This is a genomic window from Pseudomaricurvus sp. ABR4_320 (assembly GCF_056159445.1).
This window is the reverse complement of record NZ_JBSWVF010000011.1, coordinates 115,344-172,701: the sequence shown is the minus strand read 5'-3', so window position 1 is coordinate 172,701 and position 57,358 is coordinate 115,344. Positions and strand designations below refer to the sequence as shown.

Sequence of the window (57,358 nt, the reverse complement as noted above, 5' to 3'; positions counted from 1 at the left end):
CCCGCTATCTGATTCAATACAAATCGAAGCAAACCTTACACAATTTGATATTCTCAAAGATTTTAAACGCACCTCTGCATCAAATCCAGAATCATCGAGCTATACACGGGAAGGTCAGGTTCAAGACTATCGAAACAGTGGCTGGAAAACATCGGAAATTAAGATAATCGCTGATAACGTTGCGGAAAATTGGGGGGCTCAAGGTGTTCAATGGATAAACGGAATACGCAAAGAATGGTACGAGCTTACATCCCAAACTCAGATTTCGATTGGAATTGATAATATTACCGACGAACGTGCCTATGTTGCACATCCCTGGCCAGGGCGAACAGCTTACTTATCGTTTAGCGTAGATTTATAACGTGCTGTTTGTTAGGAGAGGAAGATGACGACCTATCGACAAACAAGCATTTATCGACTGGTGTGGCGTTGGCATTTCTATGCTGGCCTAATGTGTTTACCTATTGTTGCTCTCTTGTCACTTACAGGAGCCATTTATCTTTTTAAACCACAACTTGATACTTGGCGAGATAAACCTTATTCGAACCTGGAAATTACGGGAGCTTCTTTATCCCCCAACATTTTAATCAGCGCTGCCCTTTCGGCCTCACCTAATGGTGCACGCTTTCTTAGTTGGGAACTACAAAAAACACCAGACTCCGCACAAACTATAACCGTAATGTCCGGAGAAGAAAAACTACGCGTTTACCTAAACCCCTACAACGCAAACGTTCTAACAATTAAAAATGCCGACGACGATATAGCCTCCTTTGCCAAAATACTGCATGGAGAGCTTCTAATCGGCGATCGAGGATCGCTCATTGTTGAGCTGTCAGCATGTTGGACAATCGTACTTATTATTAGCGGACTCTTTTTATGGTGGCCACGTCGACCGGGTTGGGCAGGCGTACTCTACCCTAGGATCAATCATAAACGATCTCTTTTCTGGAAGGATCTTCACAGCGTTATCGGCTTTTGGTTTTGTCTACTTATCTTGTTTTTGCTAATCACCGGCCTACCCTGGACTACCGTATGGGGTGGGGCTTTTAAAGAAATTCGTTTGTGGTCCCAACAACGCGTTGAACAAGATTGGACGACCAACAGAATTGATCAGGTACGAACGTGGGGAGCGCAAGCGAGCGATACCGCTAATTTATCCCAGGAAGTTCTCACTACCGCGCTAAGCCTCGATATCGCACTTCCAGCGGAACTGTCCGTCGCTAGCCCAACCAATCTTGAACATAGCAGTCATTCCATAGATCACCCATCAATGACTCAACAAGCAACTGGAGGCGAATGGAAATTAAGTTCACTAAGCCAGAACCGATCAGTGCGCGACGACTATTGGATTGACCAAAGGACTGGAGGCATCAACCGTCATTTATCTTTTTCGGACAAACCTATTGCAGATCGTATTATCGGGTTGGGTATTGCTGCTCACGAAGGCCATCTATTTGGCGTAACAAACCAGATTCTTGGACTGATAACTGCTGCGGGAACAATTTTGCTCTGCATAAGCGGCGGCATGATGTGGTGGCAAAGGAGACCTTCAGGGAGACGATTCAAAGCACCCTACACGCGCCCTGAAACACCACTAATTATGCCCGCAACCGTTATTGCATTACTGGCTCTCTTGCTACCAATGTTGGGATTATCATTAATAGTTTTACTCAGCACTGAGCTATGCCGAAAGATGATTTCTACAATGCTGGGTCCAGTTTTTCGTTAACGTGTAACGTAAAACTAGGACACCTTAAAACATCAGAATGCCATCTTCGCCATTTTACGTCGCATATAGGCAATCTGCTGAGCCAAAGGAAGGTTTTTCGGACAGACATCTTCACAACCCAGCAAGGTCATGCAACCGAAAACACCGTCTTCATCACCAATGACCTGGTAGAAATCACTCGCCTCTCGCGTATCTCTCTCATCGAGATTAAAGCGGGCTAATTGTACCAGCCCCACCGCACCGACGAAGTTTTCTCGCATCTGGGCTGTTCCACAGCCCGCGACACAGCAGCCGCACTCGATACAACGCTCCAATTCGTAAATCGACTCCGCCGCTTCGGGCTCCATCACCGGCTCTAGCTTCGCTAGATCAGGACGAGATTCTTGTCCGTGAATCCATGTTTCCAGCCGCTCCGACATAGATCGCATCCATTTACCGGTATTAACCGATAAGTCACCGATCAGCTCAAAACCCGGTAAAGGTGCCAGAAAAATCGTATCCGGCAGTTCGCTGGTCAAAGTACGACAGGCCAGGGATGGCTTGCCGTTGATCAACATGGCGCAACTGCCACAGATACCTGCACGGCAGACAAAATCAAATTGCAGGGTTGGATCCTGAGTTTCACGAATTTCAGTCAGCACCGTAAACAGTGTCATAAAATCCGTCTCTTCAATCGTGTAAGACTGGGTCGTGGGCGCCGCGCCAGTCTCCGCAGGATTGTAACGAAAAATATGAAATGTCAGCTCTCTCGGTGCTGACGTTGTCGGAATGGTTGCCTCATGATTCCGAGTCATACCTCTTCCTCCAATGTCTGTTGATAGTGATAGCGCTGATTACCGCTGCGCAGGTTTTCCGGCAGCATACTTGCGTAAGGCATCACTCGTTCCTGTGTTTCTTCCGCGCTCAGGCCCTCTGCGTCAGCACGTATTTTTCTCAGATCAGCCTCTCTCAGAGGGGTTTGCTCATGCTCAATATGATCTTTACGGCCGTATCCTCGCCATCCCGGTGGCAACTCCATACTTTCAACGGACAGAGGTTCGTAAGCTAAATTCGGCAATTCACTTTTAGCGTCTGGCCAGACAACCAAGGTGCGCGACAGCCAATCCCGATCATTTCGCTTTGGAAAATCCTCACGGAAATGCGCGCCACGGCTTTCTTCACGCTGCAATGCACCCTGGGTGACACAGAGTGCGAGTTTCATCATGCGCGGAGCACGATACGCCGCCACTAATTCAGGGTTTGCACCAGCACCGCTGCTCTTAACGCCAATATTCTCCATGCGCTTTTGAATACTCAGCAAGCCACTAATCGCCTCTTGCAAACGTTCCCCGTGTCGGAATATCGCCACTTTCTCGCTCATAATGGTCTGCATTTCGCGGATCAGATGAAACGGGTTTTCGTCACCCGAAAAAGACGCGAGATGAGATTCCTGAGAACGCATAAAGTGTTTAATTAAGCCGGTTGAAAAGCCCCGATCCTGCTGCTGATCTGCGATAAACTCGGCCATATATTCACCGACGATCATACCGGCAACGACCGTTTCTGCGACGGAATTCCCCCCGAGTCGATTAAATCCGTGCATATCCCAGCAGGCCGCCTCTCCCGCTGCAAAAAGCCCCTTTAAGGTGGGCGACTCCCCGCGATAATCGGTGCGCACACCACCCATGGAGTAGTGTTGGGCGGGCCGTACCGGGATGAGGTCTTTCGCAGGATCAACGCCGAGAAAATAATGACAAATCTCTTTGACTTCGCGTAATCGGCTGTTGATGTGCTCAGCCCCTAGCAGCCGGATATCCAACCACAAATGCTCACCAAAACGAGACTGAACACCTTTACCTGCTGCGATGTGTGTCTCCATCCAGCGCGAGACAACATCCCTAGAGGCCAGTTCCTTTTTCTCTGGCTCGTAATCAGGCATAAAGCGATGCCCATCAGCATCCAGTAATAAACCGCCATCACCTCGACAGCCTTCTGTCACGAGGATGCCCGCGGGAAAGGTCGCCGTAGGATGAAACTGAACCGCTTCCATATTCCCCAACTGAGCGATGCCGGTTTCAAGCGCAATTGCTGCGCCCATACCTTCATTAATCACCGCGTTGGTGGTATTGCGATACACACGCCCAAAACCGCCGGTGGCAATACATGTGGCTTTGGCAAGATAGGTAATCAGTTCTCCAGTCATCAGATTGCGGACGACAGCGCCAACACACTGCCCATCCTCATGAATGAGCGACAATGCCTCCATGCGCTCGTGCACGGCGATGTTTTCTGCAATCGCCTGATTGCTCATGGTGTACAGCATGGAATGCCCAGTGCCGTCCGCAACATAACAGGTCCGCCACTTGCGGGTGCCGCCAAAGTTGCGGGCGGTAATCAATCCGTGAGCGCCCTGCTCTTCTGTTAATGTCACCGACTTTCCATCGATCACACTTTGCATTTGCCCCGCTTTTACGCGATTCCAAGGGACCCCCCAATGTGCCAGTTCACGAACCGCTTTGGGCGCCGTGTTAACAAACATCCGCACAACCTGCTGGTCTGCCCCCCAATCACTGCCGCGCACCGTATCCAGAAAATGGACATCTTCGTTGTCGCCGTAGCCTTTAACGCTGTTGCCAAGGCTCGCCTGCATGCCGCCTTGAGCAGCAGCCGAATGCGAACGTTTGGGTGGCACCAGGCTCAATACGATGACATCAAAGCCTCGCCGCTTTATGCCAATAGCCGCGCGCAATCCTGCCAGCCCACCGCCGATAACCAGAGCATCGGTATAAATCACCGTCATGATATATCTCCTGCAAAATGTAACCGCAGACTGCCGAGATAAGGTATTGCCGTTGGCCGCGGATCTTCGGACATCACCTGTGGTGCATAGCGCTCACCGACACGATCAGCATGCTCTGCACCAATTTTCATATAGGCCGCCAGGGTTGCGAGACCCAGCAAAAGAAAAAATACGGTAATACCCCATTTAGCGAGAGTTAAACGCCGACGGTTACGACGCGGGTTATTACCCAGAAAGAGCCCCCACTTGACGGCTAAGCGATAGATCCCGATACCACCATGAATCTCAACCACAAACAACAGCAGCAGATAAAGGGGCCACATGCGCCCGCTCCAAATGCGATCCGAAGAGGCATAAGGGCCAATATTGTCCGGGTGCATTAAGAGTTGATACAAGTGAATGGTCGCCAGAAACATTAACGCAAATCCGGTTAGCACCTGCACGTACCAAAGCCACGTATCCATATGGTGAAAACGCCCCATATGCCGATGCAGGCTGTGATATTGGCGATAACTTGAAGGAAACTTGCGCAGCGCAATGATGGCGTGAATCAACAGCAGGGAAAGAATCGCGACAGCCACCAAGCTGACCAGAATGGGATAGGACTTACCGAATATGGGTTCGCCTTCAAACATCCGGGAGACAAAGTACATAGCGTCTTTGCCCAACAGGATACTGGACACAAAAAACATGTGTGCCCACATGAACAACACCAAGAACAGCCCTGTAATTCCCTGCAACAAATCGAGCCGCGCAGGCCATGGGTTTAGCCGGGATACCGTTGACACTTAACAACCTCCTGCTGTCTGGTCAAAACTAAGCGCGGGAGCCGCGCCGTTAGGCCGTCTCCACACGGTCAGTATGAGAAAAACCCAGGGAGAGATAAAGACTTTATATTTACCAGACAAATATGACGTCACTGTGGCTGATGCAAATCAAACTTTCGACGCCAAAGGGATGTCTTCAAGCGACACCCAGCGCACCGTTGGTTCACAACCTGTGTCTCCTTGACAAAAGCCCTATCATTATGACTTTTGTCAAGGAGACACGTTGAAAATAGCTCTACAGTGAAGACTCAACGAATGAGTCAACTGAATGAAAACGCCAAGGTTTATTACCCTTAGACTACCATTCAGTGACGAGGCGAAACTCTATGATTTCCTGCCATCACGCAGGAGAGGCGCGACTTTTATGCCTGACCAACATTCCCGCCGCAAGCTCATGAAACAGCTGGCAACCAAATTTGGCGCAGCGACACGAAGCGCTGTTCTCGCCGCCGCAACGCATCGCTTACCCAATACCGGCGACGTCGCTCCCCGCGCACTGACCATCATGCAAATACAATTGATAAGCCGTCTTTGCGAGTTAATGATTTCCAACACACAATCCCAGGCGCATCAAGCCAGCAAAGTTACCGACTATATTGATGCTCTCGTCACAAAAATGCTCAGTCGAAAATATCAGTCGGCCTTTGCAGAGGGCCTGGATACACTGATTGAACACCTAGATAACCTCGTGAATATGCCTTTTATGCAGACCACTCGCCAGGAGCAACAGATCGCCTTGCGCAAGTTGGACACAACAGCATATTCCGACGAGTTAAACGCATCAAACTGGGCATTTTACAAAGAACTAAAAACACTCGTCCTCTTCGCAATCTTTCACTCAGCATCAGATAGTCCAAGCCTTAGCACTCCGTCTATTTCCCTCGATAATACGGCGTTTTTGCCACTAGACTATCAATTTCTCAAAAGCCGAATGAAAACAGCCGAACTCTGACTTTGCCAAGCTAACGGTGTCCGCTACTGTAGTCTTCTGTCGACCACGAGTTTGACACAAGGCTACATGGAGGAACCCACAATGCCATCCAAAGCAAAAGGAAAATGTCTCTGCGGCGCGGTCGAAGTCACCGCCACACTTCCTCACAACATCAGCTTATGCCACTGTGATATGTGCCGACGCTGGACGAGCGGTCCGATGTTTGCGGTGCACTGCGGTAGCGATGTTGAATTCTTCGGCGTACCACCAAAAACCTTCCAATCCTCAGATTGGGCAGAGCGTGGTTTTTGCTTACACTGCGGCTCACACATTTACTATCTCTACAAACCCAATGGTGAATATGCGCTGTCTTCAGGCCTTTTTCAGGATGTTCCATTTACGTTGCAAAGGGAGATATTTATCGATGAAAAACCGGCTTACTATGAATTTCAACAAGATACCGAAAAATTGTCGGCTGAAGACGTTATCAAACTCTATAGCGCGGACACTTAACGCCGCAAACAAACATCCAGCTTTGTAAAAAACCATCAACGTCCTGGTCTTGCTCCCCAAACAGGACGTAACTCCCTTCAGAGACCGCCACGACACACTAACTGCTTGAAGTTACAAGCGATCGTCAATGTCGGCCCTTCATCACGATTTAGTTGAACTCAATAACCGCATTACGACCACCACTCTTCGGCCGCAAGCGAAACCAAAAACCGGGAGCTTTATGATGTCTAAAACCGTCTCCGAAATTATCACTGAAACCCTGATCGATGCGGGAGCCCAGCGCTGCTATGGCATTGTTGGCGATACCATCAATCATTTTACCGACGCTATTCGGCGGTCAGAACTCGAGTGGGTTCACGTGAGACATGAAGAAGCCGGAGCATTCGCCGCCGGAGGCGAGGCTTATATGACGGGCAAGCTAGCGGTCTGCGCAGGAACCTGTGGACCGGGAAGCCTGCATTTCATCAATGGCATCTTCGAAAGTCATCGCAATGGTGCTCCCGTTCTGCTCATCGCCTCAAATGTCGATCGTCAGCAGGAAGGCCTGCAATTTCCTCAAGAACTCGATCAGACACAGATTTACAAGGAATGCTCGGTATTCTGTGAGCGTATTTCTCACCCCAATCAGGCGAGACGCATCGTGGCCATGGCTGCCCAAGCGGCCATTAATCGACAGGGTGTTGCCGTCGTCGTCGTTAACGGTGACATGTTTCTCGAAAAATCCGACGATGCCTACGCGTGGAAACCCAGTTATCCCAAGCCGGTATCCCGCCCTGACGACAGCGAGATGGCAGAGCTGGCGAAACGACTTTCCGGAAAATCCAAGGTAACGATTTACGCGGGCTATGGGGCGCGCAACGCTCACAATCAAGTGGTGGCACTGGCAGATCGGCTACAAGCTCCCGTTGTACACACGTCTAAAGCCAAGGAATTTATTGAACCCAACAATCCATTCAATGTGGGCATGACAGGCATTCTGGGCAACGCAGCTGGATTGCATGCCGTCAACAATGCCGAGGTTCTTTTATGCTTGGGTTGCAACTTCGCCTACACCCAATTCTATCCGAAAGATGCCGACATCATTCAAATAGACTTGGATGCCACAAATATTGGCAAGCGCAGTCCCGTCGATTTGGGACTGTGCGGCGACATCGCTTTTACGCTCGACACCCTGTTGCCCATGCTGCCAGAACAGCAGGACAAAAAGCACCTGTTGCAATCCCTTAAGCAATGGCAGAAAGATCGCCTCTCTTATTTGGATGAAGCCGAATCCAACAAAGACCTGATTCATCCACAAACTCTCACACACCTGATCAATGAAATGGCAGCGCCCGATGCCATCTTTACCGCCGATGGCGGTTCCCCCATGGTGTGGTTATTACGTCATCTCGATGCCAATGGTCGCAGACGCTTTTTGACTAGCTTAAGTCATGGAACCATGGCCAATGCTTATCCGCAGGCAATGGGTATTGCGAAAGCCTATCCAGATCGACAGGTTGTTGCCCTCTGCGGCGACGGGGGCATGACAATGTTGATGGGCGACTTGCTGACCCTGGTGCAGGAAAAACTGCCCGTAAAACTGGTGATTTACAACAACGCGTCCCTTGGGTTTGTTGAGATGGAACAGCGGGTCGAAGGCATGCTTGATGCATATACGGATCTGAAAAATCCAGACTTTGCCGCACTGGCCGAAACCTGTGGGCTGAAAGCATGGCGGGCAAAAACCCCGGATGAACTACCCTCCGCGGTCGAAGAATGGTTACATGCTTCCGGGCCAGCTTTACTCGACGTCAGCGTCAGCCGTATGGAACTTGTTATGCCACCGGAAATTGAAGCCAGTCAGGTCGCGTCAACGGCGCTATTCGGTGTCAAAGCGGTATTGAATGGCCGTACTAGTGAAGTCGTTTCCCTGCTAAAAGACAATTTTATTCGCTAGCAGATGGCTAGAGCGCTAAGAGATTCATTACCTGCGCCAATCTGCACTTTCGGCGGTTGTAAATGAGAGATTTAATTATGATGACAAATACGCTGGGCATATGCACCTGGACACTCGGAATCAACGATCTTGATCAGATGATGTCGACCATCAAAGAGATGGGACTAAATGCCGTTCAATATTGTGAGCCAGCTGACAAGTGGGAACCTCACGAGGTTACAGCAGCAGCCCAAAAATACGATCTACAAATACTGATCTATGACCCCTTTGACTGCTCACCGCCAAATGCCTCCGCAGCGACTGAAGAGAATGCTATCAATTACTATAAACGAGCTATTGATTTCGCTAAAGAACTCGGCGTGGGTCAAACACTACAGGGATTAAGTCGCTGGACAATAAACGCTGAATCAAGAACTAGCGCCTGGCAAGTGCTGGTTAAAATGACAAAAGCATTGGCTGAATATGCAGGTAAAAAACAAGTTCCGCTCGTTTACGAACCCTGCAATCTTTATGAAGTCCCACTGATTCACACGGCGACAGAATATCAGCAATTGGTCGACGACAGCGGTTGCAGCGATATCCAAATTCTGATGGACAGCTTTCATATGAATATCGGAGAAACAGACCCGATAAGTACGTTGAAAAACTATGGTACCAAGAACGCCATATTTCATGTCTCAGATTCCAATCGTGAGGGCATCGACCAGGGCAACATTAATTTCGAACAATGGCAGCAGGTGCTCGTGGAAAGCGGCTTTAAAGGGCCAACCGTTTTTGAGTTTGTACTCAAGACCAATCCCGTAAACACGCCACCGCGCAATGAACAAGAAATGTCAGAACTGCAACGACAAGTTAGACATAGCGTTCAACAATGGAGAAGCTATTTACAACAATAAGTCGCAAGCAAGAACGCTGGAAACCTCTAAACACAATGACTTACATACCTTTTCTCCGAATAATGCCAGTCGGAAGACGAGGGGTCACAACCAGCCCGACTCGCTCAATGTGCGCATTGACTTGAGCGACTCTAGCCTCAGTTTCCACTTTGATAATCCCCGAAACTAATTCATCGGCGTTAGCGGGTATCTCATTCCCATAGGAATCAAAGACTTCTTTAAATTCAATACGAACTTTCCCTGGGTCTGCCTCACCATCACCGGATTGCCATGACATTGTTGCATCCACAACGACCCGACCATCCTCGAGCGGCAGCTCGACATGGTTGGCTCTCAGTCTTACATAAGGCAAGTCAATTTTTTTCTGCAACACATGAATTTTGTCGAGTAAAGCCTGTCGCTCAGCAACCAGGCTTTCGTTGAGGGTAATTTCAGTTCCCCCTTGGCAGTAGGCGCAACTGACCCATTGCCAACCGGAATTCATAATATCCTCAGGTATCACAAAAGCTTCAACATTCTTTCGCAACTCTTTATTCAGCGAACGCAAATAAGAGATAACCGCTCGCGCTTCTCGAGACGCGAGCGCAAGGTCTGCGGAAGACACAAATAAGGGCTTATCGGCAACATTGTCGACGAGCGAAACACCCACCACAAAAGATGAAACACCGCCGAGTTCGTAATCGACAACATTCACCACCTGCTTGTGGGCATCCTCATTCGGAGAGGAGGGCTTTAAATGTATCAGCGCCCATTGTCTGGCCAACAACTCTTTATCAGAAAACGTCCTATGAGTCCCATCAATATAGGTTTCTGCATAGGTTTCAGAATAAACATTAAATGTCACCAAACAGCAAATTAAAGTTATAAAGCACTTAACCCAATTTTCCATAACACCCTAAACATCCATTTAATTTTCTAGACATTCCTGATCCGCTTTTTAGCGCAACGTTGTACTAATCCAAGGTTTCAAACCGCCCCGCTGCGCGATTTTTCTTAACGTGTCCCGCATCAAATACTTGGCCATTCATCGCGATATAAACACCTGATGACAGCGCCTGTACCATAGCAGATGCAAATCCGATATTGAATATTGCATCCGATGATCGGAGGCGAGCTGGCTGCATGGCTCCCACCAAGACGATGGTTTTACCCGCAATAGATGACAGCACCTTGGCGGTATCAGCCATGGTATCCGTGCCGTGGGTAATCAGAATCCGACTCTCTTCACAGTCGGTAACTTTTTGGCAAATCAACTCCCGGTCTGCGTCGTTGATTTCGAGACTGTCTTTGCGCATCAGCGGCTCGACAACATGCTCAAATGCAACATTCGCTTCGTCGAAAATATCGTGCAGAGCGGTCTCCCCTACCTGGAATTCGCTCAAGGCATCAAAGTAAACTTTGTCAATGGTGCCACCTGTGGTAAATATTCGTACTTTCATTTGGTTTCAACTCTGGCGCTATGACGCCAGCTCTACGACTGTATTGATTTGGAAACTATGGACGGCCACTCTCACTTTCTTAATGAGCACCTGCCCCCAGGCAACCTTCGGAACTACGATCCGAAAGCGCTGATCTCTCGCCCCGACGATCGAGACAATCGAGTTTTTGCACTGGAACAGGGAGAAGCTCGAATCTGCCTGTTTGGTGCCGCTCGTGAACAAACACTGGGATATCTTCAAGTAGGCAGTATCTACGTGACGCACACCTCGGCCTGGGTCGAAGCCCTGACTCATTGTACCGTTCGCAGCTGGCCAATTCATGATATTCGTGCGCTCTTTGCCCAGCACCCGGAAATGGCGTTAGGCACCTTGAGAGAGGTGGGCAAAATGCTGCAAAACGCCATTAATCTGGTGGAGGATCTCGCTTTTCGGTCGGTCGAAAGTCGTCTGGCGCGCTATCTACTTACGGAGTCTGAACAGCAACAGAGTACAACTGTGCGCCTGATTGGCTCCATAGAAGTTATGGCCAGCTTACTGGGAACATCCCGGCAGACCTTATCCACGCTCATCAATCGGCTGGCCAAGCAAGGTGTTATCTCACGGCCTGATCGCCACCATGTGACGCTCATAGACCAAAATGCCCTCGAAGCCCTAACCGATAAAATGTCAGCCAGCTGACAGACATAAGATCGCTCTCGTCGTAACGTCCACCGGGATCATCACACAACTCACGGGGGAAGATATGGAAAACTCAGCGGATCGTTACGTCAGTTTTTGCGGCATCGAATGTGACTTGCAAGCAAAGCGTTTGATAAAACACGTCAAAAAAGAGATTTCAGCATTGGAGAAAGACAATCGCTGGCGCCTCTATTTTGAGCAAAAATTCGAACAACAAGAAAAAATGCGCCACGACGATCTGTTCTACGTGGGGGCGCAAATGAATACGCTCTACGCTTTCTTTGACGAAATTAACGATGAAGGCGCCAAATCCATGCTGTGGAAATTGGAAATGGAGTGCTGCTGACGCTCTTGGGTTTCTGAAGCGGAGGCGACTACCAAGGAGAGAATACGACAAACAAAAAAGGCCCACCCGCCGGGTGAGCCTTTTTTGTTAAATATGGTGGGTCGTACTGGATTCGAACCAGTGACCAATTGGTTAAAAGCCAACTGCTCTACCGACTGAGCTAACGACCCAAAATCGTTCTAGAATTCGAAGAAGGTTTCTAAACACCTTTTTGCAAGCGGGGCGCTTGCCCAACTGCTCTCCCGGCCGCCAATCAAAGATTGTCGTCGTTCATCGGCTCGCCGCTGCGCGACTCGAAATCCCGATTCACCCAACTGAGCTAACGACCCAAATCAGGTTGCGTCCTGAGGAGGCGCACATAATAATGATTTGCTCTCAAAAGGCAAGTAGTTTCTTTGATTTTTTTAGGCTGAATTCGTGAACCAAAACAACAGGTTAAGATGCGTAGAGGGTCGGGTCAGCAAGCCCTGCGTCCAGAAACCCCTGTCGACGCAAGCGACAGCTGTCGCATTTGCCGCACGCTCTCCCCTCGTCATTCGCTTGGTAGCAAGAGATCGTCTGGCTATAGTCCACACCAAGCTGGGTCCCTGCCAGGACGATATCAGACTTACTCATTTGCAGCAGCGGCGCCTCGACTGACAAGTGCTGCCCTTCGACCCCAGCCCGAGTCGCCAGGTTCGCCAAAGTCTCAAACGCCTTGATAAATTCAGGGCGACAATCCGGATAACCCGAGTAGTCTACCGCGTTGACACCGACGAAGATCTTGCTTGCGCCGAGAACTTCGGCCCAACCCAAGGCAATGGATAAAAACACGGTATTGCGGGCTGGGACATAGGTGATCGGAATGCCTGGCGTCTCCTCTTCGGGAACGTCAATGGCCAAATCGGTCAAGGCAGAACCACCGATGCTACCGAGATCAAGAGCAACCACTTTGTGGGCTTTGGCGCCCTGCGCCAATGCGGTTTCGCGAGCAGCACGCAACTCGGTTCGGTGGCGCTGACCGTAATCAAAACTGAGGGCGTAGCATTCCAGCCCCTGGGCCAGCGCCATCGCTAATACGGTTGTGGAATCCAGGCCACCAGAGACCAATACCACGGCTTTTTTTGCTGTCATAGTTCAATCTCCGACGCCAGACTTATATGAAAAGAGTGAATGGAAGCTCAACGGCCCGGCGCGTCTTCCCAGAGAATTTTATGCAACTGCAACTGGAATCTAACCGGCAGATTATCTGCGACAATCCAGTCGGCAAGATCGCGCGCCGACACCTGTCCAAAGCTCGGCGAGAACAAGAGCTCACAGCCAATATCCGTCAGCTGATACTCATCGATTTTCAATCGAGCCCATTCGTAATCTGAGCGGTCACACAATACGAACTTAATCTGATCCCGCTCGGTCAACAGCGGCAAGTTGTTATACAGATTACGACTGACTTCTCCAGACCCGGGGGTCTTTAAATCCATCACTCTGCTGACCCTATCATCGACCTTGTCGACGGGCATAGCGCCACTGGTCTCCAGTGACACGCTATAACCCGCGTCGCAGAGCTGCGTCAGCAGCTCAAGACAACCGGGCTGCGCCAGAGGTTCGCCCCCCGTAACACAGACGTACTTAGGCGAGAATCCCGCAACTTGATCGAGAATGTCGTCCAGGGTTCGTTTGCTGCCGCCATAAAATGCGTATTCCGTATCACAATACTGGCAGCGCAATGGGCAGCCTGTAAGACGCACAAATACCGTGGGCAATCCCAGCGTGCGGGCTTCGCCTTGAAGGGAATAGAAAATCTCGGTGATCCGCACTTGCGTGACCACTGACGGGTGACTAGCTGACATGGAAGGCCGGAATTCGGTAGAGAAAGGCGTATGATAAACGCCGCAGCGGGCGCTGCAAGCACCCCGCGATAGACGGAGTGCAAGCGGCGGCGCCGTTATATCAATTCATAGAGCTGGAAAGGTAGTTCGATGCCAGGCGAGCCGCGTTGGTATCGCCTTTTGCAACCTCTTCGAGAATTTCACGTGCTTTGGCATCATCGCCAAGGCGATGATAAACGGTACCAAGCTTAAACGCCGCGTCAGGCGCCTTGGAGTGATCGCCATGCTCATCGAGCAAGCGACTAAACCAGTCACGAGCACTCTCCAGGTTTTCTTCCAACAGATAGATTTCACCGAGCCAATATTCACTGTTAGCCACATACTGGCCTTCAGGATATTTCTCTAAGTAGGCTTTGAACTGCACGATGGCTTCTGAATAATCTTTCTGTCGCAGGACAAGATCGATAGCCGAACGATACTGCTCCACCTCACCCATAGCGGGTGCGGCAGCGCCCGAGGCATTGCCTGCGCCAGCCGGATCGGTAGATTCGGCATCCATCGGAAGATTGCCACCACTGGCCGCCTCTACAGCACTGCCACCAGAGGTGATGGCACTCAAGCGGCGATCGAGGTTCACATAGTCGTCGAGCCGCTGCTGCTTAAGTCGACGCAACTCATAGGCTTGCTCTTCTACCAGCCCCCTCAACTCCAGAACTTCCTGCTGCAACAGCTGGACCTGGTTGTAGAGTTCCGCAGAGCCACCGAGACCGCCGCGACTGCGGGAAGCCGAAGCCGCTGTGGAAGGCGAAGACGTTGAAGGGGTTGCATCGCTGGTGGGGGCCTGGGCCAGCTGAACATTGGCGTCGGCGGATTCCTGGGAGCGATTAGCCGCCTCTTCCAACAGTCGGTTTTGACTATCGACGACCTCGACCTGACCTTGCAGACAGGCACTCAGTGAGACACAAACCACCGCAGTGATGGCGGCGGATAACGCAGTTTTTTTACTCATGGAAATTGCTTACCGGATTCGGGGCAGATGAGGCAGCAACACGCGCCACCTCACCTGAGTTCAGTTACTTGAGTTCTACCCGACGGTTCATCGCATAGGCTTCTTCGGTAGAGCCATTAACCGCCGGATACTCTTCGCCGTAGCTTACCATTTCAATCAGGGTCGCATCCACGCCCTGCAATACCATAAAGTCACGAACGGACTTGGCACGACGCTCGCCCAGAGCCATGTTGTACTCACGAGTACCACGCTCATCTGCGTGTCCCTCAAGGCGCACAGTGCGAGGATTCGAAACCAGATTGGCCGATTGGGCAATCAATGCTTCGCGAGAAGAGGCGTTCAATGTGGATTGGTCAAAATCAAAATAGAAGACGGTATCCAGCTCACCAGCCACATCACCATCTTCGCCCAGCTCTTCACCATAGAGCCCACCGGTTTCTGCGCCGCCAGTGCTGACGCCGCCATCTGCGCCGGCTCCGCTGCCTGTCCCCACCGATGAATCAATCTCTGGTGGCGCTTCCAGCGATCCCGTGCTGGTACACCCCGCCAGTACCGCCAACATGGCGCTGATGAGGAAAAACCTGTTGAAAGACAAACTGAACATGTCCCGACTCCTAAGGGTTCAATTGGGTGGCGCTTCGACAGACACCGGCGAGCCATACGTGGCATCTCCCGGTTTTCTGACACTCTTTATAGGATATAACGCTATGGTTTCCCAGCATTTTACCGAAAAGTTCTAAAAATAGGGTGACCAACTGGGCTCGCGCACGTCGCCCTCTTTCGATGGCAGACGATATTTCACTCCAGCATCAAGGGAAACGGCAGCAAGAATGCCCTTCTGTTGGTATTTGGTGGCGTAGAGCAACATAGCGCCATTGGGTGCTAAAGACGGAGACTCATCCAAGCTGGTTTCCGTCAAAATACGAATGTCCCCATTCTTAAGATTTTGGGTCGCGATATGAAAGATCCCGTTGCGACGGTGAACCATAACCAGGGTTTCGCCGTCTGCGGAGAGGCGCGCCCGAGCATTATAATCACCTTCAAAGGTCAAACGCTCCAAGCGCTGACTGTCGACATTAACCTGATAGATCTGCGGCTTGCCGCCCCGGTCGGAGGTAAAAATGATGTTTTCACCATCATTGGTCCAGCTGGGTTCAGTATCAATAGCAAAGTGCCGCGTAATTCGGGTGAACTGCTTACTGGCAATATCGAGGGTATAGATCTCCGGATTGCCGTCTTTCGACAACACCATCGCCAGCTTCTTGCCGTCTGGCGACCAGGTCGGCGCGCCGTTTAATCCGCGAAAATCGGTTAGCTGTTCACGTTCACCAGTGGCGATCACCTGACGAAAAATTGCCGGACGCGATGTTTCAAAGGACACGTAAGCGACTTCTTTGCCATCGGGTGACCAAGCGGGAGACATGATGGGCTGCTTGGATTCCAGCAGTTGTTTTTCGCGCGCACCATCGGCATCGGCCATCATCAGGCGATAACGTTCATTGCCAAAAGCTTCAACGTAAATAATTTTGGTAGAAAAGGCACCGCGAATATTCGTCACAGCTTCATAGACAGCATCGCTGACATAGTGGGCCATATCTCGCAGCTGGGTTTCGCCGCCACTGACTCGACGCTTGAAGACTTTACGCTGGGAGGGAACGTCATAGAGTTCGAAGTCCAATGTTAACCGATTGTTTTCCCCTTTCGTCATCTTGCCGATGACCAAATAATCAGTCCCAAGAACGACCCAATCGCGGAAGGAAACTTCGTCTCCAGTTTGCGGCAATGACAGCATGTCGCTTTGGGGGATCGGGCGAAACTGACCACTGCGCCGCAAATCCTCTTGGATAATGTTGCTGACGTCTTCTGGTAGTGCCGGACCACTCCAGCCCATCGGCGACACAGCAACGACCGTCGGGTTATCCACCCCCTGGGTAATTTCAATGGTGAGTTCTGCTCGCGCCAGAGACGCGCAGCACAAGAAAACCAATAACAAAGATAGACGCTGAAAAATCATAATGTCTGGATTGTCCAATTATTCACGGGGATCACGCCTTAAAATACACACCGGCCGCATTTACTGACGCAAATCCCGAGGATTAAACACCAGTGTCACCTGGCGAAAATACTGTTCAAAAATTTCTGGCGGGACATCCCGCAGAGAATCGAATTTACCTACTTTGCGTACGGCCGATTCTGCAGAGCGATCAAAGGCCGCATTACCACTGCTGCGCACCACCGTTACATTGATCACTTCGCCGGTGGGAATCAACTGAATCTGCAATTCGCAGGTCATCCCCATGCGCGCCGATGGCGGCCGACTCCAATTTTGCTCGATACGCTGAGCCATTTGCGCGGTGTAGCTTTGAGCCGTGGCTTCTGACTCTATCGCCTGCAGCTCGGCTTGCTCAGCGGCCAGAGCATCGGCCATAGCAGCCTCCTGTCGGCGCTGCTCCTCCTGGCGCCGGCGCTCCTGTTCCTGGCGCTCCTGCTCGCGACGTTCAGCCTCTTGGCGCTCGGCTTCCTGACGCGCTTCCTCTTGTTTACGCTGCTCTTCCGCCTTGCGCTTCTTTTCAGCCTCGGCTTTTGCCTTAGCATCGGCCTCTGCCTTGCGCTTCGCCGCAGCTTGACGTTGACGCTCCGCCTCGGCAGCTTGACGCTCTTGCTCGCGGCGCTGCGCCTGCACATCGATCACCTTGGGCTGCGGTTTTGCCTTGGGTTCTGGTGGCGCTTCCGGCTGCAACGTCACTAGCTTGGCTTCAATAAAGTTCGGTGTTACCCGCTGCCTGGGCTCCGGTTGAGACTCCCACCCCCACAGCACAAACACCACCAACAGGCCGTGCAAGAGGATACTGACAACCCCTGGCAGAGTATAACTTTCTGGGGAAAACAAGGGGCCACCCGCCATTACTGAATCTCTGGTGGCTCGGTCACCATTCCGACCGATTGGGCGCCCGCACCCTGTAACGCCGTCATCAAACTCACCACAACACCGTACTCGACAGCTTCATCGCCCCAGACAAGTACGGTTGTGGAAGGCTTTTGACGCAAAATTTTTGTCACGGCTTCGGTAATGTCAGTAAGCGGTCGAGGTGCTTTTTCATCCTGGCCGATGTTCAAATAGTACTGCCCGGATTTATCGACAGAGACGATCAGCGGCTCATCTTCGGAATCTTCCATCGGCTCCGAAGGTGCGTCGGGCAGCTCCACCTTGACCCCCTGCATCAGCAGAGGCGCGGTCACCATAAAGACAATCAGCAACACCAACATCACGTCGATATAAGGCACGACGTTGATTTCGGCCATGGGTTTCTTTTTGATTTTACGACGGAAAGATGATTCAGCCATGACACACCTGCCCGCTCAAAACATGGATACTCACGTGAAGGTCACCCAACTTACTTGCCTTTGCTGTAGGCTTGACGATGCAGAATCGAAGAAAACTCTTCCGCAAAGGTCGCGTAACGATTGACCAGAGACTCCGCCCTTGCAGAAAAGCGGTTGTAAGCCAGTACTGCGGGAATTGCTGCAAACAGTCCCATAGCCGTGGCGACCAGGGCCTCAGAAATACCGGGTGCTACGGTCGCAAGCGTGGCCTGATGCACATTCGCCAAGCCGCGAAATGACGACATGATCCCCCAAACCGTTCCAAACAGACCGATGTAGGGACTGACCGAGGCGACGCTGGCGAGGAACGAAAGGTTGGCTTCGAGCTTATCCTCTTCCCGCGACATGGCGACACGCATTGAGCGCTCAGTACCTTCCATAATGGCTTCGGGATCGACACCCCCCTGCTGACGCAAGCGATTAAATTCTTTGAAGCCCGCACGGAAGATGTTCTCAACACCATCAACGGTTTCACTGCTCCCCTGTCGATACAATTGGTTGAGGTCAATGCCCGACCAGAAAGTCTCTTCGAACTGCTTAAATAAGGATGCTGCCCGGCGCTGATAGATGCCCCGCTGCAAAATCATCACCCAGGAAATCACTGATGCCAGAAACAGAATGGCCATGACCGCTTGCACCAGCAAACTGGCATTCATAATCAGGCTGATAATCGACAGGGATTCAGATTCTGCCATTGAGATACATTCCTTATTGTTTCGACCTGAAAATTTCAGGCAACTGAATTACCGAGGTTGGGTTTCACGGGTTGCGTCACATATGAAGCTTTCTAGCGACGACGACCTTAACTGAAACGCAAGGTCCCGAAAAATAACACATTTAATCGCTGGAGTTTATGCCCATGGGATGACAAGCGTATTTACCTGGGCAGTCACTGGCTCTGACTGACACGGAGCGATCCTCAGATGCCGATTAATTTTTCAGCGTCGATTTGATCGCCCGGTATACGGCGGGCGGCATGGCCATCGGTTTCATGGTTGTACGTTCAACACAAGCCACTTTGATTTCCCCCTCACAAATGGGTTCCCCTGCGCGTATCACACACTGGGAAAATACCAAATAAGACCGCGCCAGTCGCAGTACGTCGGCGCTCACAAGCAGCGCATCGTCCAGCCTTGCCGGTTGCAGATAACGGACATTCGCCGAGTGAACCACCAACATGGCACCGTCCAGCAGCGCCGGCTTATCAAAGCCAAGCTTACGCATAAACTCTGTGCGTGCGCGCTCCATAAACTTCAAATAATTTACATAATAGACGATTCCTCCGGCATCTGTATCCTCAATATAGACACGAACCGGCAATTGGAATTGTTCCATAGAAATACTTCCTGAAAGGCACGTCCACCCACTGCAGACTGGTCACAGGCTCCAGCAGTTCATTTTAAGAGGGGCAATTCTCTGTCAAGGATCAAGATGGATGCAAGCCAGCACAGAGGCAAACTCTACCTGCACTCCTTTGAACTCACCAATGAGGTCGCCTACTGACTGCCACTTCGAGGAAGGCCAAAATGGGTGTAGGCAAGGTCGGTCACGGTGCGTCCCCGGGGCGTTCGAGCGACATAGCCCTGCTGGATCAGAAACGGTTCTAGAACATCTTCGATGGTATCCCGCTCTTCGCTGATCGCCGCCGCCAGACTGTCCACCCCTACTGGCCCGCCACCAAATTTTTCGATAATGGCCAGCAACAGGCGTCTATCCATATGATCAAAACCACACTGATCTACGTTGAGCATATCCAACGCCTTCGAAGCTGTCTGACTGTCTACGACACCATTGGCTTTTACTTCGGCATAATCACGCACTCGGCGCAACAGCCTGTTGGCGATACGCGGCGTCCCCCGCGAGCGACGCGCCACCTCATGGGCGCCTTCAGACTCCATCGCAATATGCATCAGGCGTGCAGAACGCGACACAATGTGGGCAAGATCGGCAACGGAATAGAATTCGAGCCGCTGAACAATGCCGAATCTGTCACGCAAAGGTGATGTCAACAGCCCTGCCCGCGTGGTTGCACCAACCAGCGTGAACGGAGGCAGATCCAGCTTGATGGAGCGAGCCGCTGGCCCCTCCCCAATCATAATGTCGAGCTGAAAGTCTTCCATCGCGGGATAGAGAATCTCTTCAACGCTGGGGTTCAACCGGTGAATCTCATCAATGAACAAGACATCGCCCGCTTCCAGATTGGTCATCAACGCGGCGAGATCACCGGCCTTTTCCAGTACTGGTCCAGACGTCGATTTAAGATTGGCCCCCATTTCGTTCGCGATGATATTTGCCAGCGTGGTTTTACCAAGACCGGGAGGCCCAAAGACCAGAGTGTGATCCAAGGTTTCACCTCGACCACGGGCGGCACTGATAAAGATCTCCATCTGCTCTCTAACAGCAGGCTGACCGACATAATCTGTCAACTTCTGGGGACGAACCGCTCGATCCTGCTGATCTTCGCGCCCCTGCACTTCACCAGTAATCAGGCGCTCACTGACTACAAAGCTGTCTTTTTCGATCATTATTCACAGTCTCTATCAGTGAAGTTAAACAGGCATCAAGCTCTTGAGGGCAAGGCGCAGCAGTTCTTCGCTGCGCTCACAGTCATGCTCGTCGAGAACCGCTGCCACCGCACGCGAGGCTTCAACCGGTTTATATCCCAACCCCACCAACGCAGCCTCTGCCTCAGCAATAATATCGCGCCGATTCACTACCGCGGGATTTCCTGCAACCGGAGCGGCATCGGCATCTGCCGTTGCCAGCGCATCCATTTTTTCAAATTTGTCACGCAGTTCGATCAGCAATCGCTCTGCGGTCTTTTTCCCCACGCCAGGAACCTTGGTCAGCACCGCAATACGATTGTTTTGAACACAGTCGACCAGTTGCTGTGCATCGAGTCCAGAGAGAATCGCCAGACCAAGCTTCGGCCCAACCCCGTTAATGCGAATCAGCGTGCGAAATAACTCTCGAATTTCACGGGTGTGAAAGCCGTAGAGGGTCTGCGCGGTTTCTGAAACCGCCAAATGTGTATAGAGCGTGGTATCGTTGCCAGCGATGGGCAACTGATAAAGAGTGGTCATCGGCACCAGCACTTCATAGCCAACGCCATTCACATCGAGCAGAACTTCGGGGATATGCACTTCCAGCAGCTTGCCGTGCAAACGGCCAATCATCGGCAGATCTCCAATCGAAAATAGGCATGTTTCAAAATGTTATAGCTCCCCTCACAAACCCCATAAAATTTACACTAGGCGACCGCGCCGAAAGCGAGTCGCACTGGCAATACGTTCAAATTGTTGTTGAGAATTGGCGTGGCAAAGGGCAACACCCAGGGCGTCAGCTGCGTCAGCGGGAGGCTCTGCAGGCAGCTTCAACAAGTGCTTAACCATCGCCTGCATCTGCCCTTTGTCGGCACCACCGTGCCCCACGACCGACTGTTTTATTTTACGCGCTTCGTATTCAAAGACGTCGAGTGAGCGCGACACGCCAGCCACAATGGCCGCCCCACGTGCCTGCCCCAACTTTAAGGCCGACATGGGGCCGCGAGAGATAAACACCTGTTCGATCGCCATCTGCTGAGGCTGGTATTCATCGATCAACTCACCAACCGACTCAAAGATGACTTTCAACCGCGCCGGTAATTCCGTTGGCGGTATACGAATAATGCCACTGGCCACATAACCATGGCGGTGGCCATCACTATTGATAAGACCAAAGCCGGTTTTTCGGGAGCCGGGATCAATGCCCAAAATCAGCGCCAACCCCGCCTCCTACTTGCCACTGTTGTTTCATCCAGTATCAGTCTCCCAGTTCCCTCAGGCCAGGTCAAGAAAGTGCCTGCTCAGTAAATCCAAAATCTGCTTTAAAGACTAATTATAAGAGGCGTGAGCGTTTTCGTATCGTTAGATTACACAGCAGGCTTTAAAGGAGACGTATTTGATAACGCGAGTTAGGAATAGTAAAGTGATGCCTCACTTATGACTTGGGGCGGGCGTATGGCGCACCGAACAACGTCGTTGCTACTCATGGTCCAGCTGATCTTATTCAGCGCTGGCACCTGGGCGGCATTGCCACTGACGTTGACGGCAAGCAGTGACGTTGCAACGGAAGGTTATCTCTCATTTAATTGGGACAAAACCACAAAAGGCGACAGCAAACTGCTATTAGAAATTGCCAGTGACACCGATTTCAGCGAAGCGGTGCAGCGCTATCCCCTGGCCAATCAAAATAAGGTCAGCATCAGCGGACTCGGTGACGGCTCCTACTATGCTCGCCTGGTCAACGACGCAGGACATCCTCAAAGTGCCACAGTAGAATTTCGCGTGGCACATCGTAGTCTGCTTCTCGCCTGGACACTGTTCGGGATCGGCGCATTGTTGTTTACCGCTCTGATCGCAACCATCGCCCACCTGAACGCAAAAAATAACGATAACCGCTTCGGCTACGGACGCTAACTTGGTTCAAATATCTATTCCGACGGCACTGGTCATCCTGTTGCTCTTCGGCGTGCTATGGGTCGTTTTCGGCTGGTGGCTTGGCCGCAGCAACCGCACCGCTGACGACTTTATGCTGGCTGGCCGCAGTGTCGGCATGGCGCTGGCGTCAGCAACGGCGATGGCAACCTGGATAACAAGCAACACGACTTTGGTCGCCCCGCAATTGACCTATCAATTCGGCATCTGGGGTATGCTCGGCTATTCCATGGCTGCTCTCGGCCTCATTCTGTTTGCTCCCATGGCCCAACGCATCAAAGCGCTGATGCCGCAAGGGTTCACCTGCGGAGACTTTATCCGCATGCGTTTTGGCCGCGCCGCATGGGTTGTGTTTCTGATCGTTTCATTTTTCTATGCCCTCGGCTGGCTGGTCAGTCTCGGCATGGCAGGCGGCATTCTACTGAACTCCCTCAGCGGTCTGCCCTACGCCGTCGGCATGTCAGCTATCCTAGTGATTTGTATCGCCTATACTTTGTTTGGCGGTCTTAAAGCTGTCATCGCAACCGACTATATTCAAACATTAATCATTCTGCTGGGAGTACTGGGAATTGGCTATGTCTGCCTGCAAGAGGTCGGCCTCGAGCCGATTTACGATCAAGTTGCCCAGACACAACCCCAGTTGCTGAACCTGCTTTTCCCCGCAGCCATCATGTTTCTCTTCAACAATATATTCTTTGGCCTCGGGGAAATCTTCCACTCCAATGTCTGGTGGTCGCGCGCCTTCGCGTTTCGCGAGGGTATCGGCAAAAAAGCCTATCTGCTGGCAGGACTCCTGTGGTTTCCAATTCCAATCGTAACGGGATTTATCGCACTGGCTGCGCCCTCGTTGGGCATCTTCCCTCCGAGCCCCGACATGATCGGCCCGATGGTTGCCGCTCATTTGTTGGGGGGCATCGGCGCCATTGTCGTGTTTGTCGTTGTCTTCGCCGCGTTGGCGTCGAGCCTGGATTCTTTGCTGGCCGCCACCAGCGACCTGCTCACCGAAGACATCTACCGCGGCATGATCAACCCCAAGGTCGATCGGGAAAAGCTGATGCGCGTTGGACGCCGCACCATCATCCTGCTGGGTTTATTCACCTGGCTGTTGTGCCTGCCTCGCGTAGCCACGCTCGGCGCCCTGCTTAATCTGACCGGTGCTTTTGTCGCCAGCACCATCTGGCCGATCGCCCTCGGCCTATTTCACACGCGCCTCTGCGGGCGCTATGCCGCAGCTGCCATGGCAGCCGGAACTCTATGTGGCCTGATCGCCTATTTTGCGATTGGCTTCTATGTCGCAGCCCTAGCCTCTTGCCTGGTCTCCTTTGCGGTATGCGGTATTGGTCTGCTGAAGAAGGATGCGCGCTTTGACTGGCGCGCTCTATCAACACCGGAGAGCAAAGATGCAGCTTGATCTGGCCTGGTTTCAAGGACTGATATACATCGCAATGGCGATAACCTGCGTATCACCCTGCGTTCTGGTTGGACTGTTAATCCACGACTATACGAAAGGGAAACTGTGGTGACTAATCAAAAGAAACCCGCTGAAAAACTGGTTTTCGATCGCAAAAAGCCGGATGTCTATGGCGATGCCCATCCAAAGGCGCTACTCAAGGCGATCCACGAAGATGGCGATCTGCTGAAACCACTGACATCGCAACATGTGGTGTCCTGCAATCAGTTTGATCGCGATCAGGTGCTGCAACTGTTCCGACTGGCGGCAAAATATGAAAGTAATCCAGATCGTTACAGCTCTCCGCTGAAAGGCAAGATACTGATCAGTGCTTTCTACGAGCCCAGCACGCGCACGCGCCTTTCTTTCGAGAGCGCCTGGCACCGGCTGGGTGGCAACATCATGTCCATCACCGATCGATCGACGACAGGTATCGCCAAAGGCGAGCGCCTGCAAGACGTTGCCGAAATGTTCAACAACTACGGCGACTGCGTGGTATTGCGGGATACTCACGAGCAATCCATACATGAAATGGTCGAAGCGTTACGCATTCCAATTATTAATGCGGGCAACGGTATCGACGAGCATCCGACTCAGGCTCTGGCGGATCTTTATGCGGTGTTTAAGTGGCGGCCAGAGCTGATCACCGACCCCGATTGCTCGGTCAAAATCGGCATCATTGGTATTCCTAGCCGTATGCGTACCGTACGCAGCCTGCTGAAAATGATCGCCATTTTTCCGGATGCTTTTAGTGAAGTCGTGATCGTACACGATGGTGCTGAAGATGCCTGTTTTGATGAAGGGCAGCGCGAGGAACTGGAACAAGCCGGCCTCAAAATCAGTATGGGATCGTCCATGGAAAACGTGCTTCCAGAGCTGGACGTGGTGTACATCAACGCCATCGCCTGGGTGGGCAACACCTATGAATCCTATGGCGAGAAGTTCGTACTCAACAAAGCATCACCACTGAAAGAAAATGCCATTATCTTGCACCCCCTGGCGCGCGGCGACGAACTGAGCCGTGAGTTGGATGAAACCCACCACAACTGGTATTTCTCACAGGCACGAGGGGCGGTATTTCTTCGCATGGCACTGCTGACGTGCCTGTCGCAACGTGCCGAACGGGTCATGGACGTCGTTTAAACACACTCGGCATATCTCGTTTTTTCCGCTGACGCGATTCTGTTTTCGCGTCGGCGCCTACTTCAGGAGTTCTCTATGTGTGGTATCGGCGGAATTTTCCACCGCAACCGACTGCAACCTATCGACAGCCAACTGCTGGTGAACATGGCGGCGATTCAATATCACCGCGGCCCAGATAACTTTGGTTATTACAATCCCGAGGGACTGGGCATGGGCATGTGTCATGCCCGCTTGAGTATTATCGACCTCAATGAAGAGCGTGGCCGCCAACCCAAAGTGACGCCAGAAGGCGATTATGCCCTGGTGCACAATGGCGAATTCTACGATTTCCAGAGAATTCGAGCGCGTCTTACAGCCGAGGGTGAACGTTTCAGCAGCAAGAGCGATTCAGAAATTATTCTGCACCTCTACCCCCGCTATGGCCTGGAAAAGACGCTCGAATACTTGCGCGGCGAATTCGCGTTTGGCCTCTACGACCGCGGTGAGGATAGCCTGTATCTGGTACGAGACCGTTTTGGTATCAAACCACTCTACTGGACAGAAACGGAAGACGGGATTGTCTACGGCTCCGAGCTCAAGGTGCTGTTCGCCCATCCATCGGTTAAGCGCAAACTGTCTGCCACCAGCACCTACCACCAGTTAATTCAGGTCATGGTGCCCGGCACCACGGCATTTGAAGGAATTCATCAGGTATTACCTGGGCATGTGGTCAAAATTCGCCGGGTTAACGACGAACTGAAAGTCACCACCCACAAATATTGGGACATGGACTTTCCTGTTGCCGGTGAACACGTTAATCACCACGACGAGCAGTACTACATTGACGGCGTCAGAGAAAAGTTACTGGAAGCCGTTCACCTGCGCCTGCAAGCCGATGTTCCTGTTGGTTGCTACTTGTCTGGCGGCATTGACTCCTGTGCGATCCTCGGTTTGTCTGCCGCCGTTCGGCAGGACCCTGTCAAAGCCTTTACCATTGGTTTTGACAGCACCGATTACGATGAAACGCCGATCGCCCGAGAAATGGCGGAGATGACCGGTGCCGATCAGATCGTTCTCAATTTGAATGCCGACCACCTCTACGACAACTTTACCCGCACCATCTGGCACACCGAGCGCACCATCTACAACACATTAGCCGTCGCCAAACTGCTGATGAGTGAAACAGTGCACGCCAATGGCTACAAAGTGGTACTGACAGGCGAAGGATCCGATGAGCTCTTCGGCGGCTACCCTGCCTTCCGCAAAGACATGTTCCTCTACGGCATTAATGACCTGCCATCGGCTCTTCGCAAAGAGTGGCAGGCCAGCCTTGAAGCCAACAACAGTTTGTTCAAGGGCGCCATGCTGCCACGGGAAGAATTCGTTTCTGACGCCATGAACCAAACCGTCGGCTTCACCCCCAGCTGTTTGCAAAACTGGCTCCACTGCCACAATTCAGCGATGCCTTTGATGCAACCCGAATGGCGCGAACACCTGAAAGACTATGACGCCGGTGCCGCCATCGCCGCCACCTTTGACAAGAGTCAGCTCGAAGGTCGTCACCCACTGGATAAAGCCCAGTACGTGTGGATTAAAACCATGCTCGAAGGTCAGATCCTGACCTGGGGTGGTGATCGCGTCGACATGGCCAATTCCATGGAAGCCAGACCCGCCTTCCTGGATCATCACCTGGCCCGCTTCGCCACCCATGTGCCACCACAAATGCGCATTAAAGGTGCCACGGAAAAATACGTTTTGCGCGAAGCGATGAAGGGGTTGTTACCAGAAACTCTCTACAAACGGCAGAAGTTTGCGTTTATGGCGCCTCCCGCCTATACCGATGATAAGAAGTGGCGCTCCTTCCTGGCGCTGTTTGACACCTATGCGAACAAGGAAAAAGTTGAATCGGCTGGCCTGCTCGACTACAACGCCATCCAGGCCATGATCAATCGCCACGACGACCCAAGCGTCGACCAGTCCGAGAAAGTACAAATGGATGCTGTGCTAAATCACACCCTGGGTGTACAACTGTTGCATCATCACTTTGTTGCCCAGAATGTGCCCGCGCTCGCAGCCCAAAAAGCAGCGGAACTGGGCTGGCAAGCCTAGAGACATTCACAACAACTGAGCCAATGAACCTCGCGGAGTCACTATGAACACCCTGTCGATTGATGTGGACCGTATCGAAAAGGATATCTACCGCATAGCGGAATTCGGCGCACGCCCAGGCGAGCGCGGGGTCTACCGTCAGGGTTTCAGCAAAGCCGATTGGGATAGCCGCCAGTGGTTACTAAACTATTTTCGTGAACTGGGACTGGAAGCACGTATCGACGGCGCGGGCAATGTCTGCGGTCGTTACTGCCCAGATCCAGAAATGACGGACAAGCCCGCCGTTATCGTAGCGTCCCACCTCGACAGTGTTCCTGCCGGGGGGATTTTTGACGGCGTACTCGGTGTAGTCGCAGGCATTGAATGTATTCGCATCATCAAACAACAGGGCATCAAGCTCACCGCGCCCATTGAAATTATTGCCACCAGCGAAGAAGAAGGTCGTTTTGGCGGTATGCTGGGTGCGCAAGCCTTAACCGGAAGTCTAACCCTGGATTGGCTGGAAAACGCCCGCGACCCCAGCGGTGAAAAACTGACAAAAGCCATGGCCGATTGTGACCTCGATTACCGCCAGGCTCTGAATGCGTTTCGCGCCCCCGAATCCATGCGTGCGTTTATTGAATTGCACATTGAGCAGGGACCGGTGCTGGAATCCATCAACAAAACCATCGGCGTGGTGGAAGGTATTTCTGGCGTTTATAAGTGGCTGGTAAAACTAATCGGTAAAGCCGATCACGCGGGCACAGCGCCTATGGATTTGCGTAGTGATGCGTTTATGGGGGTGGCCGATTTCGCTCACGAAATCAAACGTATTATTGCCGAGAACGGCACCGACAAATCCCGCTTAACAATCGGCCGTGTCGAACTCAAACCTGGTTATGCCCACACGGTCCCCGGTGAAGTAGAATTCACGCTGGTAGGCCGGGACATGAGTGAAGATGTGATGAAGGATCTGGCGGACAGTTGCCGCAAAGCACTGTCGGCAATCGCCCGCTCCCACGGTTTGATGTTTGAATACGAGCAGATGAGCTGGCTGGCTCCGAAGGATATGTCCCAGGAAGTCATGAGTACCATCGAAAGACAGACGAAAAAGCTCGGTTACAGTTACGAGATTATGCCCAGTGGTGCCGGTCACGATGCCCAGTTTTTCGCCAACCTGACGCCTTCGGGAATGATATTTATCCCCAGCGTCAAAGGCGTCAGCCACGCACCGGATGAGTGGTCCCATTGGCCCGATGTCGAGAAAGGCTGTACCGTACTGTTGCATTCGCTATTGGAATTAGCGGGCGCAGACATCGGCTGATCGATACCAATCATCACTGACATTGCGACTTTCCAGCAAACACCTCAATAACAGCAAACTGTCTGTTACGATTGTGCACTAACGACCCCAGATCGTTTGCCATCGCCCCCTTTCTGAGTCTACGATGGACGCCCTTTTCAACTATACCTGCGAGGTATACTGCATGGAGTTGAGGCAGCTCAGGTACTTCGAGGCCGTCGCCCGTACGTTAAATTTCAGTCGCGCCGCAGAAGAACTCCATATTGCTCAGCCGCCATTATCGCGGCAGATACAAAACCTCGAAGAAGAGCTGGGTGTCTTGCTGATCGATCGCAGCTCGAGACCTATGAAACTCACCGCAGCAGGTTCATTTTTACAGGATCAGGCCAATCAAATTCTCGCCAAAGTCGATGAAGTCGCCCGCGCCACCCAGCGCATAGCAACGGGCCATAAACGCTGGTTGGGTATTGGTTTTGTTCCCAGTATTCTCTACAGCGAAATTCCCAGCGCGATTCAATTCTGGCGAGAACAGCATAAAAATACAGAAATTGCACTGTTGGAACAGATGTCCATGCAACAGGCGGAATCTTTAAAGAGCGGTAAAATTGATATCGGCATTGGTCGCCTAGCCATCAACGATGAAAACATCAAGAACATTCTTGCATATGAAGAAAAACTGGTATTGGCAAGCTCCGCTTCTCACCGGCTCACCCAATGCAAAGCTATACAATTAGAGCAGGTTTTAGAAGAGACATTGATTCTTTATCCCTCTGCACCAAGACCGAGTTTTGCGGATCATATCGTGCGGCAATTTCAGGTGCGAGGCCTTGCGGTCAAGCAAACCTTTGAAACCAACGGGCTACAATCTGCCATTGGGTTTGCGGCCGCAGGAATGGGGGTCGTCCTGGTTCCCGAATCCGTAATGGTGCTGCGCCGGGAAGATATCGCCTACCGACCTCTGGCGGATGTCAGTATTACAGCGCCTTTAATTATCTCTCATCGAGATAATGACGAATCGCCCCATGTCCACGATGCAATTACTTTCCTGATCGCTCGCCTGAATGGCTCTACAAGGCACCATTTTCAATAAGGGGCCATTGCTAAGAATTTCTCAACACCTCAGGAAACCTGCCCCACTCAGCAATGCCTGCATCACCCTCTCGCGACCTCAACACTATACCTTAGAGGTATCATCTCTTACCCAAATAATATTGGACGCTCGCCCCGACTTGCCGTGATTATGGCACCAAGAATTCAAAAACTTAGATGCCAATAACAATAGAGTGAGGATGCTTCTATGGCGATGACTGGCGTACTACGCCCCGGGCATGCCCAATTGCGCGTTCTGGATTTGGAAGAATCCGTAGACTTTTACACGAATATATTCGGCCTGGTAGAAACGGGTCGTGATGATCAGAATCGGGTTTACTTCAAAACTCATGATGAACGCGACCACCATAGCTTTATCATTCGTCAGGCGGATTCCGCAGGTATGGACTTCTACGGCTTCAAAGTCCTGGACGAACACACCCTTGACCAGCTGGAGAGCCGACTCAACGAGTACGGTGTTCCCACCCAGAGAATTCCGGCAGGCGATCTGATGGAAACCGGTGAACGCGTCAGATTCACCATTCCTACGGGACACGTGATCGAACTCTACGCCAACAAGACTCACGTGGGCGACGGCCTTGGCTATGTGAATCCGGCAGTTCACAACTTCAACAAAAAAGGAATTTCACCCGTACGCATGGATCACTGGCAAATACACGGTGAAGACCTCGACGGCAGCAGGGATCTTTTCATTAATGTCCTCGGTTTCAGACTGGTCGAAAAAATCGTGACGGATGACCACAAAACCGACCTCGCGGTTTGGTTAACCTGTTCCTGTAAGGCCCACGACATTGCGTTTGTTCGCGATGAGCGTAGCAACACCCTACACCACACCGCCTTTTTGCTCGAATCCTGGGAGCACGTTCTGAGAGCGGCGGATATTATGTCAGGAAGCAACACCTCTATTGATATTGGACCTCTACGCCATGGCATTACACGCGGCACAACTATTTATGCCTTTGACCCTTCCGGTAATCGCTTTGAAACCTTTTGTGGTGGCTATGACCACTACCCGGACATGAAACATTACACCTGGACCGAAGAAGAAATGGGCACAGCGATTTTTTATCACACCCGAGCCCTCAATGAACGTTTTCTCACCGTGGTGACCTGAAAACACTTTTCGCTCTGCCACATCACCAAAATTGTCCCACTGAGGTTACCAAACAAAACTATGCCTATTGCTCACATCTACATGATTGAAGGTCGCTCCGAAGACGTGAAAGAAGACATGATCGTCAAAGTTTCAGCCGCCCTGGCAGAAAGCACCGGCGCCCCCATCGAGGCCATCAAGATTATTGTGCAGGAAGTCCCCAGCACCCATTGGGGCACCAAAGGTACGACGGCGAAAGCGCTGGGCCGTTAACACTCAGCCTTTCAAACTCTCCTAAGCGGCGGTAGCACCCGATCCAGTTTTTATAAATTCCGACGACCGATTCAAACAAAACTTTTACAATAGCGCCAGTTATCCAAGATGCGCGCTTTTCAATGTCTCCAATCGGTATTTTTGACTCTGGCATCGGCGGTCTTTCCGTCGCCAAGGCAATCCGACAACAGCTTCCCAAGGAAGATTTAATTTATATCGCAGATTCACGGTATGCTCCTTACGGTGAAAAGAGCGCCCTAGTCATACAGCAAAGAGCGGCAGCACTGACCCAATTTCTACGGTCACAACAGGCAAAGGCCATTGTGGTTGCGTGCAATACAGCGACAACAACCGCCATCAATTGCTTGCGTCAAAACAATCCCTGTTTGCCGATTATCGGTGTTGAGCCGGGCATTAAACCGGCGGTTAATAGCAGTCGAAATGGGAAAGTCGCCATACTGGCAACACCTCACACACTAACAACCGCCAGCTTCAAACGGCTGGCAAAGCGCTTTCAAAACTCTACAGAATTACATATCCAAGCCTGCCCCGCGCTCGTCCCCAGCATTGAAGCTCTGCAATTGGACAATGACAAGATTCAGGAGCAGGTAGACGTTTATCTACGCCCACTAATTGCCAAAGATATCGATACTCTTGTGTTGGGATGTACTCACTACGCCTGGATTAGACCATTGATCGAAAAGACTGTCGGCAAAACCATCACGGTTATCAGTACAGAAAAAGCGATCGCCAATCAGTTGCAACACCGTTTGCGAGAAGAGAATGTGTTGGCGACTCAAGAACAGAGCCGCCTGACGTTTTACAGCAGCGGCCCCCTAAAGCATTTTCAACAGCAAATTAAAACTCTTTGGGGACCATCAGCCAATGAAGCGAGTATTAATAGCCTCCCGCCATTGGATTGAAGGGCTGACCGTTTACCAACATCTCACCTTCTTCAAGCTTAAGACTAGACTTCAAGACACTGCCGTCACGAGTAACAAAGCCCATCTCAACCATAGAGGCGATTTGTTGCTCCATCATGGCTTGAGTTTCTTCGGGACTTAATCCCATACGAGCACCATTGTAACTTGCTGCGAATGCAATCATAAGTGGTTCAGAAATCGCTACAGAACCCGCCGCTTGCAGCTGCGTAAACAAAAACATGGGGTTGGCAAGCAAATCGGGATCGACATCACCAAGGCCCAGAGTGAGATCCATATCAACATCCCCTTCCGGAGCGGTAAACGCCAGCTTACTGACTGAAAACTTAGGCTCGAAATTCAGCAGTTCTGCAGCCTTGGATTTCAACGAGTCCAAAGCGGGATTTGGCGCGAAAGGATCCGCTGCCATCATTTGCTCTGGATTATTGTACAAATCCATGTATTGGCCATAAACATCAATCAGTGTTTCTTTGTGCAAATGGTTAAAGCCAAAGTCCAGGGCAATCGGCCCATAGGTAGTTTCTTTTGTCTGAGCTTCACCGACAGCAATATTGACATCAATATCGACGTATTCGTCGGTCGCAGGCATGTGCACCGCAGAGGTTATCGCCTGCATCACCAGAGACATATTCGCCATCTGATTATCAATGGACACCTTCTCAATCGCGAAGCTTTGATCACCGCCGTAAAGCAACGGCTCACTGGCATCGAGGCGCGACTGATCGGCATCAAACGTCAGTTTTTCCATAACCAGAGATTGACCTTCTGCAGTCATTTCAAACAACGGCAGCCCACCTTCCCAGGTGATTCGATCAAGATTCTTATCAAAGGTCATTGAGGCGGTCAGTGCATCCCAATTAAACACAACTGGATCCGTTGCGGGATCAACCGGAAGCTCAAAAGAGGCCGCCTGTATTATCATCTCGCTAGATCCACCTCCGCCAAAACCAAAAACGGTATGGGCAGAAATCAACGGTTTGTCACTGCCAGATTCGGCCAGAGTAATGTTCACAGACTCGGGCAAAACCATCTGCGAATCCATAGATGCCGCCCCCAGCGATGAGAAGCCAGGAAGAGGTCCGTGCTGAATCGTAGAATCAAATGTCAAACGCACAGGCTCCATGGCGCCACTGCCGTCGGTTGCGGCTACCGCTTCGGCAAGCCCCCCCAGCAACTCGATGACGACATGCTCTTCGGAACTGAAAACGCCGCGCTTAAATTCACGTTCAACGATACGAAAGTCGGATTCAGCCTCATAGATTTGATACTGAGATGCCAAAGTGCTATCGACCACACCACCTAAAAACCAAGCTGTCGCAGGATAGGCAACAACAACGGCAGCGCCGGCGAGTAAAATTCCCTTTTTCATAGGACTCCTCTGAGAAATTTACGAGAGCTGTACAAAAGCTCTGGGGACAAAAGTGTTCATCATATCGAATTAGACGGACGCAAAATGTGATGAGTCACACCAAACCCCTTCGATACCGTTACATCTAATGTAGTTTAGACTGAAAAAGCTGGATCTGAATAACAGGGGGCAAGACCTCGCCCCCTTGATAGGAACACGCCCGGTGTTTTTTATGCCTCAGGCGTTTTTTTCTTTAAGCGAATGTTGAGATCACGCAACTGCACATCGGTTACCGCACCCGGCGCATCTGTCATAACACAGGCCGCAGTCTGGGTTTTCGGGAAAGCGATCACATCGCGAATCGCATTTGTGCCGGTCATCAACATGATCAAACGATCGAGACCGAAGGCCAGACCGCCGTGGGGAGGCGCGCCATATTGCAACGCATCCAGCAGGAAGCCAAATTTCTCACGCTGCTCTTCCGCCTCGATACCGAGCACACGAAACACCGCCTGCTGCATATCTCCCTCATGTATACGTACAGATCCACCACCGACTTCATAGCCATTGAGCACCATGTCATAGGCACGAGACAAGGCATTCAGCGGATTGGCCTCAAGCTCTTCAGGTGAACATGAAGGCGCCGTGAACGGGTGGTGAAGAGAGGTAACGCCCCCCTCTTTGTCTTTCTCAAACATGGGGAAATCAACAACCCACAGTGGCGCCCAATCACAGGTATAAAGATTGAGGTCGTCACCCAGTTTGGAGCGCAGAGCCCCCAGGGCTTCCGATACCACGGAACGCTGATCGGCACCGAAAAATACGATGTCACCATCGGCAGCATCGAGGCGCTGCATAATGTTCATGGTGACGTCATCACCGAGGAACTTGATGATCGGCGACTGCAAACCTTCGATCCCCTTGGCCAGTTCATTCACCTTGATCCAGGCCAGACCTTTAGCACCGTAGATACCTACGAACTTGGTGTAATCGTCAATTTGTTTACGCGAAATGCTCGCACCACCAGGCACTTTTAACGCGGTAACCCGGCAGGCCGGATCGTTGGCAGGCCCGGCGAAGACTTTGAAATCGATGTCTTTTAATAGATCTTTGATTTCTACCAGTTCCAGCGGAATCCGCAGATCCGGTTTGTCGGAACCGAATTTTTCCATGGCATCGGCGTAAGTCATATGCGGGAAGCTGCCGAGATCGATGCCTTTCAGATCCTTGAAGAGTTTAACCACCATACCTTCGGCGACAGACATGATGGCGTCTTCATCCATAAAGGATGTTTCGATATCGATCTGAGTAAATTCCGGCTGGCGATCAGCGCGCAAATCTTCGTCGCGGAAGCACTTGGCAATCTGGTAATAACGATCGAAACCCGCCACCATCAACAATTGCTTAAACAATTGGGGTGACTGAGGCAGCGCAAAAAACTTTCCTTCGTGGGTTCTCGACGGCACCAAATAATCACGGGCGCCCTCCGGAGTCGCGCGAGTCAGGATCGGCGTTTCAACGTCGATAAATCCTTCTTCGTCCAAAAAGTTGCGAACTGCGCTGGTGACCTTGGCACGAAAGCGCAGACGTTCCTGGTTTTCCAGACGTCGCAGATCCAAAAAGCGATACTTCAAACGAACATCTTCCCCAACCGACTGATCGTGCATCGGGAAAGGCGTTGTCTCAGCGCTGTTGAGGATCGTAATGTCGAGACCGTAAACCTCGACTTTACCCGTCGCCATGTTGGGGTTTACTGTCGCCTCTGAACGGGCGCGAACCCGGCCACGGACCTGCAGGACATATTCACTGCGAACCTTGTCAGCTATGGCAAAATTGTCTTTTACATCGGGATCGAAAACCACCTGCACGATGCCTTCACGGTCACGCAGGTCGATAAAAATCACACCACCGTGATCCCGGCGCCGATCCACCCAACCACACAGGGTGATTTCTTTGTCGATATACGAGCTATCGATAACGCCACAATAATCGGTTCGCATAAGATTCTATTTCCTGTTTCTATATCAATGGCGCAGAGACGGTCGTCCGCCCCATCGGTTTCCTATTATCAGGTAGCCGACGAGTTCGAGTTCGAGCTGGACTTGGTTCCAGAATCGCCACCGGTTGAGGAACTTGAGGACTTGGCATCACTCTTAGTATCACTCTTGGCAGACGATTTATCGTCTCCACCGGCAAGGTTCTTTTTCTTGCCACTGTTTTTAAAGTCTGTTTCATACCAACCACCACCGGTCAGGCGAAACCCGGCCGCTGAGATCTTTTTGCTCAATTCAGGCTTATTGCACTCAGGGCAGTCTGTCAGTAACGGATCGCTCATTTTCTGTAGGACTTCCATCTCATGCCCACAGGAACGGCATACGTATTCATAAATCGGCATATCTGCACCTCGTCTTCCAATGCACCGACCAACGAAAAAAAAGGGCGCTAGTATACCCTAGGCCCCAGCCTCCGGTAAGTCGTGTATGGCCGCGGACTCAACTTTTCAACCTCCCGAGGTAAAAAAAGTCCTCCCAGGAGACCAGTCGACACCCATTTCGAAGGACAGAGGAGCAATCAATGCCCGTAATTCCGCCGTGGTGACGGTAAAAAACGGCTCCATAACGCTCATTTTCATCCTGGCCCCATAGATTTAGGTCTTTTTAAGGAATGCCGATAACCTCGCCCCCAGTGTTTAAGAGCAAGAGGTTTCAAACCTACTTCAGCTCAGATGCAACAAAAGCGGCCGATAACAGAATCGATAAGAATGAAAGAAAGCGTTTTTATCTGCCCGACAAGACATCAACCACGATCACACGCAAGCCTGCATCGCCATAGAAAGATTCACCGCAAGCGCAATCGGACCGACGAAAAATCACCTCGTAAGAAAGTCCTTAGTGCTTCACCTGCTTACCATCAAAAATCGATATCTCTTTCCCGAAACCGCCATTTTCGCCACAAAACGACAGTAGTCGGTCACCTTGAAAATTTATTTCGGCCAAATTTAAAAAAAATTTTCCTATTTGGAGGTTTTTTTTCGCAAAATTGTAGCGTCGGGCTATATTATCCTTATTATATAGGGCCAGCGGCACCCGCCCCGCTTCTGACTCTATAAAAACCGGGGTTTCGTAAGATCCCCCTATTTGAAAGTCGAGCCATACTCAAGTTACTGGAAGGAAGATTGATCTATGCCAGCTCCCAAAGCTACCGCCCGCAAAGCACCTGCAAAAGCATCTACTGCTGCAGAAAAGAAAGTGAAAGCGATTAGAGATCGCTACACAAAAACTCAGATTCTGACTCAGATTGCTGAAAACACGGAACTGTCCAAACGTCAGGTTCAAAGTGTTCTGGATGAGCTCAGCGACATCATCGAAGGCCACATCAAAAAGCGCGCAGTTGGCGAATTTGTTCTGCCCGGCCTGTTGAAGGTTAGCGCGGTGAAAAAACCGGCTCGCAAGGCTCGCAAGAACGTCCCCAACCCATTTAAGCCAGGCGAATTAATGGACGTTGCTGCAAAACCAGCCAGCGTACAGGTAAAAATCCGTCCGCTGAAAAAGCTTAAGGATATGGCCGAGTAATCACCCTTCGGTGATATCTCTGCAAAGGCAGGGGTAAAACTCAGTCAAAAAATAAAAGAAGGGGCAACGATGAATCCATCGTTGCCCCTTCTTTATATAAGCTATATATAAGCCGTTTAATACAGTAACGCGGAGGCGACCTAGCCCTCGTAACTGTCCGTTTCCCGAAAGTCATCTCCCGCCAAAGCGCTGCGCAAACGCGACACCAAGCTGGTCAATTTTTCAGGCTCGTAAGCGGCAGCGGGATGCATACCCCAGATGGAGCGCGGCCAGGCCTTATCATTGTTAAAACGCGCCACCACATGCATATGCAACTGCGGCACGCTGTTGCCAAGGGAGGCAACGTTCATTTTCTCAGGGACAAACAAATCGGCCATCACTTCGGACAAATGACAGACTTCATTCATCAATTGTTGTCGATCCACCTCTGACAAATGGTGTAAATCGCGCTTGCCGGGCCGTCTCGGCACCAGAATACACCAGGGATAATTGGCGTCGCGGCTCAACAGCACCAGCGACAAGGGCATTTCACCGAGAACCACACAGTCCTCGGCCAATTGGGGGTGCAGTACAAATTTTTTTTGTACATCTAGTTCTGACATTTTTTATCCTCCTTTCCCCACCATGACTTCCACCGTAGAATACCCCTCTTCCAGTCACCCAGTCGAGAACCACGTCTCTATGCGCTCCAGCCGTTTTCTCATCGCCACCCTAAAACAGAACCCCTCGGATGCCGTTGCTATCAGCCATCAATTGATGTTGCGCGCCGGAATGATTCGTCAATTGGCCTCAGGCCTTTACACCTGGCTGCCGATGGGTCTGCGGGTCATGCGCAAAGTTGAAACCATCGTGCGGGAAGAAATGAACCGCGTCGGCGCCCAGGAAGTCCTGATGCCCGTTGTTCAGCCTGCCGAGCTCTGGGAGGAATCCGGACGCTGGAATCAATTTGGCCCCGAATTACTGCGCTTTGCCGACCGACATGAAAATGGCTTCTGCCTCGGTCCGACCCATGAAGAAGTGATTACGGATATGGTGCGCAATGAGCTCAATAGCTACAAACAACTGCCGGCGAACTTCTATCAGATTCAAACCAAATTCCGCGACGAAGTTCGCCCACGCTTTGGCGTTATGCGTTCGCGAGAATTCATTATGAAGGACGCCTACTCCTTCCACATCAGCGACGAATCACTGCAGGCAACCTATGCCGATATGCATGGCGCCTATTGTGCGGTTTTTGATCGTATCGGCCTGAATTACCGCCCTGTACTGGCGGACACCGGCTCGATCGGCGGTTCCGGATCCCATGAATTTCACGTCTTAGCCGACAGCGGCGAAGACGATATCGCCTTCAGCACCGACAGCGACTACGCGGCGAACGTCGAACTTGCTGAAGCCCTGGCTCCGGCTGGCGAGCGCCCAGCGCCCAATCAAGAATTAAACGAAGTTGCCACCCCCGGCCAACACACCATTGCTGCAGTTGCGCAGTGTTTGCATTTGCAGACTTCCGAGGTGTTAAAGACGTTGATCGTCCTTGGCGAACCCGATGAAGATGGCAAGCAGGGGCTCGTCGCATTGGTACTGCGAGGCGATCACCAACTGAACGAGCTCAAAGCCGAAAAACTGCCGATGATTGCTTCACCATTAAAAATGGCGGGCGAACAGCAGATTAAAGAGACCTTGGGTTGCAGCATTGGCTCCATTGGCCCTGTCGGTCTGGAAATCCCCATTGTTGTCGACCGAGCCGCCGCCGCAGCCGCCAACTTCTGTTGTGGCGCCAACCGCGACGATTATCACCTCACCGGCGTGAATTGGGAACGGGATCTGCCCCTGGGGGATGTCGCCGACATCCGCAACGTGGTTGCCGGCGATCCCAGTCCGTGCGGAAAAGGCACCATCGACATACGCCGGGGAATTGAAGTTGGGCATATTTTCCAATTGGGTACTAAGTACAGCAGTGCTTTGAATGCCAAAGTTCTCGATGAGCAGGGCAAAGAAAAAGTGCTGTCGATGGGTTGTTACGGCATTGGCGTGACGCGCGTGGTAGCCGCTGCCATTGAGCAAAACTACGATGACAACGGCATCATTTGGCCGGAAGCCATTGCTCCCTTTCAGCTCGCACTGATCCCAATCAATATGCACAAGTCCGATGCTGTGCGCGAAGCCTGCGAAAAGCTCTATACGGAATTGACCGAACAGGGCATTGACGTTCTGTTTATGGATGAAGAAAAAGCGCGCCTGGGCGTGCTGCTTGCCAACACAGAATTAATGGGTATTCCACACAGATTGGTGGTTGGTGATCGAGGCCTAGAAGGCGGCACGATTGAATATAAAGGCCGTCGCGATGCTGAAAAACAGGATATTCCACTGGCCGATCTGCCAGCGTTCCTGCAAGGAAAATTACTCTGAGTGCCCCCGAGCCGGTTGCTTGCTCATCAGAAAATTACGATGAACACACGGTGTAAACAACACGCCGTAAATACATTTATAGAAACCCTATGCAGTACGCCTGCTGCATAGGGTTTACGACACAATGTATTCATTATTTCAACGGGTTAGCATACCGGCACATTGATACAACCCTAAAGGACTAAACGGTATTTCATGAAGCTGAATACACTGGCTCTGGCGATCATCATCGCCAGCGCAGGGAGTCTTACCTTGAGCAGCTGCAGCACGAACGACCAAAAGTCACAGGACAAGCCGACGATGGATGAGTCCCTTACCGACACAGCAGCAGCCCAACAACTTGATATCGTCATCGACAAAGCTACCCTAGAGTTCCTGGAACAACAACCGACACTGTCAACCATGTTGGCGCTGGAGCCCGATGCCGCGGGCGGTAGTTATAATGACCGATTCCCCGATTACTCTGTCGCTGGCATGGCGAAAATGCAAAGCACCATGGGCGATGCTGCAGCCAAGCTACAAGCGATAAACAGTGACAAACTCTCGCCAGAGCAACAATATCACCAACAGATATTGATCAACATTTTCGATTACTTCCGCGGAGATGTCTCTTTTCCCGGCGGCTATATCGACACCTGGGCGGGACACCTGCCCTACATCATCAACCAGATTTCCGGCCCTTTGATTGATGCTCCCAAACTGATGCAAGTACAACAGTCCGTCACCTCAAAACAAGAGGCGCAAGACTATGTAACACGCCTCGACCGTATGGGCGATTTTGTCGACGGAGTCATCGCGAAATATCGTGCGGATATGGAAAACGGCATTGTCCTGCCGAAAAAACTGCATCCGAAAACTCTGGATTTCTTCGATGCCTTTCTCGCCAGTGATCCAGCCGACCACGAACTCGTGCGCAGCTTTGCCGAAAAGCTCGCCAAGATCGACGACATAACTGACGAAGATCGAGCGCAACTGATCGGCGATGTCACGGATAAGGTGGCAACCGTGGTCTATCCCGCTTACCAAAGAGCGCGTGATCTCATGACCCTAAGCGAGTCTAAAGCGAGAGACGGTGACGGCATCTGGGCCCAACCGGGCGGTGACGAATTCTATCGTCATGAGATTCGCTTTTTGGGTGATTCAACGCTGACACCGGCGCAAATTCATCAGCTTGGGCTTGACGAAGTGGAACGCATTTCCACTGAAATGGACAGCTTGTTAAGCGCGAACGGCTTCACCGAAGGCTCGGTCGGCGAACGTATGATTGAGCTCGGCAAGCAGGACGGTCAAGTCTATCCGGCTACTGATGAAGGCCGCGCTGACCTATTGAATTACCTCAATGGCGAAATCAAAAAAGTCATGGCCAAGGCGCCACAATTCTACGGCACCATTCCAGATCAAGCCGTTGAAGTGCGCCGCATTCCGCCAGTAACAGAAGCCGGCGAAGCGGGCGGCTTTTACACGCCACCGTCGCTGGACGGGACCCGTCCAGGCATCTACTGGATCAATCTGCGAGATATGGAAGCCGTGGCCAAGTTTGGTCTCAAAACCTTGACCTATCACGAGGCGGTACCCGGACATCATTTCCAGATTGCCCTGAACATGGCGCAGGACGACATCGGCCTGATGCGCCAAAATGCCCCCTACAACGCTTATGTAGAAGGCTGGGCGCTCTACTCTGAATACCTGGCCAGTACCAAATTGGGCATGTACGACGACGATCCCTTCGGCGATCTCGGCCGCCTGCAAGCGGAACTTTATCGGGCCGTGCGCTTAGTGGTCGACACCGGCTTGCACGACAAACACTGGACCCGCGAACAAGCCATCGACTATTTCCACGCCACCGCAGGCTCGCCTCTGTCTGACGTGGTACCGGAAGTCGAACGCTACATGGCCTGGCCAGGTCAGGCTCTCGGCTACAAACTCGGCATGTTGATGTTTGTGAAGTTGGAGCGCGAAGCGGAAGCCGCCCTTGGTGACGACTTCGATATTCGTGAATTCCACGACATCATCCTCCTGCCCGGCGCTCGCCCGATGGCCATGGTTAAAGACGACGTCGAACGGTGGATTAAGGACAAACGGGGCTGATCCTCGCAAAACCGGGACGCAGTCACGCTCTTTAGAAGCGCGATGGGCTAGACTCAAAACATAGTGTTTTTTGATGTCACCCCATGACTGCAGCCCCTCTAAAGTGTCGCCAACAGCGAGTGCGTGGTTTTCTTTGCTGCGCGCTGAGCTTGCTGTGCCTGATACTGAGTCATGTGAGTCACGTGCACGCTGATAACACCCTCGCCATGATCGACCCGACTCCGGAAGTCGATCAGGAGCTGCGCCAGTTTCTAAAATCGACGATTGAGCGCAGCGACAGCTTCGTCGATCGCTTCGATGCGGAAGTCTGGTTGATGTCAAAGCAGACGGCCCTGGAGCGCTTCATTAAAGATCCCGCGCAACGATTGGATATTCTGCGGGAAATTCACCGCGCCGCCTCCCTGGTCGACATCTCGCCTGAAATCGTCCTGGCCGTCATCGAAGTGGAAAGTCATTTTGACCGCTTCGCGATCTCTCGGGTCGGAGCCCAAGGCATGATGCAGGTAATGCCATTTTGGAAAAATGAGATTGGTCACCCGGAAGATAATCTCACCGACATCGCAACGAATCTTCGCTACGGTTGCGCCATTCTCAAGCACTATCTTGAGCGAGCGAACGGTCATCTGCCGGAAGCGCTGGCGCGCTACAACGGCAGTTATGGCAAGCTCTGGTATCCGCGGCGTGTTATGGATGCCTGGGAAAGAAACTGGCGCTAATCAATCAGCTTGGGCACCTGTTCGGTCAGACTGGCCAGTGTTTGAGGGCCGACCAAAGTGGTGATGGGATCACCGGCCGGATCAAACACCAACGTTGCAGGTAGCATTTTGGGGCGCTCATACCCGAGTACTTCAAACGGATCCTGCTGCAATAACTCAAATTCAATGCCGAGACTCTCTGCCTGGCGTCTTAGCCCTGCGGTGTCTGGACGGTCAAAGTTGACCCCCAGCACAACAACGCGCTCAGGATAGGTTTTCTGCAACGCATTGAGTTCCGGGATTTCTTCCCTGCACGGCTTGCACCACTCTGCCCAATAATTGATAAACACGGTACTTCCACGCAGCTCACCCCAGTCGACATCACCAGAATCCAAATAGACCAAGGTTTTTTGACCGCAGCCGGTCAGCACACTGGCGAGAATAAAACTCACCAGCAACCCCATTCGGTTCATCGAAACGCCTTGCGCAAGTTGCTCGCAACGGAATTCTCTGACGACGGTGAACTGGGTTTGGGCGCGGGTAACTCCGGAGGCGCCGATACGGCGGGGCTATCGCCTGTCACATCTAACAGCTCATGCAGACTGACATCCAATGCTGAGTTGCGCGTTTCCTCAACTTGACGCAGCCTCGACTCAACGCCATCGAACCACGCTTGCTGTCGTAGATGATCATCCGCGCCATCCAGTTCAGAGTCTCCTCCCAACATATGAGCAAGCTGCCCGAGTGTCACCGTACGTAAATCGCGACAGAGGACAAAGTCATCCTGGTGGGTGACGGTAATCAAATTGTTACTGGTAAACACCTCGCGCAACCGATGCCACTGGTTTGGCTCCACCCCGACACCCAACAGCTGGCTGGTACCGACACTTTTGCCCTCCCAGTTTTGAGCCTTAAACTGCGCCAGCGCCAACAGAGCGGCCAACAAATCGGAGTAGCTGTTTACCGCCGAATCTTTCTGAAAGCTCGACAGACAACGAGTCAATAAGCCCCCCGCCAATACAATGACCCACAGAATATAAATCCAGATCAGGAACAGCGGCACAATCGCAAAAGCACCGTATATCGCAGTAAACGTGGTATGACGAATGATGGCACCGAACAAATCTTTGATCAGCTCAAAGAAAATCGTTGCCAGCACACCGCCAATAATCGCGTGTTTAAAAGGAACATGGCAGTTGGGGATCGCCGCAAATAACAGCGTCATGGCGATGGCGGTCAACAACCAGGGAAACGCACTGAACAAGACAGAAATACCCGCAATCTCAGCGCCATCGGCAAACAGTTGCAGCGACAGGACATAGGTACTCATGGCGAAGCCGACACCCAACAGCAGCGGCCCTAAACTCAGCACAGCCCAGTACAACAGAAAACTCGGTAAGCCTTTGCGGTCGTCCTCTACCCCCCAAATGCCATTGAAGGTGCCTTCGATGTTTTTGATCATAAAAAAGGCCGTGCAGATCAACAGCAATACCCCGGCCAGGGTTAAACTGCGAGCCTGCTGGGTAAATTCTTCCAGATAGGATTTGATCTCCAGTCCGGAATCCGGCATTAAATGCTCGAACATAAACTGCTGCAGCTGTTGTTCCACACCGGAAAACGCCGGGAACAGAGAGAACATGGTAAACACCACGGTCATCAAGGGAACAACCGCGAACAGCGTCATGTAGGTCAGCGCCGCCGCTTCTTTTTGACAGCTCTTGGCCTGATATTCCCGCACCAAGTACTTGCCGAAGCGCAACATCAAATCGCGATCTATCCCCTCTTTAAAGGATGAGGGTAGAGTCATTTTGGGAGTGAACGAATTTTTTAAAGCCATAGAGTAACCAGAAGCCGATCAATAGAGTTACTTACGTATACCGATTACAATAACCCAGTTTTTAGCGTTCCACATCCAGGAAATCAGGGAATGGTCACCATCTATCACAATCCTCGCTGTTCAAAATCCCGTCAAACCCTCGCTCTGATCGAGGAAAAAGGCGTCGAACCCGAGGTTATTCTGTATCTTGAAACACCCCCCAGTGCTGCTCAGTTAAAGAAACTGATCAAACAGTTGGGCATTACACCGAGGGAGCTGTTGCGTAAGGGCGAAGACGCCTACAAAGACAACAATCTGAAAAACCCGGATCTGTCTGACGCCGATCTGATTGCCGCCATGGTCGCCCACCCCAAGCTTATCGAGCGGCCCATCGTGGTCAAAGGTGAGCAGGCCGTGCTCGGACGCCCACCGGAAAATGTGTTGGAGCTGCTGTGAGCGACGCCTACGTTCTGGTGCTCTATTACTCCCGCCACGGAGCCACGGCAAAAATGGCGCTGGAAATCGCCCGCGGCATTGAGCAGTCCGGGCAAATGACCGCTATGGTCCGCACCGTTCCACCGGTCTCAACGGTTTGCGAAGCCACGGAGCCAGAGATTCCCGCAGAAGGCGCTGTCTATTGTACCCAGGAGGATCTCGCCAACTGCAGCGGTCTTATCCTCGGCAGTCCCACGCGCTTTGGCAATATGGCCGCCCCTCTTAAGTACTTTCTCGACGGCAGCAGCGATACCTGGCTGAACGGCCGCCTGATCAACAAACCCGCGGCGGTATTCACCTCGACCAGCAGCCTGCACGGCGGCCAGGAAAGTACACTGCTGAGCATGATGTTGCCATTGCTCCACCACGGAATGGTCTGTGCCGGCCTGCCCTACTCGGCAAGCGATCTGCTCCATACCACCGATGGCGGAACGCCCTATGGCGCGTCACACCTGGCGGGAGCCGACAGCAAGCGTCCGCTGTCAGAGACGGAGACTCGTCTCTGCCAGACGTTAGGAAAACGCGTGGCAACCTTGGCCCAAGCGCTCAGCGTAACGACTCCTCAGGCAACTCACTAACAGGATCGGCATGCCCAATAATCTGCGTTATTCCCGAATTGCGACACGCGTTTCCGTTTATCTACTGCTTGTCCTCTATACTTTGGGTTTGTTCATCAATGGCTTACACACCTGGATTCTCTGGCTGATCCCCTGCCTGACGGTAGCGGCATTTCTGCCGGGAATTCATGCAGACCATGCACGCACCTGCGATTGGCTGTGTTTTGTTATTCTCCTGCACTTTACGGTTGGAGTGTCTAACGCCATGGCGCCCAATGGTGACTGGCGGGACATTGTTCAGGTGTTTTTGAGCGTCGCGATATTTATCAGTGCCATGTTCAACAGCCGCTGGCTGAAAGCCTGGCAATACGAGCGCTCACAAGCGACAACAGACGACGCCCACAGTGCGACTTAATTTGAAGAAAAGAGACCAACACACATGAGTATTACCGGATTCTTCCGAGGGATTTTCTCGTTTATCTGGCGTTTGATCACCTGGCTGCGGGTCGGCCTGGCAAATCTGCTGTTTCTCCTGGTTATCGTGGTCATCGTCGCGGCCCTCTGGCCTCGCGAGCAGCGTCAAGTGCCTGAAAATGTCGCCCTGCGCGTCGTACCCAGTGGTTTTCTGGTCGACCAATACAGCTATGTGGACCCCGTTGCTCAGGTCATGTCTATTGGCTCAGAAGCCCAGGGCGAAACCCGTGTTCGGGATGTCGTGACCGCAATCAATCGCGCCGCCGACGATCCCCGCATTACCTCATTGGTATTGGAACTGGATGAACTGCTCGGCGGCGGCATCAGTAAGATGCAGGAAATCGGCAACGCCCTGGAAAACTTCAGCCGCAGCAACAAGCCCATTTACGCCGTCAGCGACAACCTGACTCAGGATCAATTGTTCCTGGCCAGCTACGCCGACCATCTGATCATTCACCCAATGGGAACGGTAATTCTGACGGGCTACAGCAGCTATCGGCAGTATTATCGTGACGCTCTCGACAAACTTGAACTGAACATGCACGTCTACCGGGTCGGCACCTATAAAGACGCCGTAGAACCTTATTTGCGCGACAGCATGTCCGACGCGTCAAAGGAACACAACGGTCGCTGGCTCAATGAGTTGTGGAAAAACTATACCGATACCGTGGAACAGCATCGGGCACTGCCCACCGGACGCGTGAATGATTTTATCAATCGTCTGGATGTCTACCTCGAAGCCAACGGTGGTGACACCGCTCTGGCAGCGCTTAACGCAGGATTGGTTGATGAACTCGCCGACCACACGGAGCAGCGCACCTACTTCCGCGATCGAATTGGTGAAGACCAGCGCACTGGCAGCTACGCCTCAGTGGATTACCACGCCTACCTTGCTCTGACAAAACCAAAACCCGCTCTGAATCAATCTCAGGTGGGCTTGATCGTCGCATCCGGTATTATTTTGGATGGCGAACAACCGAAAGGAGCCATCGGTTCTGACTCCCTGGCTCAGCTTATCCATCAGGCCCGCAACGACGACAGCATCAAGGCGTTAGTTGTGCGTGTCGACAGCGGCGGTGGCAGCGCCTTCGCCTCGGAGATCATCCGGCAGGAGCTGCAGGCGGCACGGGATGACGGTTTACCGGTCTTTATTTCTATGGGCAGCATCGCCGCCTCCGGTGGCTATTGGATGTCCATGGCATCAGACCAAGTCTGGGCGACCCCCACCACGCTGACCGGTTCCATTGGTGTTTTCAGTGCCTTCCCGACGCTGGAAAATACTCTCGGTAAACTGGGCATCAACACTGATGGTGTCGGCACCACTAGCTTGTCTGACGCCCTGCGTTTGGATATGCCCATGACGCCCATGGGTGACAAGATTCTGCAGCAGACGGTTGAAAGTATTTACAGCCAGTTTACGGGTCTCGTCTCCAACTCTCGCCCACTTACCCGCGAAGAAGTGGATCAAGTGGGACAAGGACGCGTATGGACCGGCCATGCTGCTCAAGAGCTGAAACTGGTGGATAACCTTGGTGATCTGCAAACGGTGATCGCTGCTGCAGCCAGTGCTGCGGGTCTGGATGACTATGGTGTTGTCGAAGTGGAACGTCCGCTTACCCCAGCCGAGCAGATCGCTCAACAATTGGCTGGACGTTTGGTTCAAGCCGGTGCGGATTTCCATTCACCCGCCACCTCCTTGCAACAGACACTGGCCACGGTTGAACATTATCTGGCACCACTGGCACAGACATTTAATCCATCAGCGAAAAACGCGGTCATGGGTGACCCGAGATCCGTTTACGCGCAATGCACCGAGTGTTTAGCGCCCTAAACGCCGCTCGATGCATTCATCACGTTAAGCCGGGCTTAGGCCCGGCTTTTTTATGTCTGGTGTTTTGTTTTGCTGTTTTGTGGGTGTTGATTCCGCATCCCGTTTTTAAATTGGATTATTTGATTGCCCTCTGTCGCCGGACAGGCGAGTCCCTTTTCTTTACACCAAGAAAAGGAACCAAAAGAGGCGTATTCAAAGCCTGCGGCTTTGGAAGGGAATATTAATCTGTGCCAGTCCAACATCAAACGTATGACGATCGACCTTTATCCAATTTAATTTTGGCAACTGGAAGGTCATTTTGTAACTCGACGTTATTCAATTCTTTTTTAGTTACCCTTTGTCGCCGGGCGGGCGAGTCCCTTTTCTTTACACCAAAAAAAGGAACCAAAAGAGGTGCCCTCAAAGCCTTCGGCTTTGGAAAGGGTATGGGTAAGTACCAAGACGGAAAATTAAACGCTGTTTCTGAAACCATTAAGCGTTTTTGATTCCTACGTCCAATCAAAGGTGATTAGGGCAACCTGGTCTTTGGGATCATAAAACAACAGCATATCCGCTCCACCACAGTCCAAATAATCACAGGACGGTACGACATAGTGATCTGTCGTTATGGTGCCGATGTAAGAAAAATGGCGACCGTCTTCTGTCAGCGGGTAACACTTATCCCAGGCATCGCCTTCGTCATCCCTGTAGTAACCGGCCTTGGCGATAGGAAAGTTCGCCATATTAGACCAGTTGCCATCCAACGGTTCTCCGCCCAATTCAGCCACCAAATCAACGCGATCCTTATCAGGATAGTGGCCTAATTCATCGGGCTCAGCCCAAAGATGGTGGAGGCAACCGTGGGTTTGAAAATGTTCGAACCGCATACGATAGGCAGAATGGACCTTATCGTAATAGGCTTTCATGGCATCTCGTTTAAAAAACTGAAAGTCACACGCCAATTGGTAGCGTCCATCTTCGATGTGAAAAGCAACCCAATTTTCTCGGCACAGGTGGTTATGGTATGGCTCACGATTTTCGCCGATGACGCCACTGTACGGCTCAATGGGCATAACGAAATGAACAGGCCCCTGCCACTCGGGGTTTATACTGGCAAGGTCTACCGTGGCTAGCGGTAAAAAGTGTTGGGCATGTTTTTCGACTTGATTGGCGAAAACATCACTCGGATTCGGAAAAGGTCGAAAATGCGGTGTCGACCGATACAAGGTTTCTCCATTCATTGCGCGCTCGTCATGTACATTGTTGTTCACTCAACACATTAGACGGACACGAATGAAGGCGTTCTCGCGGCAACTGCAGCACGGGCCACACCAGCAGAAAATCTAAAGATTGAGAATTTCTTTGACGAAAGGAATGGTAATGCGCCGCTGCTGCTCCATCGAAGCCTGATCCAATTGCTGCAAGCTACTGAAGACTCGCTGGGGTTCACGGGGAATTCGATGCAGGATAAACCGCGCCACGTCGTCGCCGATATCCAGCCCCCGCTCCCGGGCGCGCAACTGTAACGCGGCGACCATTTGCGAATCATCCAAACTTTGCAAACGCAGCACCAGCCCCCAATTGAGTCGGGATTTTAGATCAGCCAGTTTGACTTCAAGCTCACGGGGTCCAACACGGCCACCGAAAACAATGGCCCTGCCACGATCGCGCATGCGATTAATGAGATGGAAAAGCTGCGCCTCCCACTCGCCGCGCCCAGCGACCAACTGGACGTCATCCAAACAAACGAGATCCAGCTCATCGAGCCCGTCCATCAGCAGGAAAGCTTCATTGGTGCGCGAGGTTTCTTCAGTAATAAACGCCGACAACGGCAGATATTGCGCGGATAATCCCTGAGCGTCCGCCGCCTGACAGACGCCTTGCAAAAGATGGGAAACACCGCTGCTGGGCGCGCCCCACAGATAAATGGCGGACTCCCCGGCACCGGCGGCCATGTCTTTCAGGGCATTCAATGCCTGCTCGGATGGGCTGCCCGCTTCGGCGTAAAAATTGGCGAAGGTCGCGTCGTCATCCAGCCGGATGGGCAGAGAGAGCTGACGCGGCGCCTGCGATGCAGAACCTTTGCCACGCGCGCCCTGCTTGGCAACATCTGCAGACTGAGAAGACTTGTCGTTTGTCATTGTAAAAGAAATAACCTCAACCGTTATTGCGTCCAGCGATACTGTAGAGGATTGTCGCGACTGCCTGGTTCGCTGAACTGATTCGCGTCATTGTCGCTTAGAACCCGGGTCTCTGTCGCCTCTCGCGCTGTCGGAGTCGCAACCCTTTGACCATCAACTACGCTGCCCGTTACCACCCCCGAAGGAGCTGGTGCCATTACATCAAGCTTGCCGGACATCACCTCATCGGTAAAAGACATGGGGGCTGGCGCCTCAGAATGCCGAGGATTTTCCAGCCGCGGCAAGGGCTCTGGGCGTTGTTGCTCCGCAATGGGCAACAGGCGACGATCCAGATCGATGGCGTCACGCAAACTGTCGATACCACCTTCCAACTCCAATTCGACCCACAGCTGGTTATTGGCAACCGCTTGTACGTGAATGTTGCGAATCACCTCGACGTTATCCAGATACTCTTGCACAGCGATATATTCGGCAAAACCACCCACGTCTTTCAAGACGAGAAATGCATTTTCTTCAGACATGCCTGGCACAATCGCGTACATCCGCGCCAGCACATCGGCTACCGCAGACGTCCCTTGAGCCAACAATTCGTCTTCGCTGGAGGCCTCGACATCCAAAACTTCTCGCTGACCGCGGTGCAACAAGGTCCAGGTTCCCAGCCAGCTACCGCTGGACATTTGGCTGTAACGCCCCACCAAAATGGCATCCGGCTGATAGCGAGAAGAGGCATCAATGATCGTGGACTCATCCAACCGCCAGAGCTGATTGGCGCTGATGCTGACCTGATCTTCCAGATCCAGCAACGGCAGAATCACCGGCAGCCCGCGATTGTCGGCGGTTTCTGTCACCGCCTCTCGATTATGCTGCGCCCGTTCGGCGCTGGAAATCTCGTCTTGATCGTCTCGTCGCGGATCAAACCGTGGATCGTCCTGGCGTTCGGGCGTTTCATCCCCCGCTTGCAGGGAAACCATCTCACGACCGTCACGCAGAGAATCCCGCACCAACCAATAGAGCACCGCCGGGCGATTGGAAGACCACAGATACTGGCGCTGCTCTCGCAGAACCTTTTCCACACCGCTGCGGGAAAAGCTCAGCACCAGTCGAATCGCCGTCTGCTCTTTACCTTTGACCTCGATGGTTTCATCCGTCGATTCATAGCGCCAGGCATCCACCAGACGCTCGGCGTTGGGGAAGGCGTTTTTGTCCCGCAGGCGCCGCACCACACGGGCATCACCGGAGACCCGCACCATCACATGCTCCAGGGCACGGGTATAGGCAGCCTGCCGCTGACGCACACTCTGGTCCGGCAAGAGTTCGCTTTGCACATACAGATCGCGAATCACTTCGGCGCGCAGGAAAGGAGGCCATGCCAGTAACACCAGCAGCACCGGCAACAAAAGGCGTATCAACGTCGACTCTCCAACAGTCTTTATAAAAAGAGGTAGTGAATGAGGGCGCTATTATGCCCGTCTGCCCAACACTCCACCAGCGCCGCGGCCAACTCTCCAATCTGGACGACCAGAGTCAGCGAGGGCTATTACGATTCTGCGGCGGTTACTGCTAGAATAGCCGCCTTTTCAAATCCACGGGTTCCTGGCCACTATGAGTGATAACGCAAATCCCCCATCCCTCAGCTATAAAGACGCCGGAGTCGATATTGATGCCGGTAACGCCCTGGTGGAACGCATCAAAAGCGTCGCCAGCAAAACCCGCCGTCCCGGTGTGATGGCCGGACTCGGCGGCTTCGGCGCCCTCTTCGAACTGCCCACCGGCTACAAAGAACCCGTACTGATTTCTGGCACCGACGGCGTCGGCACCAAATTGCGACTGGCGTTGGAACTCAACAAGCACGACACCATCGGTATCGATCTGGTCGCCATGTGCGTGAACGATCTTGTTGTTGCCGGTGCAGAACCACTGTTCTTCCTCGACTATTACGCCACCGGCAAACTCAGTGTCGACACCGCCGCCGATGTGGTCACGGGCATTGGTGCCGGCTGCGAGCTCTCTGGCTGCGCCTTGGTCGGCGGCGAAACCGCTGAAATGCCCGGCATGTACCAGGGCGAAGAATACGACCTCGCCGGTTTTTGTGTCGGTATCGCGGAAAAATCCGAACTGATCGACGGCAGCAAGGTGCAGACGGGCGATGTCATTCTAGGCCTTAAATCCAGCGGCGCTCACTCCAATGGTTACTCTTTGATTCGAAAAATCATCGAAGTTTCCGGCGCCGATCTGCAACAGCCCCTTGGCGACACCACCCTTGGTAACGCCCTGCTGGAACCCACCCGAATATACGTCAAACCACTGCTCGAGCTGATCAAAGCCAGCCAGGTCAATGCCATGGCGCACATCACGGGTGGCGGACTGCTGGAAAACATTCCCCGGGTACTGCCTGAGGGCAGCAAAGCCGTTATCGACATCAACAGCTGGGAAATGCCCCCGGTCTTCCAGTGGTTACAGCAGGCTGGCAATGTTGAAGCGCGGGAAATGTACCGTACCTTTAACTGCGGCATGGGCATGGCGGTGGTCGTTCCCGCTGCCGAGAAAGACAACGCCATCAAACTACTGAGTGACGCCGGAGAATCCGTCTTCGTCGCTGGGCATATTGCCAGTGCAAGTGAAGGCGAAGAGATGGTGGAACTGGTGGGACTGACCGCGTGATCAATCTGGTCGTATTGATCTCCGGTGGCGGCACCAATCTGCAGGCATTGATCGATGGCTGTCAGGATGGGCGTATTGGCAACGCCAAAATCGCTGCGGTGATCAGTAATAAAGACGGCGTATTCGGACTCGAGCGCGCCCGGCAGGCGGGAATTCCCGCGCTGACCATCAACCATCGGGATTTTGCCAGTCGTGAAGATTTTGACCAGGCTCTGGCCAAGAAGATTGACCAATACCAGCCAAACTTGGTGGTGTTAGCCGGCTTTATGCGGATTCTCACCGCAGCATTCACCGATCGCTACGCCGGTCGTATGCTCAATATTCACCCCTCTTTGCTGCCCAAATATCCGGGCCTGCACACCCATCAACGGGCCTTAGATGCCGGCGATAATGAGCATGGCGTAACCGTGCACTTCGTCACATCAGAACTGGATTGCGGCCCCCATGTGATTCAGGCGCGGGTGCCCGTGTTGGAGGGTGATGACGCGGATGCTCTCGCCGGGCGCGTACTGCAACAAGAGCACATTATCTATCCCATGGCCGTCGACTGGTTTGCCCGGGGGCGATTGAAAATGAACGCCAACCGCGCACTTCTGGATGGCAGGCCACTGCCGTCCGCTGGTTATCAAATCAGCGCAGCCAATCAAGACTAGGGAAAGCGATAGACGTTAATGGGCGGTGTTTTTGCGCTGCCCACAGCGGGTACATTCGTAGACCGTGACCAACTTACCCTCCTTCACATCGAACTTCTGCTCAGTGATCACCTTCCACTTGTGAAAGCCACTGCGGCACAGGGTTTTGCCCTTGTGTTTTTCAGTGGGAGTGGGTCGTTTGAATTTGATGACGTCGCCCATGGTGGACCTTTTTTAACGCTTGTCGAGGGAGTCTGTTTTACAGAGTAAGTGTATTACTTTTAGAGGCGGCTCACCAAGCTGTTACCGATTTACGATAGGTAGCTTAATACAGCTAATAACTTGACCACTCGAATAGATTCTTTCGTTTTTTTAAGGTTTGCCCTCTATCGCCGGGCAGGGCGAGTTCCTTTTCTTTACGCCAAGAAAAGGACCCAAAAGAAGCGTATCCAAAGCCTTCGGCTTTGGAAGGGGGTATTTGTCGTGCCAAACTCAGGCTTAGTGCTGCTGTATCGAGTAAAAGCATATCTTCTCGTTTAGATATGACTCACCAAGCTGTTACTGATTTGGCGGAATCTAGACTTGGTAGATTTAATATCGCCGATAACCTGGCCATTGGAATAGATTCTTTTGTTTTTTTAAGATTTGCCCTCTATCGCCGGGCGGGGCGAGTTCCTTTTCTTAACACATAGGGAGGTTCAGGAAGGGGATATCTGTCGTGCCAGTCTCAGACCTAGCGCTGTTGAATTTTCACTCTTTAAAACATGCGAATACAAAAAACAGGAAATAACGAGAGCCAAAATCGACACGGAATAAGCGCGTTTTAGCCGTTGTGGATAATCGTCACCCAGCCAAATCCCATTTGGCGCAAAAATCACTGGACAATTTTCGCGACCACCACATATAGTGTTTGTGCCATTTGGGCACCACCATATAAATGGTCATAATTTTGTCGAAATTTAGAAAAAAAAATTATAAACCGCACCCAAAAAAGTTATCCCAAGGCAAACCCACGCGCCACTAGGACAGTTACGTTAGCGCCCACTAACACCACAGAATACTCACATTTTATCCACAAATAATCAAAAGGTTTGCTTCCTTGAAAACCCCCAGATACCGCATTATCTTGTAGTTAAGCATCACACAAAGACCCATATATTGGGTTTCGCTCTTTACTCAGAGACACCATCTGGGATCTGGAAAAGCGGGGATAACCCGCCACACACCAGCCCTGACAAGGCCTCAAACGATATTACCCAGCCGGACACACCGTTTTTGCACACAAGATCTTGTGTGTCAGGCCAATGACACCCTGAACACTGCCAGCGAGTGGAGTACTCAATGCAAACCGACTCTGATCTGAAACCTGCCCCTACTACCAGACCAGCGCCAAACAGTCCTGCCGATGAAGGCAATCTGTCTGCCGTTGCTCCGGGCCAACTGCGCGTGATCAAGCGCAACGGTACTGTCGTCCCGTTTGACGAGAGCAAGATTACCGTCGCCATGACCAAAGCGTTCCTGGCGGTAGAAGGCGGTCAGGCGGCAGCGTCTCGTCGCGTTCACGATGTGGTTGCCTCCCTGGCGAACCAAATCACCAAAACCTTCAAGCGCCGCATGCCGTCCGGCGGCACCGTTCACATTGAAGACATTCAAGATCAGGTGGAACTCACGCTGATGCGCTCCGGCGAACACAAGATCGCCCGCGACTATGTGATCTACCGTGAGGAGCGCGCCCGCATTCGTACCAACTTGCAAGAACAGCAAGGTATCGATGCCGATTCCAGCTCTCTCGAAGTCGTTATGCCAGACGGCAGCCTGCAGCCGTTGGATCTGGTACGCCTGCGCACCCTGGTGGAAGAAGCCTGTGCCGGCCTGAAAAACGTCGAAGTGAACAAGATCCTCGACGAAGCCATGCGCAACCTCTACAACGGCGTTTCCCACGAGGACATCAACACCTCGCTGGTGATCACCGCTCGCACGCTGGTCGAAAAAGAGCCGAACTACTCCTTCGCCACCGCGCGCCTGCTGCTCGACAAACTGCGTACCGAAGCCCTCAACTTTATGGGCCTGGCGATGACTGCCACCCAGAGCGACATGGCGCTCTACTACCCACAAGCGCTGCCTGCATACATCCAAAAAGGGGTTGAGCTGGAACTGCTGTCGCCCAACCTGCTGGACTACGACCTGAATGTTCTGGCCGATGCCCTGGACGCCGAAGGTGACCTCAAGTTTACCTACCTGGGCCTGCAGACTCTGTACGACCGCTACTTTATCCACTCCCAGGAAGGCACTCGTTTTGAACTGCCGCAGATCTTCTTTATGCGTGTCGCCATGGGCCTCGCCTACGAAGAAGAGAACCGCGAAGAGCGCGCCATCGAGTTCTACAAATTGCTGAGCTCTTTCGACTACATGTGCTCCACGCCTACCCTGTTCAACGCCGGTACTCTGCGCCCGCAACTGTCTTCCTGCTACCTGACCACCGTGCCCGATCACCTGCACGGCATCTACGGTGCGATTCAAGACAACGCCATGCTGTCCAAATGGGCTGGCGGTCTGGGTAACGACTGGACACCCGTACGCTCTCTGGGTTCTTACATCAAAGGCACCAACGGCAAATCACAAGGTGTTGTCCCCTTCCTGAAAGTGGCCAACGACACCGCCGTCGCCGTTAACCAAGGTGGCAAGCGTAAGGGCGCTGTCTGTGCCTACCTGGAAACCTGGCACTTAGACATCGAAGAATTCCTCGAGCTGCGTAAGAACACCGGTGACGACCGTCGTCGTACCCACGATATGAACACCGCCAACTGGGTGCCCGACCTGTTTATGAAGCGCGTCTTCGAAAACGGTAACTGGACGCTCTTCTCACCGGCCGACGCACCGGATCTGCACGACCTTTACGGCCTGGCCTTCCAAGAGCGTTACGAAGAATACGAGCGCAAAGCCGCTGTTGGTGAAATCAAGCTCTACAAAACTCTGAAAGCCATCGACCTGTGGCGCAAGATGCTGGGCATGCTGTTCGAAACTGGCCACCCTTGGATCACCTTTAAGGATGCCTGTAACCTGCGCAGTCCTCAGCAGCACGCTGGCGTGGTTCACTCATCGAACCTGTGTACCGAGATTACGCTGAACACCAAAGCGGGTGAAGAAATTGCCGTGTGTAACCTGGGTTCCATCAACCTGGCACAACACGTCAACGAAGACGGCATGTTGAACGCCGGCAAACTGGAGCGCACAGTACGCACTGCGGTTCGCATGCTCGATAACGTGATCGACATCAACTACTACTCGGTAGAAACCGCGCGCGCCTCTAACATGCGCCATCGTCCTGTCGGTCTTGGCATTATGGGCTTCCAGGATGCGCTCTACAAAATGGGCTTTGCCTACGGTTCGGAAGAGGCCGTGGAATTTGCCGACCGCTCCATGGAAGCGATCAGCTACTTTGCCATCAACTCGTCCAGCGATTTAGCGGTAGAGCGCGGCGCCTACTCCACCTTCGAAGGCTCACTGTGGAGCCAGGGCATTCTGCCGATTGATTCTATCGATCTGCTGGCCGAAAACCGCGGCGTCGAGTACACCGAAGTGGATCGCAGCCAGGCCTTCGATTGGGCCAGCCTGCGCGGCAAAGTCCAAGAGCAAGGCATGCGTAACTCCAACGTGATGGCGATTGCACCAACGGCAACCATCGCCAACATTACCGGGGTGTCTCAGTCCATCGAGCCGACGTATCAGAACCTGTATGTGAAATCCAACCTGTCCGGCGAATTCACCGTGGTGAACCCCTACCTGGTGCACGAGCTGAAAGATCGCGGCCTGTGGGATTCGGTCATGGTTAACGACCTGAAATACTACGAAGGCTCTGTGCAGAACATCGATCGCATTCCGACCGACATCAAGCGCAAGTTCGCCACCGCCTTTGAAGTAGACGCCAAGTGGATCATCGCCGCGGCCAGCCGTCGCCAGAAGTGGATCGATCAGGCTCAAAGCTTGAACCTCTACATCGCCGGCGCTAACGGTAAAAAGCTGGACGAAACCTACCGTTTGGCCTGGCAGCAGGGTTTGAAAACCACCTACTACCTGCGCGCACTGGCTGCGACCAGCACCGAGAAATCCACGATTTCCACCGGCAACCTGAACGCGGTGTCTGCCAACGGTAATGGCAACGGCAGCATGCAGTCAGCACCGGCCAAAGAAGATACAAGCGCGGCCAAAGCCAAACCGGCCAAAAGCGCTGCTGAAGCCGTCGCTGAAAAAATGGAACCCGTACAAGCGGCGCCTGTGCCACTGGCCTGCTCTCTGGATGACCCAGACTGCGAAGCCTGCCAGTAAGCGCAACACGAAAGACAATACAAAGAAGCCGCGCTCACGAGGCGCGGCCGACACACTGAATCGATAGAGAGGAACACATTATGCTGAGCTGGGACGACTACCACCACGACCTTCCCCTTGCCAAGCAGCGTTCGACCAACCCCCCAGTGTTTAACAAAGCACCGGTCGACAACAACGATGACGACGTCGACACCGGCGTTGCCGAAC

General features: G+C 52.3%; 57 protein-coding genes and 1 tRNA gene (1 of these 58 running past the window's edge). 29 read left to right on the top strand and 29 right to left on the bottom strand.

Annotation, left to right across the window (positions count from 1 at the left end; all coding sequences use genetic code 11):
* Together ACXAFR_RS20110 and ACXAFR_RS20105 are read left to right on the top strand one after the other, a co-directional pair.
* The coding region (locus tag ACXAFR_RS20110; RefSeq protein ID WP_475180146.1) for a hypothetical protein at positions 1-361 on the top strand (361 nt) is incomplete at its 5' end.
* 24 nt (positions 362-385) lie between these two features.
* On the top strand, positions 386-1,729 hold the full coding sequence (locus ACXAFR_RS20105) for a PepSY-associated TM helix domain-containing protein (protein WP_475180142.1): 1,344 nt from the start codon (positions 386-388) through the stop codon (positions 1,727-1,729).
* 32 nt (positions 1,730-1,761) lie between these two features.
* On the opposite strand, the gene ACXAFR_RS20100 is transcribed toward ACXAFR_RS20105, so the two are convergent.
* Genes ACXAFR_RS20100 through ACXAFR_RS20090 form a run of 3 tightly spaced genes read right to left on the bottom strand, consistent with a single transcriptional unit; the run spans position 1,762 to position 5,296 of the window.
* Entirely contained in the window at positions 1,762-2,523 is a 762-nt protein-coding gene (locus ACXAFR_RS20100) for a fumarate reductase iron-sulfur subunit (RefSeq protein ID WP_475180139.1), read from the bottom strand.
* Complete coding sequence (locus tag ACXAFR_RS20095; RefSeq protein WP_475180136.1) at positions 2,520-4,508, bottom strand: fumarate reductase flavoprotein subunit; 1,989 nt, start codon at positions 4,506-4,508, stop codon at positions 2,520-2,522. The genes ACXAFR_RS20100 and ACXAFR_RS20095 overlap by 4 nt, the downstream gene beginning before the upstream one ends.
* A complete protein-coding gene (locus tag ACXAFR_RS20090) occupies positions 4,505-5,296 on the bottom strand; it encodes a fumarate reductase cytochrome b subunit (protein ID WP_475180134.1) in 792 nt (263 codons plus the stop codon). Before ACXAFR_RS20090 ends, ACXAFR_RS20095 begins: the two co-directional genes overlap by 4 nt.
* 403 nt (positions 5,297-5,699) lie before the next feature.
* Here ACXAFR_RS20090 and ACXAFR_RS20085 point away from each other — a divergent pair, with 403 nt between their 5' ends.
* The 4 genes from ACXAFR_RS20085 to ACXAFR_RS20070 all read left to right on the top strand — a co-directional run bounded on the left by ACXAFR_RS20085 (position 5,700) and on the right by ACXAFR_RS20070 (position 9,611).
* A complete protein-coding gene (locus ACXAFR_RS20085; protein ID WP_475180131.1) occupies positions 5,700-6,287 on the top strand; it encodes a gluconate 2-dehydrogenase subunit 3 family protein in 588 nt (195 codons plus the stop codon).
* Between the two features lie 81 nt (positions 6,288-6,368).
* Positions 6,369-6,779 carry a GFA family protein gene (locus tag ACXAFR_RS20080; protein WP_475180129.1) on the top strand — a complete coding sequence of 137 codons (411 nt, stop codon included), beginning with the start codon at positions 6,369-6,371 and terminating at the stop codon, positions 6,777-6,779.
* A 220-nt stretch (positions 6,780-6,999) separates the two neighbouring features.
* The gene (locus ACXAFR_RS20075) at positions 7,000-8,715 is read left to right on the top strand and encodes a thiamine pyrophosphate-dependent enzyme (RefSeq protein WP_475180126.1); all 1,716 of its coding nucleotides are present in this window, start codon (positions 7,000-7,002) and stop codon (positions 8,713-8,715) included.
* 77 nt (positions 8,716-8,792) lie between these two features.
* Positions 8,793-9,611, top strand: coding sequence for a sugar phosphate isomerase/epimerase family protein (locus ACXAFR_RS20070; RefSeq protein WP_475180122.1), 819 nt, complete (start codon positions 8,793-8,795; stop codon positions 9,609-9,611).
* 40 nt (positions 9,612-9,651) lie between these two features.
* Here the strand turns inward: ACXAFR_RS20070 and ACXAFR_RS20065 are convergent, their stop codons facing one another.
* A complete protein-coding gene (locus ACXAFR_RS20065) occupies positions 9,652-10,500 on the bottom strand; it encodes a hypothetical protein (RefSeq protein ID WP_475180119.1) in 849 nt (282 codons plus the stop codon).
* A 64-nt stretch (positions 10,501-10,564) separates the two neighbouring features.
* Entirely contained in the window at positions 10,565-11,050 is a 486-nt protein-coding gene (locus ACXAFR_RS20060; protein WP_475180118.1) for an asparaginase domain-containing protein, read from the bottom strand.
* Positions 11,051-11,107: 57 nt separating this feature from the next.
* Between ACXAFR_RS20060 and ACXAFR_RS20055 the strand changes: the two genes are divergently transcribed.
* Together ACXAFR_RS20055 and cowN are read left to right on the top strand one after the other, a co-directional pair.
* Positions 11,108-11,728 (top strand): Crp/Fnr family transcriptional regulator, encoded by a 621-nt coding sequence (locus tag ACXAFR_RS20055; protein WP_475180116.1) that lies wholly within the window; start codon positions 11,108-11,110, stop codon positions 11,726-11,728.
* Between the two features lie 64 nt (positions 11,729-11,792).
* Entirely contained in the window at positions 11,793-12,074 is a 282-nt protein-coding gene (gene cowN / locus ACXAFR_RS20050; protein WP_475180114.1) for a N(2)-fixation sustaining protein CowN, read from the top strand.
* Between the two features lie 94 nt (positions 12,075-12,168).
* Here the strand turns inward: cowN and ACXAFR_RS20045 are convergent.
* The 13 genes from ACXAFR_RS20045 to ruvC all read right to left on the bottom strand — a co-directional run bounded on the left by ACXAFR_RS20045 (position 12,169) and on the right by ruvC (position 22,039).
* Positions 12,169-12,244, bottom strand: a tRNA-Lys gene (locus tag ACXAFR_RS20045).
* Positions 12,245-12,509: 265 nt separating this feature from the next.
* Positions 12,510-13,187 (bottom strand): 7-cyano-7-deazaguanine synthase QueC, encoded by a 678-nt coding sequence (gene queC / locus ACXAFR_RS20040; RefSeq protein WP_475180113.1) that lies wholly within the window; start codon positions 13,185-13,187, stop codon positions 12,510-12,512.
* A 47-nt stretch (positions 13,188-13,234) separates the two neighbouring features.
* Positions 13,235-13,903, bottom strand: a complete 669-nt coding sequence (gene queE, locus ACXAFR_RS20035) for a 7-carboxy-7-deazaguanine synthase QueE (RefSeq protein WP_475180111.1) — start codon at positions 13,901-13,903, stop codon at positions 13,235-13,237.
* A gap of 100 nt (positions 13,904-14,003) precedes the next feature.
* Complete coding sequence (ybgF, locus tag ACXAFR_RS20030; protein ID WP_475180109.1) at positions 14,004-14,891, bottom strand: tol-pal system protein YbgF; 888 nt, start codon at positions 14,889-14,891, stop codon at positions 14,004-14,006.
* A 64-nt stretch (positions 14,892-14,955) separates the two neighbouring features.
* Positions 14,956-15,495 (bottom strand): OmpA family protein, encoded by a 540-nt coding sequence (locus tag ACXAFR_RS20025; RefSeq protein ID WP_475180107.1) that lies wholly within the window; start codon positions 15,493-15,495, stop codon positions 14,956-14,958.
* A 132-nt stretch (positions 15,496-15,627) separates the two neighbouring features.
* Positions 15,628-16,902 carry a Tol-Pal system beta propeller repeat protein TolB gene (gene tolB / locus ACXAFR_RS20020; RefSeq protein ID WP_475180149.1) on the bottom strand — a complete coding sequence of 425 codons (1,275 nt, stop codon included), beginning with the start codon at positions 16,900-16,902 and terminating at the stop codon, positions 15,628-15,630.
* 63 nt (positions 16,903-16,965) lie between these two features.
* On the bottom strand, positions 16,966-17,796 hold the full coding sequence (gene tolA, locus ACXAFR_RS20015) for a cell envelope integrity protein TolA (protein ID WP_475180103.1): 831 nt from the start codon (positions 17,794-17,796) through the stop codon (positions 16,966-16,968).
* On the bottom strand, positions 17,796-18,236 hold the full coding sequence (gene tolR, locus ACXAFR_RS20010; RefSeq protein WP_475180100.1) for a protein TolR: 441 nt from the start codon (positions 18,234-18,236) through the stop codon (positions 17,796-17,798). Before tolR ends, tolA begins: the two co-directional genes overlap by 1 nt.
* A gap of 50 nt (positions 18,237-18,286) precedes the next feature.
* Positions 18,287-18,970, bottom strand: a complete 684-nt coding sequence (gene tolQ, locus ACXAFR_RS20005) for a protein TolQ (protein ID WP_475180099.1) — start codon at positions 18,968-18,970, stop codon at positions 18,287-18,289.
* Between the two features lie 235 nt (positions 18,971-19,205).
* On the bottom strand, positions 19,206-19,610 hold the full coding sequence (gene ybgC / locus ACXAFR_RS20000; RefSeq protein WP_475180096.1) for a tol-pal system-associated acyl-CoA thioesterase: 405 nt from the start codon (positions 19,608-19,610) through the stop codon (positions 19,206-19,208).
* 161 nt (positions 19,611-19,771) lie between these two features.
* The gene (ruvB, locus tag ACXAFR_RS19995; RefSeq protein WP_475180093.1) at positions 19,772-20,800 is read right to left on the bottom strand and encodes a Holliday junction branch migration DNA helicase RuvB; all 1,029 of its coding nucleotides are present in this window, start codon (positions 20,798-20,800) and stop codon (positions 19,772-19,774) included.
* A 24-nt stretch (positions 20,801-20,824) separates the two neighbouring features.
* Positions 20,825-21,451: a Holliday junction branch migration protein RuvA gene (ruvA, locus tag ACXAFR_RS19990; RefSeq protein WP_475180091.1), complete on the bottom strand. Its 627-nt coding sequence runs from the start codon at positions 21,449-21,451 to the stop codon at positions 20,825-20,827.
* A 69-nt stretch (positions 21,452-21,520) separates the two neighbouring features.
* A complete protein-coding gene (ruvC, locus tag ACXAFR_RS19985) occupies positions 21,521-22,039 on the bottom strand; it encodes a crossover junction endodeoxyribonuclease RuvC (RefSeq protein WP_475180090.1) in 519 nt (172 codons plus the stop codon).
* 234 nt (positions 22,040-22,273) lie between these two features.
* Here ruvC and ACXAFR_RS19980 point away from each other — a divergent pair, with 234 nt between their 5' ends.
* From ACXAFR_RS19980 to murI, 9 genes are all read left to right on the top strand, one after another.
* Entirely contained in the window at positions 22,274-22,732 is a 459-nt protein-coding gene (locus tag ACXAFR_RS19980; RefSeq protein ID WP_475180088.1) for a hypothetical protein, read from the top strand.
* Between the two features lies 1 nt (position 22,733).
* Positions 22,734-24,161 (top strand): sodium:solute symporter family protein, encoded by a 1,428-nt coding sequence (locus tag ACXAFR_RS19975; RefSeq protein ID WP_475180086.1) that lies wholly within the window; start codon positions 22,734-22,736, stop codon positions 24,159-24,161.
* 108 nt (positions 24,162-24,269) lie between these two features.
* Positions 24,270-25,343: an aspartate/ornithine carbamoyltransferase family protein gene (locus ACXAFR_RS19970; RefSeq protein WP_475180084.1), complete on the top strand. Its 1,074-nt coding sequence runs from the start codon at positions 24,270-24,272 to the stop codon at positions 25,341-25,343.
* Positions 25,344-25,418: 75 nt separating this feature from the next.
* Complete coding sequence (gene asnB, locus ACXAFR_RS19965; RefSeq protein ID WP_475180082.1) at positions 25,419-27,431, top strand: asparagine synthase (glutamine-hydrolyzing); 2,013 nt, start codon at positions 25,419-25,421, stop codon at positions 27,429-27,431.
* Between the two features lie 43 nt (positions 27,432-27,474).
* Complete coding sequence (locus tag ACXAFR_RS19960) at positions 27,475-28,734, top strand: allantoate amidohydrolase (RefSeq protein WP_475180078.1); 1,260 nt, start codon at positions 27,475-27,477, stop codon at positions 28,732-28,734.
* Between the two features lie 163 nt (positions 28,735-28,897).
* Positions 28,898-29,803, top strand: coding sequence for a LysR family transcriptional regulator (locus ACXAFR_RS19955; protein WP_475180076.1), 906 nt, complete (start codon positions 28,898-28,900; stop codon positions 29,801-29,803).
* Positions 29,804-30,010: 207 nt separating this feature from the next.
* Entirely contained in the window at positions 30,011-30,937 is a 927-nt protein-coding gene (locus tag ACXAFR_RS19950; RefSeq protein WP_475180074.1) for a catechol 2,3-dioxygenase, read from the top strand.
* A 60-nt stretch (positions 30,938-30,997) separates the two neighbouring features.
* Positions 30,998-31,189, top strand: coding sequence for a 2-hydroxymuconate tautomerase (locus tag ACXAFR_RS19945; protein WP_475180072.1), 192 nt, complete (start codon positions 30,998-31,000; stop codon positions 31,187-31,189).
* A 122-nt stretch (positions 31,190-31,311) separates the two neighbouring features.
* Entirely contained in the window at positions 31,312-32,112 is an 801-nt protein-coding gene (gene murI / locus ACXAFR_RS19940) for a glutamate racemase (RefSeq protein ID WP_475180071.1), read from the top strand.
* Here murI and ACXAFR_RS19935 read toward each other — a convergent pair.
* The 4 genes from ACXAFR_RS19935 to ACXAFR_RS19920 form a co-directional block, all read right to left on the bottom strand.
* On the bottom strand, positions 32,087-33,499 hold the full coding sequence (locus ACXAFR_RS19935; protein ID WP_475180069.1) for a YdgA family protein: 1,413 nt from the start codon (positions 33,497-33,499) through the stop codon (positions 32,087-32,089). The two genes, murI and ACXAFR_RS19935, sit on opposite strands and share 26 nt — an antisense overlap.
* Positions 33,500-33,708: 209 nt before the next feature.
* Positions 33,709-35,478, bottom strand: coding sequence for an aspartate--tRNA ligase (gene aspS, locus ACXAFR_RS19930; RefSeq protein WP_475180066.1), 1,770 nt, complete (start codon positions 35,476-35,478; stop codon positions 33,709-33,711).
* 68 nt (positions 35,479-35,546) lie between these two features.
* Positions 35,547-35,873: an FmdB family zinc ribbon protein gene (locus ACXAFR_RS19925; protein ID WP_475180065.1), complete on the bottom strand. Its 327-nt coding sequence runs from the start codon at positions 35,871-35,873 to the stop codon at positions 35,547-35,549.
* Positions 35,874-35,978: 105 nt separating this feature from the next.
* The gene (locus tag ACXAFR_RS19920) at positions 35,979-36,110 is read right to left on the bottom strand and encodes a hypothetical protein (RefSeq protein ID WP_475180062.1); all 132 of its coding nucleotides are present in this window, start codon (positions 36,108-36,110) and stop codon (positions 35,979-35,981) included.
* A gap of 550 nt (positions 36,111-36,660) precedes the next feature.
* On the opposite strand from ACXAFR_RS19920, the gene ACXAFR_RS19915 reads away from it, so the two are divergent.
* Entirely contained in the window at positions 36,661-37,050 is a 390-nt protein-coding gene (locus ACXAFR_RS19915) for an HU family DNA-binding protein (protein WP_475180061.1), read from the top strand.
* Between the two features lie 140 nt (positions 37,051-37,190).
* Here ACXAFR_RS19915 and ACXAFR_RS19910 read toward each other — a convergent pair whose 3' ends face one another.
* A complete protein-coding gene (locus ACXAFR_RS19910; RefSeq protein WP_475180059.1) occupies positions 37,191-37,652 on the bottom strand; it encodes an HIT domain-containing protein in 462 nt (153 codons plus the stop codon).
* A 79-nt stretch (positions 37,653-37,731) separates the two neighbouring features.
* Between ACXAFR_RS19910 and ACXAFR_RS19905 the strand changes: the two genes are divergently transcribed.
* From ACXAFR_RS19905 to ACXAFR_RS19895, 3 genes are all read left to right on the top strand, one after another.
* Positions 37,732-39,456: a proline--tRNA ligase gene (locus tag ACXAFR_RS19905; RefSeq protein ID WP_475180057.1), complete on the top strand. Its 1,725-nt coding sequence runs from the start codon at positions 37,732-37,734 to the stop codon at positions 39,454-39,456.
* Positions 39,457-39,651: 195 nt separating this feature from the next.
* Complete coding sequence (locus ACXAFR_RS19900) at positions 39,652-41,544, top strand: DUF885 domain-containing protein (protein ID WP_475180054.1); 1,893 nt, start codon at positions 39,652-39,654, stop codon at positions 41,542-41,544.
* 83 nt (positions 41,545-41,627) lie between these two features.
* Positions 41,628-42,260 (top strand): lytic transglycosylase domain-containing protein, encoded by a 633-nt coding sequence (locus tag ACXAFR_RS19895; protein WP_475180052.1) that lies wholly within the window; start codon positions 41,628-41,630, stop codon positions 42,258-42,260.
* On the opposite strand, the gene ACXAFR_RS19890 is transcribed toward ACXAFR_RS19895, so the two are convergent.
* Positions 42,257-42,712 (bottom strand): TlpA family protein disulfide reductase, encoded by a 456-nt coding sequence (locus ACXAFR_RS19890; RefSeq protein WP_475180051.1) that lies wholly within the window; start codon positions 42,710-42,712, stop codon positions 42,257-42,259. The genes ACXAFR_RS19895 and ACXAFR_RS19890 overlap by 4 nt on opposite strands.
* Positions 42,709-44,076 (bottom strand): YihY family inner membrane protein, encoded by a 1,368-nt coding sequence (locus ACXAFR_RS19885; protein ID WP_475180049.1) that lies wholly within the window; start codon positions 44,074-44,076, stop codon positions 42,709-42,711. The genes ACXAFR_RS19890 and ACXAFR_RS19885 overlap by 4 nt, the downstream gene beginning before the upstream one ends.
* A gap of 90 nt (positions 44,077-44,166) precedes the next feature.
* Here ACXAFR_RS19885 and arsC point away from each other — a divergent pair, with 90 nt between their 5' ends.
* Genes arsC through sppA form a run of 4 tightly spaced genes read left to right on the top strand, consistent with a single transcriptional unit; the run spans position 44,167 to position 47,412 of the window.
* Positions 44,167-44,511: an arsenate reductase (glutaredoxin) gene (arsC, locus tag ACXAFR_RS19880; RefSeq protein WP_475180048.1), complete on the top strand. Its 345-nt coding sequence runs from the start codon at positions 44,167-44,169 to the stop codon at positions 44,509-44,511.
* Positions 44,508-45,128 carry an NAD(P)H:quinone oxidoreductase gene (gene wrbA, locus ACXAFR_RS19875; protein ID WP_475180045.1) on the top strand — a complete coding sequence of 207 codons (621 nt, stop codon included), beginning with the start codon at positions 44,508-44,510 and terminating at the stop codon, positions 45,126-45,128. Before arsC ends, wrbA begins: the two co-directional genes overlap by 4 nt.
* Positions 45,129-45,138: 10 nt before the next feature.
* Positions 45,139-45,522 (top strand): DUF2069 domain-containing protein, encoded by a 384-nt coding sequence (locus ACXAFR_RS19870; RefSeq protein ID WP_475180044.1) that lies wholly within the window; start codon positions 45,139-45,141, stop codon positions 45,520-45,522.
* A gap of 24 nt (positions 45,523-45,546) precedes the next feature.
* Positions 45,547-47,412 carry a signal peptide peptidase SppA gene (gene sppA, locus ACXAFR_RS19865; RefSeq protein ID WP_475180042.1) on the top strand — a complete coding sequence of 622 codons (1,866 nt, stop codon included), beginning with the start codon at positions 45,547-45,549 and terminating at the stop codon, positions 47,410-47,412.
* 488 nt (positions 47,413-47,900) lie between these two features.
* On the opposite strand, the gene ACXAFR_RS19860 is transcribed toward sppA, so the two are convergent.
* The 3 genes from ACXAFR_RS19860 to ACXAFR_RS19850 form a co-directional block, all read right to left on the bottom strand.
* Complete coding sequence (locus ACXAFR_RS19860) at positions 47,901-48,632, bottom strand: hypothetical protein (RefSeq protein WP_475180039.1); 732 nt, start codon at positions 48,630-48,632, stop codon at positions 47,901-47,903.
* 102 nt (positions 48,633-48,734) lie between these two features.
* Positions 48,735-49,532: a DnaA regulatory inactivator Hda gene (gene hda, locus ACXAFR_RS19855; protein ID WP_475180037.1), complete on the bottom strand. Its 798-nt coding sequence runs from the start codon at positions 49,530-49,532 to the stop codon at positions 48,735-48,737.
* 23 nt (positions 49,533-49,555) lie between these two features.
* On the bottom strand, positions 49,556-50,941 hold the full coding sequence (locus ACXAFR_RS19850; RefSeq protein ID WP_475180035.1) for a DUF2066 domain-containing protein: 1,386 nt from the start codon (positions 50,939-50,941) through the stop codon (positions 49,556-49,558).
* Positions 50,942-51,134: 193 nt separating this feature from the next.
* Between ACXAFR_RS19850 and purM the strand changes: the two genes are divergently transcribed.
* Together purM and purN are read left to right on the top strand one after the other, a co-directional pair.
* A complete protein-coding gene (purM, locus tag ACXAFR_RS19845) occupies positions 51,135-52,193 on the top strand; it encodes a phosphoribosylformylglycinamidine cyclo-ligase (RefSeq protein WP_475180028.1) in 1,059 nt (352 codons plus the stop codon).
* On the top strand, positions 52,190-52,846 hold the full coding sequence (gene purN, locus ACXAFR_RS19840) for a phosphoribosylglycinamide formyltransferase (protein ID WP_475180022.1): 657 nt from the start codon (positions 52,190-52,192) through the stop codon (positions 52,844-52,846). Before purM ends, purN begins: the two co-directional genes overlap by 4 nt.
* A 15-nt stretch (positions 52,847-52,861) precedes the next feature.
* Here purN and ACXAFR_RS19835 read toward each other — a convergent pair whose 3' ends face one another.
* Positions 52,862-53,047 carry a hypothetical protein gene (locus tag ACXAFR_RS19835; RefSeq protein ID WP_475180020.1) on the bottom strand — a complete coding sequence of 62 codons (186 nt, stop codon included), beginning with the start codon at positions 53,045-53,047 and terminating at the stop codon, positions 52,862-52,864.
* A gap of 1,119 nt (positions 53,048-54,166) precedes the next feature.
* Between ACXAFR_RS19835 and ACXAFR_RS19830 the strand changes: the two genes are divergently transcribed.
* Together ACXAFR_RS19830 and ACXAFR_RS19825 are read left to right on the top strand one after the other, a co-directional pair.
* Entirely contained in the window at positions 54,167-57,151 is a 2,985-nt protein-coding gene (locus ACXAFR_RS19830) for a ribonucleoside-diphosphate reductase subunit alpha (protein ID WP_475180018.1), read from the top strand.
* 80 nt (positions 57,152-57,231) lie between these two features.
* Positions 57,232-57,358, top strand: the start of a protein-coding gene (locus tag ACXAFR_RS19825) for a ribonucleotide-diphosphate reductase subunit beta (RefSeq protein ID WP_475180016.1). Its footprint extends 1,286 nt past the window's final position; only the first 127 of its 1,413 coding nucleotides appear in the window; the start codon lies at positions 57,232-57,234; the stop codon falls past the right edge of the window.

What these genes read in the sequence shown, in the direction of transcription:
- ACXAFR_RS20105 (WP_475180142.1), top strand. Translation starts at nt 386, where the DNA reads ATGACGACCTATCGACAAACAAGCATTTATCGACTGGTGTGGCGTTGG.
- ACXAFR_RS20100 (WP_475180139.1), bottom strand. Translation starts at nt 2,523, where the DNA reads ATGACTCGGAATCATGAGGCAACCATTCCGACAACGTCAGCACCGAGA.
- ACXAFR_RS20095 (WP_475180136.1), bottom strand. Translation starts at nt 4,508, where the DNA reads ATGACGGTGATTTATACCGATGCTCTGGTTATCGGCGGTGGGCTGGCA.
- ACXAFR_RS20085 (WP_475180131.1), top strand. Translation starts at nt 5,700, where the DNA reads ATGCCTGACCAACATTCCCGCCGCAAGCTCATGAAACAGCTGGCAACC.
- ACXAFR_RS20080 (WP_475180129.1), top strand. Translation starts at nt 6,369, where the DNA reads ATGCCATCCAAAGCAAAAGGAAAATGTCTCTGCGGCGCGGTCGAAGTC.
- ACXAFR_RS20075 (WP_475180126.1), top strand. Translation starts at nt 7,000, where the DNA reads ATGATGTCTAAAACCGTCTCCGAAATTATCACTGAAACCCTGATCGAT.
- ACXAFR_RS20070 (WP_475180122.1), top strand. Translation starts at nt 8,793, where the DNA reads ATGATGACAAATACGCTGGGCATATGCACCTGGACACTCGGAATCAAC.
- ACXAFR_RS20065 (WP_475180119.1), bottom strand. Translation starts at nt 10,500, where the DNA reads ATGGAAAATTGGGTTAAGTGCTTTATAACTTTAATTTGCTGTTTGGTG.
- ACXAFR_RS20060 (WP_475180118.1), bottom strand. Translation starts at nt 11,050, where the DNA reads ATGAAAGTACGAATATTTACCACAGGTGGCACCATTGACAAAGTTTAC.
- ACXAFR_RS20055 (WP_475180116.1), top strand. Translation starts at nt 11,108, where the DNA reads ATGGACGGCCACTCTCACTTTCTTAATGAGCACCTGCCCCCAGGCAAC.
- cowN (WP_475180114.1), top strand. Translation starts at nt 11,793, where the DNA reads ATGGAAAACTCAGCGGATCGTTACGTCAGTTTTTGCGGCATCGAATGT.
- queC (WP_475180113.1), bottom strand. Translation starts at nt 13,187, where the DNA reads ATGACAGCAAAAAAAGCCGTGGTATTGGTCTCTGGTGGCCTGGATTCC.
- queE (WP_475180111.1), bottom strand. Translation starts at nt 13,903, where the DNA reads ATGTCAGCTAGTCACCCGTCAGTGGTCACGCAAGTGCGGATCACCGAG.
- ybgF (WP_475180109.1), bottom strand. Translation starts at nt 14,891, where the DNA reads ATGAGTAAAAAAACTGCGTTATCCGCCGCCATCACTGCGGTGGTTTGT.
- ACXAFR_RS20025 (WP_475180107.1), bottom strand. Translation starts at nt 15,495, where the DNA reads ATGTTCAGTTTGTCTTTCAACAGGTTTTTCCTCATCAGCGCCATGTTG.
- tolA (WP_475180103.1), bottom strand. Translation starts at nt 17,796, where the DNA reads ATGGCGGGTGGCCCCTTGTTTTCCCCAGAAAGTTATACTCTGCCAGGG.
- tolR (WP_475180100.1), bottom strand. Translation starts at nt 18,236, where the DNA reads ATGGCTGAATCATCTTTCCGTCGTAAAATCAAAAAGAAACCCATGGCC.
- tolQ (WP_475180099.1), bottom strand. Translation starts at nt 18,970, where the DNA reads ATGGCAGAATCTGAATCCCTGTCGATTATCAGCCTGATTATGAATGCC.
- ybgC (WP_475180096.1), bottom strand. Translation starts at nt 19,610, where the DNA reads ATGGAACAATTCCAATTGCCGGTTCGTGTCTATATTGAGGATACAGAT.
- ruvB (WP_475180093.1), bottom strand. Translation starts at nt 20,800, where the DNA reads ATGATCGAAAAAGACAGCTTTGTAGTCAGTGAGCGCCTGATTACTGGT.
- ruvA (WP_475180091.1), bottom strand. Translation starts at nt 21,451, where the DNA reads ATGATTGGCCGTTTGCACGGCAAGCTGCTGGAAGTGCATATCCCCGAA.
- ACXAFR_RS19980 (WP_475180088.1), top strand. Translation starts at nt 22,274, where the DNA reads ATGGCGCACCGAACAACGTCGTTGCTACTCATGGTCCAGCTGATCTTA.
- asnB (WP_475180082.1), top strand. Translation starts at nt 25,419, where the DNA reads ATGTGTGGTATCGGCGGAATTTTCCACCGCAACCGACTGCAACCTATC.
- ACXAFR_RS19960 (WP_475180078.1), top strand. Translation starts at nt 27,475, where the DNA reads ATGAACACCCTGTCGATTGATGTGGACCGTATCGAAAAGGATATCTAC.
- ACXAFR_RS19955 (WP_475180076.1), top strand. Translation starts at nt 28,898, where the DNA reads ATGGAGTTGAGGCAGCTCAGGTACTTCGAGGCCGTCGCCCGTACGTTA.
- ACXAFR_RS19950 (WP_475180074.1), top strand. Translation starts at nt 30,011, where the DNA reads ATGGCGATGACTGGCGTACTACGCCCCGGGCATGCCCAATTGCGCGTT.
- ACXAFR_RS19945 (WP_475180072.1), top strand. Translation starts at nt 30,998, where the DNA reads ATGCCTATTGCTCACATCTACATGATTGAAGGTCGCTCCGAAGACGTG.
- murI (WP_475180071.1), top strand. Translation starts at nt 31,312, where the DNA reads ATGTCTCCAATCGGTATTTTTGACTCTGGCATCGGCGGTCTTTCCGTC.
- ACXAFR_RS19935 (WP_475180069.1), bottom strand. Translation starts at nt 33,499, where the DNA reads ATGAAAAAGGGAATTTTACTCGCCGGCGCTGCCGTTGTTGTTGCCTAT.
- aspS (WP_475180066.1), bottom strand. Translation starts at nt 35,478, where the DNA reads ATGCGAACCGATTATTGTGGCGTTATCGATAGCTCGTATATCGACAAA.
- ACXAFR_RS19925 (WP_475180065.1), bottom strand. Translation starts at nt 35,873, where the DNA reads ATGCCGATTTATGAATACGTATGCCGTTCCTGTGGGCATGAGATGGAA.
- ACXAFR_RS19920 (WP_475180062.1), bottom strand. Translation starts at nt 36,110, where the DNA reads ATGAAAATGAGCGTTATGGAGCCGTTTTTTACCGTCACCACGGCGGAA.
- ACXAFR_RS19915 (WP_475180061.1), top strand. Translation starts at nt 36,661, where the DNA reads ATGCCAGCTCCCAAAGCTACCGCCCGCAAAGCACCTGCAAAAGCATCT.
- ACXAFR_RS19910 (WP_475180059.1), bottom strand. Translation starts at nt 37,652, where the DNA reads ATGTCAGAACTAGATGTACAAAAAAAATTTGTACTGCACCCCCAATTG.
- ACXAFR_RS19905 (WP_475180057.1), top strand. Translation starts at nt 37,732, where the DNA reads ATGCGCTCCAGCCGTTTTCTCATCGCCACCCTAAAACAGAACCCCTCG.
- ACXAFR_RS19900 (WP_475180054.1), top strand. Translation starts at nt 39,652, where the DNA reads ATGAAGCTGAATACACTGGCTCTGGCGATCATCATCGCCAGCGCAGGG.
- ACXAFR_RS19895 (WP_475180052.1), top strand. Translation starts at nt 41,628, where the DNA reads ATGACTGCAGCCCCTCTAAAGTGTCGCCAACAGCGAGTGCGTGGTTTT.
- ACXAFR_RS19890 (WP_475180051.1), bottom strand. Translation starts at nt 42,712, where the DNA reads ATGAACCGAATGGGGTTGCTGGTGAGTTTTATTCTCGCCAGTGTGCTG.
- ACXAFR_RS19885 (WP_475180049.1), bottom strand. Translation starts at nt 44,076, where the DNA reads ATGGCTTTAAAAAATTCGTTCACTCCCAAAATGACTCTACCCTCATCC.
- arsC (WP_475180048.1), top strand. Translation starts at nt 44,167, where the DNA reads ATGGTCACCATCTATCACAATCCTCGCTGTTCAAAATCCCGTCAAACC.
- ACXAFR_RS19870 (WP_475180044.1), top strand. Translation starts at nt 45,139, where the DNA reads ATGCCCAATAATCTGCGTTATTCCCGAATTGCGACACGCGTTTCCGTT.
- sppA (WP_475180042.1), top strand. Translation starts at nt 45,547, where the DNA reads ATGAGTATTACCGGATTCTTCCGAGGGATTTTCTCGTTTATCTGGCGT.
- ACXAFR_RS19860 (WP_475180039.1), bottom strand. Translation starts at nt 48,632, where the DNA reads ATGAATGGAGAAACCTTGTATCGGTCGACACCGCATTTTCGACCTTTT.
- hda (WP_475180037.1), bottom strand. Translation starts at nt 49,532, where the DNA reads ATGACAAACGACAAGTCTTCTCAGTCTGCAGATGTTGCCAAGCAGGGC.
- purM (WP_475180028.1), top strand. Translation starts at nt 51,135, where the DNA reads ATGAGTGATAACGCAAATCCCCCATCCCTCAGCTATAAAGACGCCGGA.
- ACXAFR_RS19835 (WP_475180020.1), bottom strand. Translation starts at nt 53,047, where the DNA reads ATGGGCGACGTCATCAAATTCAAACGACCCACTCCCACTGAAAAACAC.
- ACXAFR_RS19830 (WP_475180018.1), top strand. Translation starts at nt 54,167, where the DNA reads ATGCAAACCGACTCTGATCTGAAACCTGCCCCTACTACCAGACCAGCG.